The sequence below is a fragment of the Duganella sp. OV510 genome (assembly GCF_900100205.1).
GTDB lineage: Bacteria > Pseudomonadota > Gammaproteobacteria > Burkholderiales > Burkholderiaceae_D > Rugamonas.
In genome coordinates this window covers 1-57,671 of record NZ_FNEQ01000013.1, presented here as the reverse complement: position 1 = coordinate 57,671, position 57,671 = coordinate 1, and the positions used below count along the sequence as shown (strand labels likewise).

At 63.1% G+C, this 57,671-nt stretch carries 47 protein-coding genes (1 of these 47 running past the window's edge); 34 read left to right on the top strand and 13 right to left on the bottom strand.

Annotation, left to right across the window (positions count from 1 at the left end):
- The 7 genes from BLS51_RS26680 to BLS51_RS26650 all read left to right on the top strand — a co-directional run.
- On the top strand, nt 1-530 hold the 3' portion of the coding sequence (locus tag BLS51_RS26680) for a GNAT family N-acetyltransferase (protein WP_090191818.1). 10 nt of this gene lie to the left of the window's left edge; 530 of the gene's 540 nt are visible here — the last part of the coding sequence; its start codon lies beyond the left edge, outside the window; the stop codon is at nt 528-530.
- A gap of 96 nt (nt 531-626) precedes the next feature.
- On the top strand, nt 627-1,874 hold the full coding sequence (locus BLS51_RS26675; RefSeq protein WP_090191820.1) for an efflux RND transporter periplasmic adaptor subunit: 1,248 nt from the start codon (nt 627-629) through the stop codon (nt 1,872-1,874).
- Nucleotides 1,875-1,888: 14 nt separating this feature from the next.
- Nucleotides 1,889-2,551: an ABC transporter ATP-binding protein gene (locus BLS51_RS26670; RefSeq protein ID WP_090191822.1), complete on the top strand. Its 663-nt coding sequence runs from the start codon at nt 1,889-1,891 to the stop codon at nt 2,549-2,551.
- 10 nt (nt 2,552-2,561) lie between these two features.
- On the top strand, nt 2,562-3,800 hold the full coding sequence (locus BLS51_RS26665; protein ID WP_090191824.1) for an ABC transporter permease: 1,239 nt from the start codon (nt 2,562-2,564) through the stop codon (nt 3,798-3,800).
- Entirely contained in the window at nt 3,800-4,996 is a 1,197-nt protein-coding gene (locus tag BLS51_RS26660) for an ABC transporter permease (protein WP_090191826.1), read from the top strand. Before BLS51_RS26665 ends, BLS51_RS26660 begins: the two co-directional genes overlap by 1 nt.
- Before the next feature lie 3 nt (nt 4,997-4,999).
- Complete coding sequence (locus tag BLS51_RS26655; protein ID WP_090191828.1) at nt 5,000-6,445, top strand: sigma-54-dependent transcriptional regulator; 1,446 nt, start codon at nt 5,000-5,002, stop codon at nt 6,443-6,445.
- A complete protein-coding gene (locus BLS51_RS26650; RefSeq protein WP_090191830.1) occupies nt 6,442-7,764 on the top strand; it encodes a sensor histidine kinase in 1,323 nt (440 codons plus the stop codon). The genes BLS51_RS26655 and BLS51_RS26650 overlap by 4 nt, the downstream gene beginning before the upstream one ends.
- A gap of 25 nt (nt 7,765-7,789) precedes the next feature.
- Here the strand turns inward: BLS51_RS26650 and BLS51_RS26645 are convergent, their stop codons facing one another.
- Nucleotides 7,790-8,257, bottom strand: coding sequence for a hypothetical protein (locus BLS51_RS26645; RefSeq protein WP_090191834.1), 468 nt, complete (start codon nt 8,255-8,257; stop codon nt 7,790-7,792).
- Nucleotides 8,258-8,321: 64 nt separating this feature from the next.
- Complete coding sequence (locus BLS51_RS26640; RefSeq protein ID WP_090191835.1) at nt 8,322-10,049, bottom strand: methyl-accepting chemotaxis protein; 1,728 nt, start codon at nt 10,047-10,049, stop codon at nt 8,322-8,324.
- A gap of 194 nt (nt 10,050-10,243) precedes the next feature.
- On the opposite strand from BLS51_RS26640, the gene BLS51_RS26635 reads away from it, so the two are divergent.
- Nucleotides 10,244-11,644 (top strand): L-cystine transporter, encoded by a 1,401-nt coding sequence (locus BLS51_RS26635; RefSeq protein ID WP_090191837.1) that lies wholly within the window; start codon nt 10,244-10,246, stop codon nt 11,642-11,644.
- A 59-nt stretch (nt 11,645-11,703) separates the two neighbouring features.
- Here the strand turns inward: BLS51_RS26635 and BLS51_RS26630 are convergent, their stop codons facing one another.
- From BLS51_RS26630 to BLS51_RS26615, 4 genes are all read right to left on the bottom strand, one after another.
- Entirely contained in the window at nt 11,704-13,125 is a 1,422-nt protein-coding gene (locus BLS51_RS26630) for an OmpP1/FadL family transporter (protein ID WP_090191839.1), read from the bottom strand.
- A gap of 195 nt (nt 13,126-13,320) precedes the next feature.
- On the bottom strand, nt 13,321-16,557 hold the full coding sequence (locus BLS51_RS26625) for an efflux RND transporter permease subunit (RefSeq protein ID WP_090191842.1): 3,237 nt from the start codon (nt 16,555-16,557) through the stop codon (nt 13,321-13,323).
- A 14-nt stretch (nt 16,558-16,571) separates the two neighbouring features.
- A complete protein-coding gene (locus BLS51_RS26620) occupies nt 16,572-17,741 on the bottom strand; it encodes an efflux RND transporter periplasmic adaptor subunit (RefSeq protein WP_090191844.1) in 1,170 nt (389 codons plus the stop codon).
- A gap of 198 nt (nt 17,742-17,939) precedes the next feature.
- Nucleotides 17,940-18,374, bottom strand: a complete 435-nt coding sequence (locus BLS51_RS26615) for a divergent PAP2 family protein (RefSeq protein ID WP_090191846.1) — start codon at nt 18,372-18,374, stop codon at nt 17,940-17,942.
- 108 nt (nt 18,375-18,482) lie between these two features.
- On the opposite strand from BLS51_RS26615, the gene BLS51_RS26610 reads away from it, so the two are divergent.
- The gene (locus tag BLS51_RS26610; protein WP_090191848.1) at nt 18,483-19,541 is read left to right on the top strand and encodes a DUF475 domain-containing protein; all 1,059 of its coding nucleotides are present in this window, start codon (nt 18,483-18,485) and stop codon (nt 19,539-19,541) included.
- A gap of 13 nt (nt 19,542-19,554) precedes the next feature.
- Nucleotides 19,555-19,926 (top strand): hypothetical protein, encoded by a 372-nt coding sequence (locus tag BLS51_RS26605; RefSeq protein ID WP_090191851.1) that lies wholly within the window; start codon nt 19,555-19,557, stop codon nt 19,924-19,926.
- An 86-nt stretch (nt 19,927-20,012) separates the two neighbouring features.
- Here the strand turns inward: BLS51_RS26605 and BLS51_RS26600 are convergent, their stop codons facing one another.
- Nucleotides 20,013-22,268 (bottom strand): hypothetical protein, encoded by a 2,256-nt coding sequence (locus BLS51_RS26600; RefSeq protein ID WP_090191854.1) that lies wholly within the window; start codon nt 22,266-22,268, stop codon nt 20,013-20,015.
- Nucleotides 22,269-22,362: 94 nt separating this feature from the next.
- Complete coding sequence (locus BLS51_RS26595) at nt 22,363-23,352, bottom strand: serine/threonine protein kinase (RefSeq protein ID WP_090191856.1); 990 nt, start codon at nt 23,350-23,352, stop codon at nt 22,363-22,365.
- A 55-nt stretch (nt 23,353-23,407) separates the two neighbouring features.
- Between BLS51_RS26595 and BLS51_RS26590 the strand changes: the two genes are divergently transcribed.
- From BLS51_RS26590 to BLS51_RS26575, 4 genes are all read left to right on the top strand, one after another.
- Nucleotides 23,408-24,106, top strand: a complete 699-nt coding sequence (locus BLS51_RS26590; protein ID WP_090191859.1) for a UPF0149 family protein — start codon at nt 23,408-23,410, stop codon at nt 24,104-24,106.
- A gap of 86 nt (nt 24,107-24,192) precedes the next feature.
- On the top strand, nt 24,193-25,515 hold the full coding sequence (locus BLS51_RS26585; RefSeq protein WP_090191862.1) for an Nramp family divalent metal transporter: 1,323 nt from the start codon (nt 24,193-24,195) through the stop codon (nt 25,513-25,515).
- Nucleotides 25,515-27,659 (top strand): SulP family inorganic anion transporter, encoded by a 2,145-nt coding sequence (locus tag BLS51_RS26580; protein WP_090191865.1) that lies wholly within the window; start codon nt 25,515-25,517, stop codon nt 27,657-27,659. Before BLS51_RS26585 ends, BLS51_RS26580 begins: the two co-directional genes overlap by 1 nt.
- Before the next feature lie 44 nt (nt 27,660-27,703).
- Entirely contained in the window at nt 27,704-28,579 is an 876-nt protein-coding gene (locus tag BLS51_RS26575) for a cupin-like domain-containing protein (RefSeq protein WP_090191867.1), read from the top strand.
- Here BLS51_RS26575 and BLS51_RS26570 read toward each other — a convergent pair.
- The 3 genes from BLS51_RS26570 to orn form a co-directional block, all read right to left on the bottom strand.
- On the bottom strand, nt 28,563-29,429 hold the full coding sequence (locus tag BLS51_RS26570; RefSeq protein WP_090191870.1) for an alpha/beta hydrolase: 867 nt from the start codon (nt 29,427-29,429) through the stop codon (nt 28,563-28,565). The two genes, BLS51_RS26575 and BLS51_RS26570, sit on opposite strands and share 17 nt — an antisense overlap.
- A gap of 105 nt (nt 29,430-29,534) precedes the next feature.
- Nucleotides 29,535-30,521, bottom strand: coding sequence for a DUF1176 domain-containing protein (locus BLS51_RS26565; RefSeq protein ID WP_090191872.1), 987 nt, complete (start codon nt 30,519-30,521; stop codon nt 29,535-29,537).
- On the bottom strand, nt 30,521-31,108 hold the full coding sequence (gene orn, locus BLS51_RS26560) for an oligoribonuclease (protein ID WP_090191874.1): 588 nt from the start codon (nt 31,106-31,108) through the stop codon (nt 30,521-30,523). The genes BLS51_RS26565 and orn overlap by 1 nt, the downstream gene beginning before the upstream one ends.
- A gap of 56 nt (nt 31,109-31,164) precedes the next feature.
- Between orn and BLS51_RS26555 the strand changes: the two genes are divergently transcribed.
- The 16 genes from BLS51_RS26555 (at nt 31,165) to BLS51_RS26480 (ending at nt 50,791) form a co-directional block, all read left to right on the top strand.
- On the top strand, nt 31,165-32,436 hold the full coding sequence (locus BLS51_RS26555; protein ID WP_090191877.1) for a M48 family metallopeptidase: 1,272 nt from the start codon (nt 31,165-31,167) through the stop codon (nt 32,434-32,436).
- The gene (locus BLS51_RS26550) at nt 32,433-32,771 is read left to right on the top strand and encodes a 4a-hydroxytetrahydrobiopterin dehydratase (protein WP_090191880.1); all 339 of its coding nucleotides are present in this window, start codon (nt 32,433-32,435) and stop codon (nt 32,769-32,771) included. Before BLS51_RS26555 ends, BLS51_RS26550 begins: the two co-directional genes overlap by 4 nt.
- Nucleotides 32,768-33,670, top strand: a complete 903-nt coding sequence (rsgA, locus tag BLS51_RS26545) for a ribosome small subunit-dependent GTPase A (protein WP_090191883.1) — start codon at nt 32,768-32,770, stop codon at nt 33,668-33,670. Before BLS51_RS26550 ends, rsgA begins: the two co-directional genes overlap by 4 nt.
- Nucleotides 33,671-33,720: 50 nt before the next feature.
- The gene (locus tag BLS51_RS26540) at nt 33,721-36,546 is read left to right on the top strand and encodes an ATP-binding protein (RefSeq protein WP_090191885.1); all 2,826 of its coding nucleotides are present in this window, start codon (nt 33,721-33,723) and stop codon (nt 36,544-36,546) included.
- Nucleotides 36,547-36,646: 100 nt separating this feature from the next.
- A complete protein-coding gene (gene argF, locus BLS51_RS26535; RefSeq protein ID WP_090191887.1) occupies nt 36,647-37,573 on the top strand; it encodes an ornithine carbamoyltransferase in 927 nt (308 codons plus the stop codon).
- Nucleotides 37,574-37,591: 18 nt separating this feature from the next.
- Complete coding sequence (locus BLS51_RS26530; protein WP_090191889.1) at nt 37,592-38,824, top strand: argininosuccinate synthase; 1,233 nt, start codon at nt 37,592-37,594, stop codon at nt 38,822-38,824.
- 92 nt (nt 38,825-38,916) lie between these two features.
- On the top strand, nt 38,917-40,710 hold the full coding sequence (locus BLS51_RS26525; protein ID WP_090191892.1) for a HAMP domain-containing methyl-accepting chemotaxis protein: 1,794 nt from the start codon (nt 38,917-38,919) through the stop codon (nt 40,708-40,710).
- Between the two features lie 70 nt (nt 40,711-40,780).
- Nucleotides 40,781-42,598, top strand: a complete 1,818-nt coding sequence (locus BLS51_RS26520) for a methyl-accepting chemotaxis protein (RefSeq protein ID WP_090191895.1) — start codon at nt 40,781-40,783, stop codon at nt 42,596-42,598.
- 12 nt (nt 42,599-42,610) lie between these two features.
- Nucleotides 42,611-43,069: a chemotaxis protein CheW gene (locus BLS51_RS26515; protein ID WP_090191896.1), complete on the top strand. Its 459-nt coding sequence runs from the start codon at nt 42,611-42,613 to the stop codon at nt 43,067-43,069.
- A complete protein-coding gene (locus BLS51_RS26510; protein WP_090191898.1) occupies nt 43,066-44,433 on the top strand; it encodes a CheR family methyltransferase in 1,368 nt (455 codons plus the stop codon). Before BLS51_RS26515 ends, BLS51_RS26510 begins: the two co-directional genes overlap by 4 nt.
- Before the next feature lie 12 nt (nt 44,434-44,445).
- Nucleotides 44,446-45,129, top strand: coding sequence for a chemotaxis protein CheW (locus BLS51_RS26505; RefSeq protein ID WP_090191900.1), 684 nt, complete (start codon nt 44,446-44,448; stop codon nt 45,127-45,129).
- Nucleotides 45,126-47,399 carry a hybrid sensor histidine kinase/response regulator gene (locus BLS51_RS26500; protein ID WP_090191904.1) on the top strand — a complete coding sequence of 758 codons (2,274 nt, stop codon included), beginning with the start codon at nt 45,126-45,128 and terminating at the stop codon, nt 47,397-47,399. The genes BLS51_RS26505 and BLS51_RS26500 overlap by 4 nt, the downstream gene beginning before the upstream one ends.
- A complete protein-coding gene (cheB, locus tag BLS51_RS26495) occupies nt 47,396-48,430 on the top strand; it encodes a chemotaxis-specific protein-glutamate methyltransferase CheB (RefSeq protein WP_090191908.1) in 1,035 nt (344 codons plus the stop codon). The genes BLS51_RS26500 and cheB overlap by 4 nt, the downstream gene beginning before the upstream one ends.
- A gap of 15 nt (nt 48,431-48,445) precedes the next feature.
- Nucleotides 48,446-49,492: a diguanylate cyclase gene (locus BLS51_RS26490; protein ID WP_090191911.1), complete on the top strand. Its 1,047-nt coding sequence runs from the start codon at nt 48,446-48,448 to the stop codon at nt 49,490-49,492.
- A 14-nt stretch (nt 49,493-49,506) separates the two neighbouring features.
- On the top strand, nt 49,507-49,821 hold the full coding sequence (locus BLS51_RS26485) for a pyrimidine/purine nucleoside phosphorylase (RefSeq protein WP_090191913.1): 315 nt from the start codon (nt 49,507-49,509) through the stop codon (nt 49,819-49,821).
- 37 nt (nt 49,822-49,858) lie between these two features.
- Nucleotides 49,859-50,791, top strand: a complete 933-nt coding sequence (locus tag BLS51_RS26480) for a sensor domain-containing diguanylate cyclase (RefSeq protein WP_175472701.1) — start codon at nt 49,859-49,861, stop codon at nt 50,789-50,791.
- Between the two features lie 92 nt (nt 50,792-50,883).
- Here the strand turns inward: BLS51_RS26480 and murB are convergent, their stop codons facing one another.
- Nucleotides 50,884-51,903, bottom strand: coding sequence for a UDP-N-acetylmuramate dehydrogenase (gene murB, locus BLS51_RS26475; protein ID WP_090191918.1), 1,020 nt, complete (start codon nt 51,901-51,903; stop codon nt 50,884-50,886).
- A 155-nt stretch (nt 51,904-52,058) separates the two neighbouring features.
- On the opposite strand from murB, the gene BLS51_RS26470 reads away from it, so the two are divergent.
- Complete coding sequence (locus BLS51_RS26470; RefSeq protein ID WP_090191920.1) at nt 52,059-52,544, top strand: YajQ family cyclic di-GMP-binding protein; 486 nt, start codon at nt 52,059-52,061, stop codon at nt 52,542-52,544.
- A gap of 137 nt (nt 52,545-52,681) precedes the next feature.
- Nucleotides 52,682-53,938 carry a nitronate monooxygenase gene (locus BLS51_RS26465; protein ID WP_090191922.1) on the top strand — a complete coding sequence of 419 codons (1,257 nt, stop codon included), beginning with the start codon at nt 52,682-52,684 and terminating at the stop codon, nt 53,936-53,938.
- Nucleotides 53,939-53,970: 32 nt separating this feature from the next.
- Here BLS51_RS26465 and BLS51_RS26460 read toward each other — a convergent pair whose 3' ends face one another.
- The gene (locus tag BLS51_RS26460; protein WP_090191925.1) at nt 53,971-54,906 is read right to left on the bottom strand and encodes an exopolyphosphatase; all 936 of its coding nucleotides are present in this window, start codon (nt 54,904-54,906) and stop codon (nt 53,971-53,973) included.
- 132 nt (nt 54,907-55,038) lie between these two features.
- Between BLS51_RS26460 and BLS51_RS26455 the strand changes: the two genes are divergently transcribed.
- Complete coding sequence (locus BLS51_RS26455) at nt 55,039-55,971, top strand: DUF2157 domain-containing protein (protein WP_090191928.1); 933 nt, start codon at nt 55,039-55,041, stop codon at nt 55,969-55,971.
- The gene (locus tag BLS51_RS26450) at nt 55,968-57,509 is read left to right on the top strand and encodes a GDYXXLXY domain-containing protein (protein WP_090191930.1); all 1,542 of its coding nucleotides are present in this window, start codon (nt 55,968-55,970) and stop codon (nt 57,507-57,509) included. Before BLS51_RS26455 ends, BLS51_RS26450 begins: the two co-directional genes overlap by 4 nt.
- Nucleotides 57,510-57,671: the final 162 nt, after the last annotated feature.

The window sequence follows — 57,671 nt, the reverse complement described above, 5'->3', positions numbered from 1 at the left end:
AAAAACTCGAACTGGCCGGCTTTGAGGCGTTTCTGGCCTATCTCAACGACCATCTGTCGGACAACGGCCAGGGTGACACCGCCTATTTCCAGCCGCTGCCGCGCGCCGAATCGCGCTTCCCGCCCGAGAAGGCGGAAGCCTTCAAATACGGCATGCAGACCGAGATCGGCAGCCCCGGCTGGCGTCGCGTATGGGTGGCGCGGGATGAAATTGGCGCGATTGCCGGCCACATCGATTTACGCGCGCATCCGGAACGCCATGCGGCGCATCGCTGCCTGCTGGGCATGGGCGTTGGCCGTACGCACCGCAAGCAGGGGCTGGGCGGCCAGCTGATAGTGCATGCCCAGCAATGGGCGCTGGCCGCCGGCTTGCGCTGGATCGACTTGCAAGTGCTGTCCGCCAACACGCCAGCCATTCAGCTTTACGACCGCAGCGGCTTCCGCCAGACCGGCGAAATCCCCGACATGTTCAACATCGACGGCCTGAGCTTCAATTACACCAGCATGAGCCTGTCCGTTTCCGGACGGTGATGCGCGAAGCCGGGCAAGCGGCGCCAGCACCATTAGCGCTACATCCTTGATTTATAAGGATTTCACTGGTGGCACGGGGATTGCAATGTAGCCATCATGGATACCGCAATCAGCTCCCACATCATTCGCCGCCGCCGGCACAAGACCGTACTGGCGTGCGCCGCCCTGCTGGCAACGATCAGCCTCACCGCCTGGGGCATCAACCGCGCGGTCAGCCCCAGCGTCGACGCCAACAATGTCAGCATCGCCACCGTGCGCGTGGGGAACATCGCCAACAGCATCAGTGCTTCCGGCATCGTGATTCCAGTGCACGAAGAGCTGGTGTCCAGCCCGATCCAGACACGCGTGGCCAAGGTCCACGCCAAGCTGGGCCAGCAGGTGCAAAGTGGGGAAATGCTGCTGGAGCTGGACAGCCGCACCATCGTGCTTGCCATCGATGCGCTCAAGGAGCAACTGGCGCAGCAGGAAAACCGCATCCTCGCGCTGACGCTGGAACTGGAGCAGAAGCGCAAGCAGCTGGTCGGCGCCATCGAACTGCTGCAACTGGACCTGGAAGCGGCGCGCGTCAAGCTCGGCCGCTACCAGACCTTGCGCAAGGCCGGCGGCGTCTCCGCCGAAGATCTGCTGACCGCCGAACTCAACGTCAAGCGCATCGAGATCCAGCTGCGCCAGCACCACGAACAGCAGGACGACAACAAGCGCGTCACCGGCAGCAATATCGAAGGTGCGAGGTTGCAAAAGAGCATCCTGCAGAAACAGATGCAGGAACAGCAGCAACTGCTGGCGCAAACCCAGGTGCGCGCGCCCTTCTCCGGCATGCTGACCTGGCTGCTGGCCGATGAAGGTGCCAGCGTCAGCACCGGTCAGCTGGTGGCCAAGGTTTCCGAGTTGAACAACTACAAGGTGGAAGCCTCGTTGTCCGACTTCCACGCGCGCGCGCTTGGCGCCGGCCAGCAGGTGCTGGTGGAACAAGGCAACGTCCGCCTGAATGGCGAAGTACAGACCGTGCTGCCGGAAATCCAGAACGGCACCGTCAAGCTGCTGGTCACGCTGCGGGAGCCGCATCACGCCATGCTGCGCAACAAGCTGCGGGTGGAAGTCAACATTCTCACCGAGCAGAAGCAGAACACGCTGCTGGCCGACGCCGGCCCCGCCTTCAACGGCCGCGGCCCGCAGGACATCTTCGTGGTACGCGACGGCGTCGCCCGCAAGACCACGCTGAACATCGGCGCCAGCGATGGCAAGTCAGTCGAAATCCTCGCCGGCGCGCGTGCCGGCGACCAACTCATCATTTCAGATACCAGCCGCTACAAGGAACGCGACAGCGTCCGCATAGTGCAATAACCAGGGAGAACACCGTGATACGCCTGAACCAAGTCAGCAAAACCTACCAGACCGACAAAGTCGAAACACTGGCGCTGAAAGACATCGACCTGCACGTGGCGAAATCCGAATTCGTCAGCATCATGGGCCCCAGCGGTTGCGGCAAGAGTACGCTGCTGAACCTGATCGGCCTGCTGGACGAACCCGGCAGCGGCACGATCCACGTAGCGGGCACGCCAGTGGCGTCGTACAAGGACAAGTATGTCGCCAAGCTGCGCAACAACACCTTCGGCTTCATCTTCCAGAGCTTCCACCTGATTAACGACCTGCGCGTGATCGACAATGTCGAGCTGCCGCTGCTATACCGTTCGATGTCCAGCAAGAAGCGCCAGCGGCTGGCGCGCGAGGCGCTGGAAAAAGTCGGCTTGGGCGCGCGCCTGGACCACTACCCGAACCAGCTGTCCGGCGGCCAGCAGCAGCGCGTGGCGATCGCCCGCGCCATCGTCGGCCAGCCGCAAGTGCTGCTGGCCGATGAGCCCACCGGCAACCTGGACAGCAAAATGGGCCAGGAAGTCATGGACATCCTGCTCAAGCTGCACAGCGAAGGCACCACCATCGTCATGGTCACGCACAACGAGCACGAGGCAAAACAAGCCACCCGCATCGTGCGCGTGTTCGACGGCCAGCTGGTCGCCTGAGGAGGAACGCATGTTCAGAAATTATCTGCTGACCGCATGGAAGGTCTTCCTGCGCCGCAAGCTGTTCACCGCCATCAACTTGCTGTGCATCGTGCTGACGCTGGTGGTGCTGATGGTGGTCACCGCGCTGCTGCAAAACACCTTCTACCCGACCGGCGTGGAAGGCAGGAGCGAGCGCTTCGTGCAAATGGTGATGATGGAGTCGACGCACACGGAAAAAAGCGGCCGTCGCACCGGCACGCTGGGCTACAAGCTGATCGAGCAATACCTGAAGCCGCTGAAGCATGCGGAACTGGTGGCGGCCACCGGCATTCCACAATCCGTGTCGGTCTACCAGGACAACCGCGTCAGCGACCACCTGATGCGGCTGACGGACGCCGAATACTGGCAGATCCTCGACTTCCACATCGTCTCCGGCCGTGTCATCAATGCCGATGATGTCGCCCACGGCCGCATGGTGGCCGTGCTCAATGAATCGACCGCGCGCAAGCTGTTCCCCGGCCAGCCTTACCTCGGACAGAAATTCAGCGCCAATGGCCAGGTGTTCACCGTCATCGGCGTGGTGCAGGACGAAATGCACGTCAACGCTTTTGCCGATATCTGGACGCCTATCACCTCCCAGCCGTCCAGCGACTACCAGAACAATCTGTTCGGCGGCTTCGGCGCCATCATCATGGCGCGGACACCGGCGGAATTGCCAGCGCTGCAAAAGGAAATCATGGAGGCCGCCAGGACGGTGCAATTCGATGATCCGACCGTCTTCAACACCGCGCGCTTCTGGGGCGATTCCAAGCTGGCGCTGTTCTCGCGCACGCTGCTGAGCAGCAAGGCGGAAGATGGCGATGCCGGCAAGCTGCTGACCATCATCGCCGTACTGATGCTGCTGTTCATGGCGCTGCCGGCGCTCAATCTGATTAACCTCAACGTCGGCCGCATCATGGAACGTAGCAGCGAGATCGGCGTGCGCAAAGCCTTCGGCGCCACCAGCCGCCAACTGGTGGCGCAACTGGTGCTGGAAAACGTGCTGCTATGCCTGATTGGCGGCGCCATCGCGCTGGTGGCCTCAAGCGCCGTCCTGTGGTGGCTGGAAGGCTCGGGCCTGATTCCCTACCTGAAGGTGCACCTGAACCTGGCCGTGTTTGGCTACGGCCTGCTGATCACGCTAGTGTTTGGCGTGCTGTCGGGCGTGATTCCAGCGTGGAAAATGTCGCGCCTGGCCCCTGTCCATGCCTTGAAAGGAAATGCCTGATGTTGCGCCATCTGTTGAAACTGATCTGGAAACGCAAGTCCCGCAACATGATGCTGAGCCTGGAAATCCTGCTGGCCTTCATGGTGGTGTTTGCCGTTGCCGCCTTTGGCTTGCGCTACTGGCAGTTGTACCAGTTGCCAACCGGCCATGGCTGGCAAAACCAGTGGTCGGTCAGCATGCGTCCGGCGCAGGACCTGCCCAACGATCCGATACTCTATGACCAGCTGAAACGCAGTCTGCTGGCCATGCCTGAAGTGGAATCGGTCGCCTTCAGCTCCTTCGGCACCTACGAGAGGTCGCGCTGGACCGGCGAATACACGCTGCCGGACGGCAGCCATGAGCTGACCATCGACGGCATGGGCATCAGCGACGACTATTTCGCCACCATGGACATGCGCGTGGCACAGGGCCGTTTCTTCTCCAGCATGGATGACAACGCCGACGCCGCGCCGGTGGTCATCAACCGCCGCCTGGCCGACAAATGGTTCCCTGGCAAAAATCCTGTCGGCCAGCTGTATGTCGAACAGACGCGCAATAAAAAAGAGGGGCAGCGCTACCGCGTGGTTGGCGTGGTCGAGCAGTTCCGTTCGCAAGGCGAGTATATGGACCCGGTCTATTTCATGCTGCCGCGCTGGATACCCGGCGTCGGCAAGGATGCCACCTACAACATCATGCTCAAGCTGAAACCAGGTACGCCACGCATTTTCGAGACCCGGCTGAACGCCCGGCTGAAGCAAGTACGCGGCGACTGGAACTACGTCATCACCACCCAGACCGACGCCCGCGCCTCGATGCTGCAGACGCAGACCATTCCGCTGATGATCCTGTCCGTAATCGCCGCCTTCCTGCTGGTGATGGTGGCCTTCGGCCTGTTCGGCGTGCTGTGGCAGAACACCACCCAGCGCATCCCGGAAATCGGCCTGCGCCGCGCGCTGGGCGCGGATGCGGGTGCTATCTACCGCCAGATCATTTCCGAACAATTCTTGCTGAGCAGCGGCGCCATGCTGGTGGCGCTGGTGCTGCTGGTGCAGCTGCCGCTGACCGGCGTGTTCGGCGAAAGCCTGAACTGGCCGGTGTTTTTCGGCGCGGCGGTGCTATCTTCAAGTGTGATCTATCTGCTATCCTTGCTCTGTTCGCTCTATCCCGGCTGGCGCGCCGCGCGCCTGAGCCCGACGCAAGCGCTGCACTACGAATAAACAATGGATTCCACTCGCAAGCAACGCATTTTAATTATCGACGACGACAGCGCGGTGCAGGTATCGCTGGCCTTGCTGCTGAAGCAGGCCGGTTACGACACGCTGTGCGCTGACGGCCCGCAACAGGCACTCGCCCTGTTGCAGGGGCCCACCTCGCAGCCAGCCGACCTGGTGCTGCAGGACATGAATTTCTCCTTGCAGACCAGCGGCGAGGAAGGCTTGCAGCTGCTGGCCGATATCCGCGCCGCGCAACCATCGCTGCCGGTATTGCTGATGACGGCCTGGGGCTCGATCGCGCTGGCGGTGCGCGGCATGCAGGCCGGCGCCACCAACTTCTTCACCAAGCCCTGGGACAACACGCAGCTGGCGGAACTGGTGCGCACCACGCTGGAGGCGGCCACGCCAGCGCCGGCCGGCAGCGCGTCGCGCCAGGCGCTGGATGGGCAGTTTGATTTCAGCGGCATCATCGGCGAACATCCGCGCCTGCTGAAGGTGTTGACCACCATCGGCCAGGTGGCCAACACGCGCGCGCCGGTGCTGATCCTCGGTGAGAGCGGCTGCGGCAAGGAGCTGATTGCGGACGCCATCCACCGCAACAGTTCCCGCGCCGGCCAGGCCATCGTCAAGATCAATATGGGTGCGATCACGCCGACGCTGTTCGAGAGCGAAATGTTCGGCCATGTGCGCGGCGCCTTTACCGATGCGCGCAGCGACCGTAAGGGCCACATCGCCACCGCACACGAAGGCACGCTGTTCCTCGACGAGATCGGCGAGCTGAACCGCTCGGATCAGGTCAAGCTGCTGCGCGTGTTGCAGGACCAGACCTATCAGCCGGTCGGCGCCAGCCGTACCGAGCGCGCCGATGCGCGCGTGGTGTCGGCCACCAACCGCGAGCTGGCGGAGCTGGTGGCCAGCGGCGAATTCCGCGAGGACTTGTTCTATCGCCTGAACCTGATCACGATCCGCCTGCCGCCGTTGCGCGAGCGGCGCAGCGATATTCCCCTGCTGGCGCGGCATATCATCGGCGAGGTGGCGGCCAGCTACGGCTTGCCGGCGACAACGATCACAGCGCAGGCGCTGGAGTGGCTGAGCGCGCAACCGTGGCCCGGCAACATCCGCCAGTTGAAGCAGACGCTGGAGCGGACCTTGTTGCTAATCGGCGGCAGCGAGTTGCGCCAGGCGGACTTTGTCGCCGTCGAACAGCATGCACATGGTGGCGCCACCGCTGGCGGCCTGCGCGGCGTGGATGGCTTGACGCTGGAGCAGGTCGAACGCCACATGATCGCGCACGCACTGGAGCAGCATCACGGCAACATCTCGCGCGTGGCCAAGGCGCTCGGTCTGAGCCGCACCGCGCTCTACCGCCGGCTTGAACGCCACGGCTTGGGCAGCGCGCCGGAGGCCGGTGACGCCGCCAGCAGCAGCGCTCGCCTGGACAGCGGACAATGAGCCTGCGGCGGCGGCTGTACGCTTACCTGGTCGCCGCGCACTTGCTGTTCCTGGCGATCACGATACTGCTATACCGCACCCAGCCCTTGCTGATGCTGGGACTGGAAGCGGCCGTGCTGCTCAGCCTCCTTCTCGGCATTCGCCTGATCCGCCGCGCGCTGGAGCCGCTCGGCTATACCCGCCACTTCCACGACCTGCTGCAAGACCAGCATTACGCAGCCCGCCTGCAACACAGCAGCGACGCCGAACTCAACGAACTGGTCCAGTTATTCAACACCATGCTGGGCGCGCTCTACCAGGAGCGCCTGCAAATCGGCGAGCAACAAGGGTTTCTCGACCGGCTGCTGGAAGCCACACCCAGCGCCGTCATCGTGTTTGACTTCGACGGCCGCATCAGCCTGTTGAACGCGAGTGCCCAAGCGCTGCCCGGCCTCGACGATGCGCGCGGCAAGCGGCTGGCCGACTGCACGCGCGATGGCGCCAGCCTGCTTGCGCAACTCGACGCCCTGCCACTGGGCGACTCACAGCTGCTGACCGACGCCGACGGCCGCCGTTACCGCGGCCAGCGCGGCCAGTTCTATGACCGCGGCTTCAGCCGCCATTTTCTGCTGGTCGAGGAACTGACCGAGGAACTGGAAAGCTCGGAAAAATCCACGTACGAAAAACTGATCCGCGTACTGGCCCACGAAGTCAACAACACTGTCGCCGCCACCGGCTCGGTGCTTGACTCCCTGCTCTACTACCGCAAGCAACTGACCGAACGTGACAGCGACGATTTCAGCACCGCCATCCAGGCCGTGCAACGACGCAACGCCAGCCTGGGCGAGTTCATCGAACGCTTCACGCGGGTAGTCAAGATGCCCGCGCCGGAACTGCGCCCAAACGCGGTGCGCGACATCATGGACGACATCCTCTACCTGTACCGCGAACAATGCCGCAGCCGTGGCATTCACATCGCCTGGCAGCGTTGCGACGACGTGCCAGCCATCGCCATGGACCGGCAACTGATGGAACAGGCGCTATTGAATGTGGTGAAGAATGCGATGGAAGCGGTGGAAGCTGGCGCCGGCGACGACAAGCGCATTGACTTCGTGCTGGCGCGCGACGAAGACGGCATGCGGCTGTCAGTGATCGACAGCGGCAACCTGCTGGGCGAAGTGCCAGCGCGGCAATTGTTCACGCCGTTCTTCACCACCAAGAAAGGCGGCCAGGGCATCGGCCTGCTGTTCGTGCGCGAGGTGCTGAACCGGCACGGCTTTGCCTATCGGCTGGCCGCCACCGGCAAGGGCGCGACCAGCTTCGACATCTGGCTGGGATAACGCTTATCTCGCGCTTATCTCGCGCTTATTTCTCGCGCTTGACGCGTGGCGCGGTGCGCGAGCCGTCGATATCCATGTAGATGGCGCCCATGGCGCCGCGCTCCAGCTTGACCTTGGGATTCGTCACCGACATCGCTTCATCGCTGCCATCGGCAATGCGCCACACCTGGCCGTTAGCCAGGCGGATGCGCTGGTTTGGCACCCAGCCGTCAAACTCGCCGACGATGGAGGATTCGATGGATTCCAGCTGCACGGTCTTCTGGCGGCCGAATTCCTGCACCGGGTCAGGCTGGGCCGGCGCGGCGGCGGCCAATGGCGTGGCAGGCGCAGATCCGGCGCTGGCAACCGGCCCCGGCTTCGACACGCCCAGCGGGATCGCGTTGTAGCAAGCCAGGCGCACCGGGCCATCTTCCAGCTGGCGGCATTTCAACAACGCTGCGTCATCGGCCAGCGCGGCCGTCGAAACCAACATCAGGGCAAACAGGACTTTCATCGAGGCTCATCCATAAAAGAGTGACAGGACGCCCGGCGCTACGACCGGGCTTGCCGCGATTATCTCAGAATTCCTCCCAATCATCGCCTCCACCGGCCTTGGCAGCCGTGATTTGTTTTTGCGGCTGGGCGGCAACGCGCGGCGCCGGCTTGGCGACACGGGCCGGCGCCGCTGCGGCAGCCGGCCTGCGCTGCGGCGTTGCCCGGCGCGGCGCGCCCATGCTGCTGACGCCGCTGACGCCGTCCAGCCGGAACACACTGACCACGCGCTCAAGGTTGGCGGCCTGGTCCTGCATGGCCTCCGCCGCTGCGGCAGCCTCCTCCACCAGCGCCGCGTTCTGCTGCGTCACCGTATCCATTTCGCTGACCGCCTGGTTGATCTGCTCGATGCCGGCGCTTTGCTCGTCGCCGGCGGTGGAGATATCAGCCATGATGGCGGTCACGCGCTGCACGCTGGCGACCACTTGTTCCATCGTCTGTCCCGCCTGCTCCACCAGCTTGCTGCCGATCTCGACCTTCTCTACCGAGTCGCCAATCAGCTCCTTGATTTCCTTGGCTGCCGATGCCGAACGCTGGGCCAGCGTGCGCACCTCGGACGCCACCACCGCAAAGCCGCGCCCCTGCTCACCGGCACGGGCCGCTTCCACCGCCGCATTCAAGGCCAGGATGTTGGTCTGGAAGGCGATACCGTCGATCACGGAAATGATGTCGACGATCTTGCGCGACGAATCGTTGATCGCGCCCATGGTGTCGACCACCTGCGCCACCACCGAACCGCCCTGCTGCGCCACCGCCGACGCCGACTGCGCCAGCTGGTTGGCCTGGCGCGCATTATCGTTATTGGCGCGCACGGCGCTGGTCAATTCCTCCATCGACGACGCGGTTTCCTCCAGCGAGCTGGCCTGCTGTTCGGTACGCGCCGACAAGTCCTGGTTGCCGCTGGCGATCTCGGTCGAGGCCGAGGCGATGGTCTCGGTGCCGGTGCGCACCTCGGCCACGATGCGGGCGAGCGCGTCGCGCATCATCTTCATGGCGTGCAGCATGCTCTTGTTATCGGTGCTGGCGGTATCCACTATCACCGTCAGGTCGCCGGAAGCGATGCGGCCGGCGATTTCCGCCGCGTAGTCCGGCTCGCCGCCCAGCTGGCGCAGCAGGCTGCGCGCAATCATCACTGCCGCCACCGCGCCAACCACGATTGCCAGGCCGCTCAGCGCCAGCATCAGCGTGCGCGCGCGCTGATAGGCGGCGCTGGCTTCGGCCGCGTCGGCCTCGTTGGTGGATTGCTGCAAGGCCGCGTACTGGCGCATTTCATCCTGCCACAGCTGGGTGGCCGGACCGGCCTGCTTCATCAGCAGCTCGGTGGCTTCAGCATCCTGGTTGACCAGCGCCAGCTCGAACAGCTTGTCGTTCAGCGGCCGCGTCACCTTGGCCTGGGCAGCGATGCGGTCACGGATCTCGACGCCCTTGCCAGTGGCCGGCATCTTGGCCAAGGCTTCCACCGCCGTGTTGTACTCGGCGCGCGCCTTGGTGACTTTATCCATTTCGGCGCGGATCGCTGGTTCTTCGTGCAACAGCACCACGCTGCGCGTGACGCGCGCCACAATATGCACCGATTCGGACATGGTATTCACCAGCTGTGTCTTGACCGCATTCTCATTGACAATGCGTTCCAGCTTGGCATGGATCGTGCTCATGTTAAACAAGCCCAATACGGCTACCAATAGTAGCAGTACCAGGACCAAGCCAAAACCCAGGCCCAGCCGGGTACCAACTTTCATATTTGCGATAGCCATACGTGTTTCCCTTATTAAAAAGTGATCATTAAATTGTACGCGCTACAGCTTCATGTAGTTGCATAAATTTCCAGATGGAAAGCAACTTACAACACTTCTTATATGAAATTCACATACGCATATAGCCAAATATTCTCTAAACCACTTTAGGGGCCATATAAAATGCACGATCGGTTACAACAAGGTAGTAAGCAATGGCAATCAATGTGATCCTGAATCTGCTGGCGGCGCTGGTACTGCTCGGGTTTCTGTATGCGCAGCAGCGCAAGCATGCGTCCTTTTCCGTGCGCGTTTTCACCGGCATGGGCCTGGGCGTGCTGCTGGGCGCGGCCCTGCAGGCGATCTATGGCGCCGGCGCGGTCGAGATCAAGACCACCGGCGAATATCTGGACATCGTCGGCACCGGCTACGTCAAATTGCTACAGATGATCGTGATGCCGCTGATTATGGTGTCCATCATCGCCGCCATCCTTAAGCTCAAAGGTATCAACTCGCTGGGTAAAATCAGTGCGCTAACTATCGGAACGCTGATGGTGACGACGCTGATTGCCGCTGCCATCGGCATCCTGATGGCCAAACTGTTCAGCCTGAGTGCGGTCGGGCTGACCGCCTCGGCAGCCGATATCGCGCGTGGTATCTACCTGCAAGGCAAGGTGGAATCGGCGCAGGCCATTTCACTGCCGAGCATGCTGTTGAGCTTTATTCCAGCCAATCCTTTCCTCGACATGACCGGCGGCCGCAAAACGTCCACCATTGCGGTGGTGATCTTCTCGGTGTTTATCGGCATCGCCGCCACCGGCATCCATGACAAGAAGCCGGATATATTTGCGTCCTTCGAGCGCTTCATCCAGGTCGCGCATGCGATCGTGATGCGCATCGTCACGCTGGTGCTGCGGCTGACGCCGTATGGCGTGTTCGCGCTGATGGCGCAGGTGGTGTCCAGCTCCAGCTATACCGACATCCTGCACCTGATCGATTTTGTGCTGGCGTCGTACAGTGCGCTGCTGCTGATGTTTGTGGTGCACCTGCTGATCGTCACCGGCCTGGGCCTGAATCCGCTGCGCTGGACCAGGAAGATCCTGCCGGTGCTGACCTTTGCCTTCACCTCGCGCAGCAGCGCCGGCGCCATTCCGATGAGCGTACAAACGCAGACGCAGCGCCTGGGCACACCGGAAGGCATCGCCAACTTTGCCGCATCGTTTGGCGCCACCATCGGCCAGAACGGCTGTGCCGGCATTTACCCGGCCATGCTGGCAGTGATGATTGCGCCGACGGTCGGCATCGATCCATTCACCATCGGCTTTATCGCGCCGCTGCTGGCCATCATCACCATCGGCTCGGTGGGAGTGGCTGGCGTTGGCGGCGGCGCCACCTTTGCCGCGCTGATCGTGCTGTCGTCGATGAACCTGCCGGTGGCGCTGGCCGGCCTGCTGATCTCGATCGAACCGCTGATCGACATGGGCCGTACCGCGCTCAACGTCAGCGGCTCGATTACCGCTGGCGCCGTCACCAGCCGCGTGCTGGGCGAAACCGACCAGGCCGTCTTCAACAGTGACGCCGACCAGCCCATCGACAGCGACCGCAAAGCCGCCTGAGGCAACCGGACAATAAAAAAGGGCCCGAATGAAGGCCCTTTGTGCTACGCGCTCATGTATCAGAACTTGTAGTTGTACGACAGACCGATCAGCGACAGGTGGGTCTGATAGACGCCACGCGTGGTTTCGCCGTTGCCGGTGCAAGCTGCCGCCAGCGGGTTGCACTGGTTGGTGTAGTTGATATGGGCATCCTTGAAGTCCAGGAAGCTGTACGCCAGGTCAATCGACGAACGTGGGCTCAGCTTCCAGTTGGCGCCGATCGAATACTGCATGCGATCGCTGTCCGGCAGCGCCGGGTGGGTCAGCTCGGCGCTCTGCACTGGCGATTCGTCATAGGCGATACCGCCGCGCAGCGTCAGGTTCTCGCTGTAGGCATAGTTGCCGCCCAGCGAAACGCGCACGGTGTTTTTCCATTGCTGACGGATCACTTCCGCGCCTTCGGTGGTGCCTGGGAATTCGATGTCCAGGTTGCCCATGCGGTTGTTGCGGGTGAAGGTCACGTCCGCCATGCCGGCCCACTTCGAATTGAACTGGTGGAACACGTTAGCCGACAGCGTTTCCGGCGTGCGCAGCGCCACCAGCGCGGCCGAGTTTTCCTTGCGCGACGCGGTTTGCAGCACTTTGTTGACGATAGGATCGCTGGTCACTTGCGAGAAGTCCCACACGGTGCTGCCGCGCAGCTTGTGCGAGATCGACGAGCGGTAAGCCAGGCCGAAGCGGGTGTTCTCGTCCAGCGTGAACATATAGCCCAAGTTGAAGCCCCAGCCCCAGTCCTTGCCGTCATTCGAGCCGTGGCCGTCGGTGGCGGTGCGCAGCAGCGCAGGATTGCCGCCCAGCGCGGCGATCTGCCTGATCAGTGCCGCGCCTTGGGCAGCGCCGGCGCCGCTCGACAGCGCGGCCACCGAACCTGGTACGTCGACTGCCTGGCCCAGCTCAGCCTTCATGAATTCAGCATCGATACCGAAGCCGAAGGCATGGTGCTCGTTCAGCTTCCACGCTACCGATGGGTTCAGCGTGATGGCTTCCAGCTTGATGTTGGACAGCGCGTAGCGGCCGTTCCAGGTGTTGCCGTAGTCCAGCTTGGCGCCGTATGGCACGTACAGGCCCAAGCCTGCCGTCCACTTGTCGTCCAGCTTCTTGCTGATGTACAGCGCTGGCGCGGCCACTGCATCCGGTGCGTAGCCATCGGCCTGGGTGCCGCCGGTTGGCGTGCCGGTGAAGCGGGTCGAGCCGGTGTCATTGTAGGTCGAGTGCGGCACCACCACGGTGGCGCCGGTGCTGATCTGCGTGCCTTCCAGGCGCGACAGGCCGGCCGGGTTGTAGAAAATGGTCGAAGGGTCAGCTGCTTCGGCGCCATTGGCGTCAGCCGTGCCTTGGCCGGCCACGCTTTGCGAACCGAAACGGTAGCCGGACGCTTGCGCGCCGAAGGACGCCGCGCTCAGGGCGGCAGCAATGATCAGGGAGAGGTATTTAGGCTGCATGCTAGTCTCGCTTTATGTGGTTTTATGGGTCCCATAGCCGAGCGGTACGGGAAGGCCAGCAGCATACTACACAAATAAAACAATTTACGTAGAGGGCGAATACTAATTAAAACCTTGAAACCGAGCAGATGCTCTGCACTCCAGACGTAAAAAAAGGGCCCGAAGGCCCTTTCCATTGATTAAGTAAATATTCTTTTATGCAATTTTACGATGCTCTTCCTGCGGCTGTTCATCGTCCGGTTTCGGGCCACGGCCAGTCAGCTTGTAAACCAGCTTCATGACCATGCGGAACAGGAAGCGCAGCATCAGCAGCGTCAGCGCCGCCTCCAGCAGTGTCACCAGGCCGGCCACCACCACTGGCCAGCGGGCGGCGCGGCGGCGGAACTTGACGCCCATGCTGTCCTTGGCGATCTCGATGCTGTCGTAGAAGGTCGGCACCATCAGCAAGGTCAGCACCGTCGAGGTGATCGTGCCGCCGATGATCGCAATCGCCATCGGACGGTAGAACTCGCCGCCCTCGCCCAGGCCTATCGCCACCGGCAACATGCCGGCGATCAGCGCGAAGGTGGTCATCAGGATAGGACGCAGGCGCATGCGGCCGGCGTACATCAGCGAATCTTCACGGCTGAAACCTTCTTCCTGACGCTTGCGCGCCGCGTCCAGCAGCAGGATGGCGTTCTTCGCCACCAGGCCCATCAGCATGATCACGCCGATCAGGCTCATCAGGTTGATGGTGCTGTTGGTGGCCAGCAGGCCCAGCACCACGCCAATCAGCGACAGCGGCAGCGACAGCATGACGCCGATCGGCGCGGTGAAGGAGCCGAACTGCATCACCAGGATCAGATACATCAGGCCGACGCCAGCCACCAGCGCGATGCCCATGGCGCCGAACACTTCCTGCATGTCCTTGCCGGCGCCGCCCAGCGCCAGACCGTAGCCTGGCGGGAAGTCGATGTCTTTCACCAGCTTCATGGCGTCGCTGGTCACTTCGCCCGGCGAACGGCCTTCGACGTTGGCGCTGACCGAAATCACGCGCTTGCCATCCTTGTGCTTGATGGTCGACGGACCCTTGCCCATCGTCACGCTGGCAATCTGATCCAGCGGCACCATCTGATTGGTGCCGGCCACGGCGATCGGCAGGCGCTCGATGTTCTCGGCGCTGGTGCGGTCTTCCGGCGCCAGGCGCACTGCAACGTCGCGCGACTCGCCGGTAGGATCGACCCAGTCGCCCACCTCGATACCGGCAAACGCCACGCGCAGCGCGCTGGCCGCATCGCCGGCGGCAATGCCCATCGAGTTGGCCAGGCCACGGTTCAGCACGATCTGCAACTCGTCTTTCGGATCCATTTCCGACAGGCCCACATCCACCGCGCCCGGCACCTTGCGCAGCCGGTCCATGAAGGCGTTGGTGATTTCCATCAGCTTGCGCGAATCGGTGCCGGTGAATTCGATCTGCACCGGCTTGCGGGCGCCATTGCTCAGGTCATCCAGCACCGTATACTCGGCGCCCACCAGCCCGGCCAGTTTCTGGCGCAGTTCCTTGGCGATCTCGACCACGCCGCGATCACGCTCGGTCTTCTTGCCGACGTCCACATAAATACGGCCGCCGCTCAGGTTGACGTAGCTATTGGTGTCCTTGGTTTCCTTCAACGTACGGGCAATCACCGCCGCGTTTTCCAGTTTCAGGCGCGAATACTCCAGCGAGCTTGACGACGGCGTGCGGACATCAATCGCAATCGTGCCCCAGTCGGACGCCGGCACAAAGCTGGCGCCGCCGAACTGCGCTTGCAGATAGATCGCGCCCACAAACGTGGCCATGGCGATCACGCCCATCGAACGGCGGTGATGCAGCGCCCATTCGATGACGCGGCCGTAGCGGTCGGCCTGATGGTCGAACCAGACGTTGAACTTGGCGAAATACTTCTCGATGCCACGGCGCGGCGCGTCATGGTGATCCGGCGGGTCGCCCCAGAAGGCCGACAGCATCGGGTCCAGCGTGAACGAGATGATCAGCGACACCGCCACCGAACAGGTCACGGTCAGCGCGAACGGACGGAACCATTCGCCGGTAATGCCCGGCATGAAGGCCACCGGAATAAACACCGCCATGATCGAGAAGGTGGTGGCAGCCACCGCCATGCCGATCTCGGCCGTGCCTTTCAGCGCGGCGGTGCGGCGGTCGGCGCCCAGCTGCATGTGACGCACAATGTTTTCCCGCACCACGATCGCATCGTCAATCAGCACGCCGATCGCCAGCGACAGGCCCAGCAGCGTCATGAAGTTCAGCGTGAAGCCGCACAGCCAGACGCCGATGAAGGCCGCCAGCACCGAGGTTGGCAGCGACAGCGCGGTAATCAGCGTCGAGCGCCACGAATTCAGGAAGGCATACACCACGAAGATGGTCAGGCCGGCGCCGAACACCAGCGCATGGATCACGTTGTCCAGGCTGGACTCGGCGTTTTCGCCGTCATCCTGGGTGATGTCCAGCTTGGTTCCGGCCGGCATTTCCTTCTGCATTTCCTCGGCCATGGTCTTGATTTTCTTGGCCACGGTCACGGTCGATGCGTCACGCGAGCGGGTCACCGAGATACCGACGTTGGGTTTGCCGGAACGCACGCTCAGGCTGTTGGTTTCGGCAAAGCCGTCAACAATGGTGGCTACTTGCGACAGGCGTACCAGGTCGTCGCCATTGCGCTTGACCACTACTTGCTGGAACTCTTCCGGACGCTCGATGCGGCCGACCAGGCGGATGCTCTTCTCATCCAGCTCGCCGCGCACCTTGCCCACTGGCGCATTGGTATTCTGGTTGCGCAGCGCGTTGACCACGTCGTTAACCGAAACGTTGTACTCGCGCAGTTTCTCGGCTTTCAGCAGCACGCTCAGTTCGCGCTTCAGCGAACCGTCGATATTCACCGAGGCCACGCCGTCGATGCTGCGGAAGCGGTCGGCCAGCTTGTCTTCGGCCAGGCGCGAAATCTCCGCGTGGCTTTGCGAGCTGGACGACAGCGCCATCTGCATCACCGGCTGCGCCGACGGGTCGATGCGCTGCAAGATCGGCTCGCGCATCTCGATCGGCAGCTTGTAGCGCACCGCCGCGATGGCGTTGCGGATCTCGTCCGACGCCTCGATCAGGTTCTTGGTGAATGTGAACTTGATGAAGATGCTGGCCGAGCCTTCCGACGCCGTACTGTTGATCTCGGTCACGCCGGTGATCGAGTTCAGCGATTTCTCCAGGCGGTTGACGATTTCGCGCTCGACCGTCTCCGGCGACGCGCCCGGATACGGAATCGCGACCACGATGAACGGCACTTCGACGTCCGGGTTCTGGTTGACGCGCAGCTTGGTCAGCGCCATCAAGCCGAGGCACATCATCGCGACGATCAGCACGATCGTGGCGACAGGCCGTTTAACACTAAAATCCGATAAGAACATGGCTGTTTATCCTCTTATTTGCCCGACGTTTTCTGGGTCGTCGCCGACGCCACAGCTTTCGGCGTGTTCAATTGCACTTTCTGGCCATCCTTGAAGCCGGAGGCCGGCACGCGCACCACCATGTCGCCCGCTTGCAGGCCGGACAACACCTGCCAGCGGCCGCTGCGCTCGTCGCGGGTACCGATGGTCAGCGGCACCTTGGCCAGCGTGCCGCCCTTGACGCGCCAGACGTAATTGCTGTCGCCCGCCTGCACCAGCGCCGACGGCGGGATCATCAGCGAATTCGACGACTGCGCTTCGACGCGGCCTTCGGCGTACAGGCCGGCCACGCCCGGACGGTTGCTGTCGGCAAACTCAACCAGCACCTCCACCTGGCGGGTGATGGCGTTGGCGGCCGGATCGACGCGCTTGATCTTGCCGTTGAATGGCTTGTCGCCATAGCCGTTGATGCGGAACAGCACCGGTTGGCCAACCTTGACCACGCCGATCTTGTCAGCCGACACCGTGCCCTCGAAGCGCATGCTGCTCGGGTCGATCACCTTGATCAATTCCTTGCCCACCTGGGCGGTATCGCCGTTGGACACCTTGCGCTCGCTGACGATGCCGTCAAACGGTGCGCGCACCAGCGTGCGGGTCAGTTGCTGGCGTGCCGAAACGGAGCGCGAACGGGCCGCCGCCACATCGCTCTGGGCGTTGTTGCGGCGCACTTCGGCGTCTTCCAGCGCAGTGGTGGAAACCATGCCGGACGCCAGCAGGGTTTTTTGGCGCTCGTACATGCGCTGCGCCTGGGCCAGCGACTGCTCGGCGGCACGGGTGGCTTCCTCGGCCGAGGTCAGGCTGTCGCGGATCGAGGTTTCATCCAGGCGCAGCAGCACGTCACCCTTGCGCACCTGCTCGCCGTTTTCCTTGAGCACCTGGATCACGATCGCGCCTACTTCGGCGCGCAGGTCGGCGCGGCGTTCCGGCTGGATCGAGCCGGTGATGACCGGGCCGGACGCCAGCGCGTCCGACTCGATGGTCAGCGTATCTTCCGGCGACATTTGCAGGGTCACTTTCTGGTCATCCTTGGCTGCGGAAGCTGAGGCCGAAGCGCTGGCTCCGGCTTTCTCAGGCTCTTTGGCTGATTTGCCGCATGCAACCAGGGCAGAGGCAATGGCGAGAGCTAGAAGGGTTTTGCGCAACATAAAGTTCTCCGAGAAAGTGGCACGTTGGTGCTTTTAGAATATTAGCCAGACTACAGGGCGCAGAGTATCCGCGACGGACCTTATCAGGTCAATCACAGTGCGACGGACGGCAGAATCTGTGGCTGAAATGCCGAATACGGGGATGAACGGTAGGCGAGTTGGCCGGAGCGGACGTCCGGCCGGGAGGGAAACGGTCGCTTAGCCGCGGCCGAAAATGGCGTGGACGATATGGCCGATGGCGATGCCGGTGCACAGGCCGCCGGCGATTTCCACCAGTGTATGGCCCATGCGCTCGCGCAGCCAGGTGTGCGGAGTGCCTTGGCCGCCGTCTTCCTTGGCCAGGCGGTTGATCGCCGCCGCCTGCTTGCCGACGTGCTGGCGCAGACTATTTGCATCAATGATAACAATAAAGCACAGCGTCACCGCCACACCGAAGGCCGGATGGCCGATGCCCTCGCGTAGCGCGATCAAGGTCGCCATGCTGGAGACGACGGCGCTGTGATTGCTCGGAAAACCGCCGTTGCCGACCAGATTAAAGGCCCATTGGCGTGCTTTGACACTATTAATCAGAAACTTGATCGGTCCCACCGTGATCCAGGTAATCAGCGGCGTGACGAGGTAAGCGATGTCCATCGTTATGTCCTTAACATTTTTGTGGCGACATTATCGCAGATGGCCTCCCAGCGGCGGAAGCAAGTAATATAAAATTCAGTCATTGCACACCTTTCAACAAATACAACCATGCAACACTTCAGAATCTCGTTTGCCGTCACCTTCATTCTGCTGGCCCTGGGGGGCTGGTGGGGCTACAACCACGGCGGCATGGCCGGCCTGGCACAGGCGCTATGGATCACCGCCGTGCTGGGCATCATGGAAGTCTCGCTATCGTTTGACAACGCCGTGGTCAACGCCTCGGTGCTGAAACACTGGAACGAATTCTGGCGCAAGCTGTTCCTGACCGTTGGCATCCTGGTGGCCGTGTTCGGCATGCGGCTGGTGTTTCCGCTGCTTATCGTGGCCATGGCCACCGGCCTCGGGCTGGTGGAAGTCTGGCACATGGCCTTGAACAACCCGCAGGAATACTCGCGCTACCTGACCGGCGCCCACGCCGAGGTAGCGGCGTTCGGCGGCGCCTTCCTGCTGCTGGTGTTCCTCAACTTCCTGTTCGACGACCAGAAGGAACTGCACTGGCTGGGCTGGATCGAGGAAAAACTCGGCAAGCACGGCAGTGAAAGCCTGGCCGTGCTGCTGACGCTGGCGGCGGTATTCGCCTGCGTCTCGCTGGTCGTCGCCGAAGAACAATATAAGGTGCTGACCGCCGGCGTGGTCGGCGTCATTGTCTACCTGGCGGTGGGCTGGATCAGCAGCCTGCTGGAAGAAAAAGAGCCGCAGGAAGACGACGACACCACCGAAGCCGGTGTCGCGCCGGTGGTGGCGACGATTGCCAAGGGCAGCTTCGGCGGCTTCCTGTACCTGGAAGTGCTGGACGCCTCGTTCAGTTTCGACGGCGTGATCGGCGCGTTTGCGATCACCACCGACGTGGTCATCATCATGCTGGGCCTGGCGATCGGCGCCATGTTCGTGCGTTCGCTGACGGTCTTCCTGGTACACAAGGGCACGCTGGACGAATACGTCTACCTGGAGCACGGCGCCCATTACGCGATCGGCATCCTGGCGCTGATCATGCTGGCCAGCGTCAAATACCATATTCCGGAGTGGTTTACCGGGCTGTCCGGCGTGGCCTTTATTGCGGTATCGCTATGGTCCTCGGTGCGCTACAAACGCCAGAACAACGCGTGATACTATAGCCGCCATGACGACATCCAAACGCGTAATCCTCTACTCATTCGGCCTACTGACCGCCGCCCTGCTGCTGATGGCCGCCTACACCTGGGCCATGTTGCACGTCTCCTACTCGGATGGCGAGCGCGCCGGCTACCTGCAGAAATTTTCCACCCGAGGCTGGATCTGCAAGACCTGGGAAGGCGAGATCCTGCTGACCTCGATGCCCGGTGCGATCCCGGAAAAATTCGAATTCAGCGTACGCGACCCGCAAGTGGCCAAGGACCTGACGGCAGCCACCGGCAAGCGCGTAGTCCTCAGCTACGCGCAGCATCGCGGCGTACCGACCCAATGCTTCGGCGAAACCGAATACTACGTCACCAAGGTCGCCGTCCAACAATAAATCCGGGGTCAGTTCTGCCAAACGTACACGGGCTCAACTGCTGCGCAGTTGAGCCCGTGTACGTTTGGCAGAACTGACCCCGGATTTTAGCGGGCGCGCCAGACGGCTTGGGTGGTTTCGGCTGGCGAGGACTGGCGGGCGGCTTCTTTGCGGGCGCGGGCGTCGTCCAGCGTGGCGACGTTGCCGTCGGCGGCCTGCGCTTCTTCGGCGGAGATCTTGGCTTGCACCGAGGCCAGCACTTTTTGCGCGGCGCCCAGGCGGCGGGTTTCCAGCTCCAGCAGTTTTTGCTTGGCGACGGTCATCGCGGCCGTGGTGTCGGCCACCTTGCGCTGCATGGCGGCGTGCGCCTGGGCCGTTTCCAGCAGCGCTTTCTGCGCGGCTGCCTTGTCGACCATCGCCTGTTCGGCGGCCTGCTCTTCGTCGGCACGCTGGCGGGCGCTGGCGGCGACGGTTTTTTCAGCTTCCAGGCGGCCGGCGATCGCTTGCGATGCGCGCACTTCCGATGCGCTGGCAATGCGCTGCTGCGTCAGCTTCTGGTCGATCAGCGCCAGCGATTTGCGCTCGGTGTCGATGAATTCACGTTCGGCAGCCAGCAGTTCCTCGGCTTTAGCGGCCTTTTCCTGCTCCACGCGGGCGCGCTCGGCGTGCACCACACCCAGCTCGACCGCCAGGCGGGCCTGCACTTCCAGCGCTTGTGCGGCGATGGCTTTTTGCTCTGCTTCCGTCGATACCTGTGCCGCCATCAGGCGCGCGGCTTCGGCTTCACGCTCGGCGGCATCGGCCAGGCGTTGTTCGGCTTGCTGCTGCTGACGGAAGGCGTCGGCCTGCGCGCGTTCGGCAGTCACGCGCTGACGCGCAGCTTCGGTGGCGCGCTGTTCGGCGTCCAGTTTGTTTTTCAGCGAAACGATGGCTTGCTGTTCGGCCTCGGCACGCTGCTGCTCGGCTTGCAGCAGCACGGACGCGCGCTCAGCACGCTCGGCGGCCAGCACGCTGGCGGCATTTTGCGCTTCCACCTGTTGCGCCATGGTGGCGATTTCTGCCTGCTCGGCAGCGTTCTGGCTAGCGGCCAGCTCGGCCGCCGCGCGTGTCAGCGAGGCGCGCTCATGCGCCAGGTCGGCAGCGCGTTGCTGTTCCAGACTTTCGGTGCGGGATGCTTCGGCGGCAGCTTCATCTGCGGACTGGCGCAGCTTGGCCTGCTCCAGCGCTACGGCTTCCGCTTCCACTTTGGCCAGCGTGGCCATCTCGGCCTCTTCTTCGGCGTTGACGCGGGCCAGTGCGACCGCACGCAGCTGGTTGTCAACTTCGATCCGTGCTTCGGTGGCGGCGATGATGCGCGCATCGGCTTCGCGCCGCGCTTCCGCCGAAGCGGCTGCCACGGCTTCCATGCGCTCGCGGTGGATGGCGGCGTCGCGGATTTCTTTTTCGGTTTGCAGGCGCAGGCGCAGCGACTGCGCAGCGCTATGCTCGGATTCGGCCTTGGCCTGGGCGATCTGCTCGCGCTCCTGCTCCAGGTGCGCCAGCGCGCGCGCTTCTTCCAATGCGCGCACTTCGGTGGCGGAGCGCTTGAAGGCGGCTTCCAGCGCGATCTTGTCGGCACGCTCGCGCTGCTTGGCCAGTTCCAGCGCTTCGGCTTCGGCTTCGGCCAGTTGTTGTGCGGTCAGGCGGGCGCCGGCAGCGTGGCGCTCACGCTCGCGCGCCAGCGTGGCGACGCGGGCATCGGCCGAAGCGATGCCGACCACTTCTTCTTTGGCCGCTTGCACGGCAGCGACGCGCTCGGCGGCCTGCAGGCGGGCCTGTTCGGTTTGCGCCTGCAATTCGGCGGCGGCACGCGTGGCTTGTTCGGCGGCGGCGGATTCGGCGGCGACCTGTTCATGGGCGCGCTTGCGGTTTTCTTCCTCGGCCTTGGCGCGCCCCTCGGCGGCTTTACGGATCTGGTTATCGGTCTCGGCGCGGGCGCGCAGCTCGGCGGTTTCCTGCTTCACCGCATCCAGGCGGGCGACGCTGGCCTGGGCGGCGGCGCGCAGCGATTCCAGACGCTCTTTATTAGCGGCGATGGCATCTTCCGTGGCCTGGGCATTTTGCAAGGCGACAGCGGCGGCAGCGGTGTCCATGGCGGCGCGGTCCTCGGCCAGTGCGCGGGCGCGGGCTTCGGCGTGGGCGCGGCTCTCGGCGGCGCAAGCAGCCTTGGCTTCGGCTTCCACCCGGGCGATGGCTTCCTGGATGGCTTTCATTTCCATCGCGGCGCGTGGCATCTGGGCTGGCGCGGCGTCATCCAGAGTCGCCATCGGCAATGGCAGCAGGGTGACGTCGTCGCGTTCTTGTTTGACCAGTTGTGCTTGCATGAGAGTCTCGCTGAGAGGTTTTCCGAGCTGTCATTATCATGTAGCCATCAAGCAAGCCTTGCGGCAAGAAGAAGCGGAAAAACCCGCTATTTCTTCACACTGGCAGCGGCGCCTCGTCCATCAGCGCGACCTGCTCGCGCAATTCCAGGATGCGGTCCTGCCAGTAGCGCTGGGTGTTGAACCACGGGAAAGCCGCCGGGAAGGCCGGGTCGTCCCAGCGCCGCGCCAGCCAGGCCGAGTAGTGGATCAGGCGCAGCGTGCGCAGCGCTTCCACCAGGTGCATCTGGCGTGGATTGAATTCGCAGAAATCCTCGTAGCCGGCCAGGATGTCGCCCATCTGGCGCACCTGCTCGGATCGCTCGCCGGACAGCATCATCCACAAGTCCTGGATCGCCGGCCCCATGCGGGCGTCATCGAAGTCGACGAAATGCGGGCCGGCGTCAGTCCATAAAACATTGCCGCCATGACAATCTCCGTGCAGGCGCAGCTGCGGCAACTCGCCGGCGCGGTCGTAGCAGCGACGCACACCATCCAGCGCCTGCTGCGCGATGGCGGCATACGAGGCTTTCAGGTCCATCGGGATGAAATCGTTCTCTTGCAGGAAGGCGCAAGGCTCGGTGCCAAAGGTGTCGATGTCCAGCGCCGGGCGGTGGGCAAACGGCCGGACGGCGCCGACCGCATGGATGCGGCCGATAAAGCGCCCGGTCCATTCCAGCACCGCCGGATCACCCAGCTCGGGCGCGCGGCCGCCATGACGGGTGAATACCGCAAAGCGGAAGCCCTGGTAGTGATGCAGCGTGGCGCCATTCAGCGCCAGCGCCGGCACCACCGGAATTTCGGCCGCCACCAGTTCCTGCGTGAACGCGTGTTCTTCGAGGATGGCGTCGTCGCTCCAGCGGCCGGGACGATAGAACTTGACCACCAGCGGCTTGTCGTCTTCGATGCCGACCTGGTAGACACGGTTTTCATAGCTGTTCAGCGCCAGCAGGCGGCCGTCGCCGCGCAAGCCGATGCTGTCGAGGGCGTCGAGCACGCAATCAGGGCTCAACGCGGAATAAGGGTGAGATGCAGTCATAGCCGCCATTGTACGGGGCGTGGCGTGTATACTGTCATATTCACCCAAATATATAGAGCAAGCTATGCAACTCGATCAGCCACTGAGCGAAAAAGAATTCGACGAACTGGACAACTTCCTGCTGTCCGACCGCACCCCTGAAGATGCGATGACCATGGACATGCTGCACGGCTACCTGACCGCCATCGCCATCGGCCCGGAACCGGTCATGCCGGCCGAATGGCTGAAGAAGATCTGGGGCAAGGAAGAAACCGACGTGCCGTCCTTCAAGCATGAAAAGGAAGCCGCCCGCATCACCGAACTCATCATGCGCTTCATGAACGAAGTGCTGGTGACGTTTGAAGTGGCGCCGAAGGAATTCGAGCCGCTGTTCGTCGAGCACGAGCACGAAGGCCAGACGCTGATCAACGCCGAAGCGTGGTGCTGGGGCTTCTGGGAGGGCATGGAGCTGCGCCCGGGTTCGTGGAACCCGATCTGGGATTCCGAAGTCGCCGACCTGATGCGCCCGATCTACCTGCTGGGCGCCGACGAGATCGAAGAAGAAGAACTGGCACTGGTGGAAGATCCGGTCAAGGCGCACAAACTGGGCCTGGAACTGGAAGCCAACCTGCCGAACATCTACAAGTTCTGGCTGCCGCTGCGCAAGGCCGGCGTCGAAACCGTCAAGCGCGAAGAGCCGAAGGTCGGCCGCAACGACGACTGCCCTTGCGGCAGCGGCAAGAAGTTCAAGAAGTGCCACGGCGCCAACGAATCGGCCGAGTAAGCCATCACACTGTGGCGGCTCGCCCAATGACAGAGCCGCCACCGCGCTTTCTAAAGTAGAATTTGGGCATCATTTTCAGGATGCCTATGTTCTCGTTCAAGCTGCCCACCACGGCCACCGCGCCGTTCTGTCCATCCGAAGTAGCAGGCACCGTCGCGGTGCCGGAGAGCGATCCCTTCTGGAAGAAAGTCCTGCGCTTTGCCGGCCCCGGCCTGCTGGTATCGGTTGGCTATATGGACCCGGGCAACTGGGCGACCGCCATCCAGGGCGGCTCGCAGTTCGGCTACCAATTGCTGTTTGTCGTAGTGCTGTCGAGCCTGGCGGCAATCGTGCTGCAATGCCTGAGCATGCGGCTGGGCATCGTCACCGGCAAGGACCTGGCCGTGCATTGCCGCGAACAATATCCGCCGGTGGTCGGCAAGACCTTGTGGGGCTTCGCCGAAATTTCCATCATCGCCTGCGACCTGGCTGAAGTGCTGGGCTGCGCACTGGCTTTCAAGCTGCTGCTGGGCGTCTCGCTGCCGGTCGGCGTGGCGCTGACCGCGCTTGACACCCTGATCGTGCTGGGCCTGAAAGGCAAGGGCTTCCGCCAGGTCGAAGCCATCGTGCTGGGCCTGATCCTGACGGTGGCCATCTGCCTGTTCACCGAACTGATTTTCGTCAAGCCGGACTGGAACGCGGTGGCGGCCGGGCTGGTGCCGTCGCTGAGCGCACTGTCGTCGCGCGAGCCGCTGTACCTGGCCATCGGCATCCTTGGCGCCACCGTGATGCCGCACAATCTCTACCTGCACTCGTCGGTGGTGCAGACGCGTGTGGTCAGCAAAACCGACCACGCCAGGCGCGAAGCCATCGGCCTGTCGCGCATCGACACCATCGTCTCGCTGCTGCTGGCCCTGCTGATTAACGGTTCCATCCTGGTGCTGGCCGCAGCCGCCTTCCACCGCCCCGACAACCCGGTGGTGCTGGACATCGATGAAGCCTACCGCCTGCTGGAACCGGTGGCCGGCACCGCGCTGGCCGCCATCCTGTTCGGCCTGGCGTTGCTAGCGTCCGGCCAAAGCTCCACCTTCACCGGCACCATCGCCGGGCAAGTCATCATGGAAGGCTTCCTCAAGATGAAGATCCCGTGCTGGCAGCGGCGCATGCTGACGCGCGGCCTGGCGCTGATTCCGGCCATGATCGGCGTGCTGACACTGGGCGAACACTCGGTGGGCAAGCTGCTGGTGCTGAGCCAGGTGGTGCTGAGCATGCAGCTGCCGTTCGCCATGTACCCGCTGGTCAGCCTGACCTCACAACAACGCATCATGGGCAGCTTCGCCAACGCCTGGTGGACGGTGGCGCTGGCGTGGTTCCTGTTCGCCGTCATCTCCGCCGCCAATATCTGGCTGGTGGTACAGGCGTTTTCCTGATGCGCGGCGCGCTGAGCGCGAATATCGGCGCCGGCCTGCTGTCGTCGGTGGTCATGCTGTGCTATGCGCTCAGCTATGCGGCGCTGATTTTCTCCGGCGACCTGTCGGCCTATCTGCATTCCGGCGTGCTGGTGACGCTGATGTGCTGCGTGGTGGTGGCGCCGGTGATCGCGCTGAGCAGTTCGATCCGCTTCTCGATCGGCGGGCCGGACGGCAACTCGGCGGCGATCCTTGCCGGCATGGCCAGCGGCATCGCCGCCGACCTGTCCGCCAGTGGCGGCCCGGATCTGCTGGTCACGCTGCTGGCCGCCCTGGCGCTGAGCTCACTCGTCAGCGGCGTGCTGCTGTACCTGCTGGGCGCGACCCGTGGCAGCGCGCTGATCCAGTTCCTGCCCTACCCGGTGATGGGCGGCTATCTGGCAGGCACCGGCTACCTGCTGCTGGCCGGCGCGTTCCGCGTGCTGACCGGCGAAAACCTGCAATGGCAGCATCTGCGCCTGCTGCCCGACCTGCCCTGGCTGGCGTGGCTGCCGGCGCTGGTGGTCTGCGCCGCGCTGATGATCGGCGCGCGCCACATCAAGCGCTTCACGCTGGTGGTGCCGATCGGTATCGGCGCCGGCCTGCTGGTATTTTTCGCCGGCCTGGCCATCAGCGGCATGACACCGGACCAGGCGCGCCAGGCCGGCCTGCTGTTTGAAAGCGTGCCACTGTCGGCGCTGCAATTGCCGGCGCTGCTGCCGCCCGAACAAATCCACTGGCGCGTGATTGCGTTCCACCTGCCGGAATTCCTGGTGGTGGCAGCGGTGTCGGCGCTGACCATCCTGCTCAATTCCACCGGCGCCGGGCTGGCCTGCCGCCAGGACCCGGACCTCGATCAGGAAATGCGCGCGGCCGGCGTCGCCAATCTGCTGAGCGGCGCGCTGGGTGGCATCGTCGGCTACCAGTCGCTCAGCCGCACACTGCTGAACCACCGTGCCGGTGGCGTCAGCCGCATCAGCGGCATCGCGGCGGCGGGCGGCTGCCTGCTGGTGGTGCTGGTCTTCCCCGGTCTGATCGGCTGGATGCCGAAAGCGGTGCTGGTCGGCCTGCAACTGTATCTCGGCATCGCGCTGCTGCAGGAATGGCTGTGGCGTTCCTATCGGCGGCTGGGCCGCGCCGAATACCTGCTGATACCCGCGATCGTGCTGGTGATTGCGATACATGGCGTGGTGGCCGGCGTCGGCCTGGGCATTGTGGCCGCCTGCCTGCTGTTTGTCATCAAGTATGGCCGCATCAGCGCCATTCGCAACGAGTTCGATGGCAGCACGGCCAGCTCGAATGTCGAACGCGCGCTGGAGGACGCAGCGGTACTGCGCGCGCAGGGCGGCCAGGTGATTGGCGCCAGCCTGCACGGCTTCCTGTTCTTCGCCACCGCCAACGCCATCCTGCAACGCGTGCGCAACAGACTGGCGGCGACCACCGGCGCGCGCTATGTGGTGCTGGACTTCCACCGCATCGACGGCCTGGATGCCTCCACCTCCGCCAGCTTTCTCAAACTGCGGCAGGTTTGCGAAGCGTCCGGCGTTACCCTGGTGCTGACCGCGCTGCCGCCCGGCGCCCGCTATCTGTTGCAGCGCGCAGGTCTGTTCAGCGATGGCGTGCAGGACTGCGCCAGCCTGGACGCCGGCATGGAATGGGTGGAAGAACAGCTGCTGGCCAGCGTGGCGCCGGCAGCCTGCGGCACCAACCGGCTGCATGCGCATTTCAGCGCGGCCGCACTGGCACGTCTTGAAGCGCAACTGACGCCACGCACGCTGGCGGCTGGCGAATTACTGTTTGCCCGTGGCGATCCGGGCGATGCCGTCTATCTGGTGGAGCATGGCCGCGTCACCGTCTCGCTGCCGCTGGCCGATGGCGGCACGCTGCGCCTGCGCTCCTTCGGCGCCGGCACCATCGTCGGCGAGATGGCGCTGTACACACAGAATCCACGCAGCGCCGATGTGCGCGCCGATGCACCGACCTTGGTGCGGCGCCTGTCGCTGGGTGCGCTGCATCAGCTGGAAGTTGAGGACAGCGACACCGCCCAGCAATTCCATCGTTTTGTGGTCAATGTGCTGGCGTCGCGGCTGGCGGTGGCCAATGAGGCGGTACGCGCCGCGCAGTAAGCGCACCGGCTCGCGTAAAATAGGCGCCCCATCAAGGAAAGCCCATGTCGAAAGAAGCACCGAACCGCCTGCCGCCGCGCATGCTCCTGACGCCGGAGGAAGCCGCCGCCAAGAAACACGCACTGGAACAACGCGACGCGCAGATACGCGGCGTCAGTTCCATCGATGCGATGCGGGCGGCGATCAAACAGGCGTCACGCGCGCTGCCTGCCATCACCGAAGTGCCGCGCGTGAAGCTGCGCGACGCCGCCGCCTTCCGCACGCGCGCGCTGCAAGGCTTGCCGTTTCTGGTGGAAGGCATCGTCGGCCGCTGGCCGCTGGCGCAACACTCCCCGTCCCTGCTGCGCGAACGCTACGCGCAGCTGCATGTGCGCGCCCGCGTCGGCGATTACATCGGCACCGCCTTCGCCGCCGACCGCGCCATGCAGGACATGACCATGCTGGAGTACCTGGATCTGGCCGAAGCCACGCAAGGTTTGCCGCCCTACCTCGGCAACCTGGAGCTGCGTGAGTTGAACAGCATGTGCCACTGGCCGACATGGTTCGAAAAAATGGGGCCGCCGCGCTTCTGGATCGGTCCCGCGCGCACCATGACGCCGCTGCATTGCGATTACGATGACAATATCTTCGCGCAAATCTGGGGCAGCAAGCGGATTTTCCTGGCGCCGCCCCACCATGACGAATTCCTCTATCCGCGCGAAGCCAATCCGATCCTGTTTGGATCGCCGTTCAATCCGGAGGCGCCTGACTACGACGCCTACCCGCTGGCACGCCAGGCGGCGCTGGTCGAAGTGATGGTGCAGCCGGGCGATATGCTGTACGTGCCGGCCGGCTGGTATCACCAGGTGCATGCGCTGACGTTCTCGCTGTCGTCCAACCGCTGGGCGCGCGGCGTGCCGTTTGTCATGCGCCAGGCGTGAGTACGAAGGCGGCGACATCGTCCAGCGTTGGCGCCAGCCAGCGCAACGGGGCTGCGATCGATGCCACCAGCGTGGTGTGCGTGACACGGTCGTAGTACAGCTCTCGCACCGGCACCTGCTGCGCGCGCAGCAATGCCGCCAGGCGGCCGGTATTGCGATCCGGCGCCACCAGCTTGTCCTTGCGCGCGGCGATCAGCAGGGCTGGCGGTGTCGCGGCGCTGACGTGGCGTACCGGCTGCGAGTCGCGGGGCGTGTCGGGAAAGTGGAATACCGGCTTGGTGGTGGGATTCTCGATCGGCAGGAAGTCATACGGACCGGCCAGGCCGATCCAGCCGCGCAGCGCCGACGGCGTCATGCCCTGCTCTTTTAGCCAGCGCGCATCCAGCGCCAGCATGGCGGCGTTGTAGGCGCCGGCGCTGTGTCCCATCACGTACAGCCGCTGCGGATCGCCGCCGTAGCGCGCGGCTTCACGCTTCGCCCACGCCACGGCTTGGGCAGCGTCACGCAGGAAGTCGGGATAACTGACTTCCGGATAGAGCCGGTAATCGGCAATCACGGTGACGATGCCGCGCGCCGCCAAAGCGCGGCCGACAAAAGCGTAGTCGCCGCGCGCACCATCCACCCAGTTACCGCCGTAGAAGAACACCACTACTGGCGCGGCGCCACGCGCGTCCGGCGGCCGGTAGATATCCAGCTTGCGGCGTGCGCCATCGCCATAGGCCACGCCTTCGACACACTCAGTCTCACCAGCGGGTGACAGGGCGTTCAGTGCGGTCAGCGGGGAGCAGGCGGCCAGCGCCAGCAATAACAAGGGCGTGCTGACGGCCAATAAGCGGCGGGAACGGGACATGGCAATCCAGAATCAAGTGGCGATGCGCCACTTTAGCGCCGCCGGGCGCGACGCGCCGTGCGGCAGCCCACCATGGACGCTGGCCGCAGCGGTGTGCGGCGCTGCTTACTTTGCCTGCTGCGCGATCCAGCTGCGCAGCATGAAGCCGCCGCCGGGCATGCCGCGGCACAGCGGGCCGTTGGAGGACTCCAGCAGCTTGAAGCCGTCGGCGGTCCACAGCCAGCTGTCAAAGCCGCCGCAGTCGCCCAGTCCCCTGCCCTTGGCGTAGGAACTCAGGACGCCGTTCTCGAAATAGGCTTCGACAGCGGAATCCTCCTGCTTGCCATCGGCATCCGGCAGCATCAGGCGCACGGCGGCATAGGGTGGCTTGTCATCGACGCGCCAGACACCGTAGGCGCCCTGGTAGGCACCCAGCCAGCACTGGCGCACCACCAGCAATTGCGTGGCGGAGATGCGATGCACATCGCCGTAAGCGCCCTCGCTGGCGATGGCTTCGCAGTCCGGCGACTTCAGCGCGTCGAGGATCGCCGGCAGCAGCGCCTTGTCGCTGTCCCGCGATGGCGGCAGCGGCGCGGCGCGCAGCAGCGGCGCAGCCAGCGCAGCCGGCACAGCGCTGGCCGGCTTGCCACCGGGGCGCGACAGCGCCGTCACCGTGCCCACCCGGCCTTGCAGGTCGTCGATTTTCAGCAGCGCGGCATTCAGCCCGGCCAAGGACAAGGTCCATTCGTGCTTACCGTCCGAAACCAGGGCTGTGTCAGCCCGTTTCAGGGCCGGCAGCAGCCGCGCCATCTGCTCCGCCGTCAGGTCCTGCTTGATGCCTTTGATGAGGACATCGCCGGCGCGGATGCTAAGCGACATATTGTCGTCCTCATCCTCCGCATACGCCATCAGCTTGCCTGTCAGCGGCGCGTTGCCGCCGGCATCGCGGCCCAGCCACAACGTGACCGGCGCGTTCTGCTCCATGTCCTGGTAGCCGACCGCCTCGCAATGGCGGGTGTTGTCGCAGGCGGCTGCCCAGTCCTTGTGGACGAACTCACCCGCCTGGGCGCCGGCGGCCAGCAAGGCGCCCAGCGCCAGCAGCAGCGGCTTCATCACAGCTTGATGAAGTGTTCGCGGTAGTACTTCAGTTCTTCGATCGATTCCAGGATGTCGGCCAGTGCGGTGTGCTTCTGCGCTTTCTTGAAGCCGCTGACCATGGCCGGATTCCAGCGCTTGCCCAGTTCCTTCAGCGTCGACACGTCGATATTCCGATAGTGGAAGAAGGCTTCCAGCTTCGGCATGTAGCGCACCATGAAGCGGCGGTCCTGGCCGATGGTGTTGCCGCACATCGGCGCTTTACCCTTCGGCACCCACAGCTTCAGGAACTTGATCAGCTCTTCCTCGGCGTAGGCTTCGGTGATAGTCGAGGCTTTGACGCGCTCGGTCAGGCCGGAGCGGCCGTGCGTGCCGGTGTTCCACGCGTCCATCTTGCCCAGCGTTTCATCCGACTGGTGGATGGCGAATACTGGCGCTTCGGCCAGCACGTTCAGGTGCATGTCGGTGACCACGACGGCCACTTCGATAATGCGGTCGGTGTCCGGTTCCAGGCCGGTCATTTCCATGTCGACCCAGACCAGGTTGAATTCGTTCGGGCGTGGTGCGGCGGCTGCGCCTTCTGGCAAATCAGTAGCTTGTGACATAATTCTCTTTTCTTGGCTAAATTAATCCGAATCTGCCATTTTCTCACAGGCACAGAATGTATTCACTCGCGTTTTCGATTTTGTTCGTATCTTTCATCATTTTGACGCTGCTGGTGCGCTTCTGGCTGGCCTCGCGTCAACTCCGTCATGTGCTGGCGCACCGCAGCGCCGTGCCGGCGGAATTTGCAGAAAAGATACCGCTTTCGGCGCACCAGAAGGCGGCCGACTACACCGTCGCGCGCACCAAATACGGCCTGCTGACGCTGATGGTGAATACGCTGGTGCTGGTCGGCTTCACGCTGCTGGGCGGCCTGCAATGGCTGTCGGTGCAGATTTTCCAGCTGACCGGCCCTGGCATGGTCTATCAGCTGGCGTTGCTGGCGGCGTTCGCGCTGATTTCCGGCGTCATCGACCTGCCGTTCGACTATTACAAGCAGTTCGGCCTCGAACAACGTTTTGGTTTTAACAAGATGAGCAAGGGCCTGTTCTTCGGCGACATGGCCAAGGGCGTGCTGCTGGGCGCCGCCATCGGCCTGCCGCTGACCTGGGTGGTGTTGACGCTGATGAATCAGACCGGCGACCTGTGGTGGCTGTACACCTGGATTTTCTGGAGCGGCTTCCAGCTGCTGATGATGGTGCTGTACCCGACCGTCATCGCGCCGATGTTCAACAAGTTCACGCCGCTGGAAGACCAGTCGCTGAAGTCGCGCATCGAAGGCTTGATGACGCGCGTCGGCTTTGCCTCCAAGGGCCTGTTCGTGATGGACGGTTCCAAACGCAGCGCCCACGGCAACGCCTACTTCTCCGGCTTTGGCGCCAACAAGCGCATCGTGTTCTTCGATACCCTGCTGGCGCGCCTGCAGCCGCAGGAAATCGAGGCGGTGCTGGCGCATGAACTCGGCCACTTCAAGCTGAAGCACATCGTCAAGCGCATCAGCATGATGTTTGCGATTTCGCTCGGTTTCCTGGCGCTGCTCGGCTACCTGAAAACGCAGCCGTGGTTCTACGATGGGCTGGGCGTCAACCCGCTGCTGCTGCCAGGCCAGGGCAACGACGCCATGGCACTGCTGCTGTTCATGCTGGCGCTGCCGGTGTTCACCTTCCTGCTCAATCCATTGACCTCGCTGGGTTCACGCAAGCACGAGTTCGAGGCGGACGCCTTCGCCGCCCGGCATACCGACGCCCGCGACCTGGTATCGGCGCTGGTCAAGATGTATGAAGATAATGCCTCGACGCTGACGCCGGACCCGCTGCACTCGGCCTTCTACGACTCGCACCCGCCGGCCAGCGTGCGCATCCGCCAACTGAACCTGGCGGCAGCATCATGATCACGCTGCGCGCCGAACTGCTGGCCGCCCGCTGCCGCCCCACCACGGCGGCGCTGGACGGCGCCGAGGCCACGCGCCTGCTGTCGCTGCTGCCGGACTGGGTTGCCGATGACGGCCGCCTAGTGCGCCGCTACGCTTTCAAGAACTACTATCACACCATGGCCTTCGTCAACGCGCTGGCTTACCTGAGTCACAACGAAGACCATCACCCAGAAATGACCGTCAGCTACAACACCTGCATCGTCCGCTACGACACCCACTCGGCCCACGGCCTGACCAATAATGACTTCATCTGCGCCGCCAAGGCCGACGCCCTGTATGAGGCCCGGGCATGACTGACAAGCGCACCGCCACCATCATCGCCGCCCACGGCCGCCACTATCTGGCCGAGGCGGACGACGTCAAACTGCAATGCGTCACCCGTGGCAAGAAGACCAATGTGGCGGTGGGCGATATCGTCCACATCACCATGACCTCGCCCGACCAGGGCGTGATCGACAAGATCGAGGAACGCAAGACGCTGCTGTACCGCTCGGACCAGTACAAGTCCAAGCTGCTGGCGGCCAATCTGACGCAGCTGTTCATCGTGGTCGCCACGGAGCCGGGCTTCACCGACGACCTGGTGTCGCGCGCACTGGTGGCGGCGGAGGCGGCCGGCATCAAGGCCCACCTGATCCTCAACAAGACCGACGTGGCGGACGCACTGCCGCGCACCCGCGAGCGCGTGGCGCCATATGCGGCGCTCGGCTATCCGGTGCACGAAGTATCGGCCACCGCCCAACCGGAACACGCGGTCGCCACCTTGCGGCCGCTGCTGGCCGGGAATTCGTCGATCCTGATCGGCCAGTCCGGCATGGGCAAGTCCTCGCTGATCAACCTGCTGGTGCCGGAAGCCGACATCGCCGTGCGCGAAATTTCGGCGGCCCTGGACACCGGCAAGCACACCACCACCTTCACCCGCCTGTACACGCTGCCGGACCTCGGTCCCGACTCGGCGATCATCGATTCGCCCGGCTTCCAGGAGTTCGGCCTCTACCATCTGAGCGAGGGCATGCTGGAGCGGGCTTTTGTAGAATTCGAACCATATCTTGGCCATTGCAAGTTCTATAACTGCCGCCACCTGATCGAACCGCAGTGCGCGGTGCTGGCGGCGGTCGAGGAAGGCAAGATCGCCAAAATGCGCCACACCTTGTACGGCCAGTTGTTGCACGAATCCTCACAGACCCTGTATTAAAACCAAGAGTTTGTGTCTATAATGCCTTGGGGCAACACCTAAGGAATCAGATGGACTTGTTTGCGCTCGACGACGCGTTAGCCGACTGGGAGGCCGCCCTGCCCTCCCTGCGTGGCGCTGCGCGCTTGCCGGCGCTGCTGCCGCTGGCCTGGCACTTGCGCCAGCGCGACACGCCGCGCGCGCTGCAACTGGCAGCCGAAGCGCACACCCTGCTGTCCGCCCTGCCCGAAGCTGACACCGAAGCCATCGCCGCCCGCCTGCTACTGATCCAGGCGGAAGCCAGTTGGCTGGCCGGCCACCTGGCTGCCGCCGACGCCCAGGCCCGGCAAGCCGGCGAACGCTTTGCCGCCCTTGCACTGCAACTGGGCCAGGCCGATGCCCACTGGCTGCGCGCCTGGATCGCCATCGACAGCGGCGAACACGCGCGCGCCGATACCGAACTGGAACAGATGGCCGCAGCCGCCCGCGCGGCTGGCGATCCGCAGCGCCTGGCCATCGCCGACGCGGTCAACGCCCGCTGGAGCGTGCTGCGCGACCTGCCCAGCGCGCAGCAGCGCTGGTCCCAGCGCTTCACGCGCGAGGAAGAAAACCTGCCGGCGGTGGCCAGCTGGATCTACGACTACTACGGCCTCGCCGCCAGCCAGGCCAGCGATTTCGGCGCCGCCGCCGGCCATTACCTGCGCTGCTACGAAGCGGCGCTGGAAAGCGGCCAGCTGCGCATGGCGATCACTGCCGCCATCAACATCGGCCTCGATTTCACCATCCTCAACGATCACCACGCAGCGCTGGAGTGGATGGAGAGCGCGCTCGACCTGGCCCGCCCGACCGGCTGGCCGCGCAGCATCGGCGCCTGCCTGATGCACACCGCCGACACCATGCGCCGCCTGGGAAGGCTGGACGCCACCCGCGAGCTGTTGCAGGAAGCCTTGCAGATGCTGGCGCCGTTGTCCGGCGCGCGGGCCTACGCCACCGCGCTGCATTACCTCGGCGACCTGGCGCTGGACCAGGGCGACTACGCCACCGCGCTGGACACCTTCCGCAAGCTGGAAGCGCGCGGCAGCGCCTTGCGCCACGCCGACTTCCTCAGCATCGCCCGCCGCGGCCAAGCGCACGCGCTATGCTTCCTCGACCGTCCACAGGAAGCACAGGAAACGGCCACACGCGCCGCCACGCTGGCGCAGCAACAGGCCAACAACTACAACCACGTGGCCGCGCTGCGCGTGATGTCGCTGATCCACCTGCGCCACAAGCTGCCGGCGCCGGACGGCATGACCGAACCAAACGCCACGCTGCACTTCCTGCACCAGGCGCTGGCAGCGGCCGGCCATATCAACGGCTACACGCTGCCGGCCGACCTGCACGACGCGCTGGCGCGCGAGTACGCGCAGATCGGCGACTACCAGCAAGCCTATGCCTCGGCGCAGCAGGCGGCCGCCGCGCGCCAGAAGACGCACAGCCAGGACGCCACCAACCGCGCGATCGCGATGCAGGTGCAGCACCAGACCGAGAACGCCCGCGCCGAAGGACTGCACCACCGCGAACTGGCCGCCGCCGAAGCGCGCCGCGTGCAGCTGCTTCAGCAGACCAGCGCCATGCTGGAGCGGCTGTCGGCCATCGGCCAGGAAATCACCACCCACCTCGATGCGGGCGCGGTGTTCCAGGCGCTGGACCGCCACGTGCAGGCGCTGCTGCCGGCCGACACACTGGCCGTGTATATGTGCGATCCCGGTTGCGACACCATCAGTCGCGTGTTCGGGGTGGAGAATGGCCAGCCGCTGGCCGGCAACACCATCGACATCGCCAACCCGCGCGCCAACGCCGCCCGCAGCTTGCGCGAGCGCGCCGAAATTTATATCGCCGAGGCGGGGCCGGACGACATCTTCCTGGCCCCCGGCACGCAGCTGATGGCCAGCGCGCTGTACGTGCCGCTGCTGGTCGGCGAGCGCATGCTGGGCGTGATGACGGTGCAGTCGATCGAAGTCGACGCCTACGGCGAGCGCGAACGGCTGATCTTCCGCACGCTGTGCGCGTATGGCGCCATCGCGCTGGACAACGCCGAAGCCTACCGCCAGCTGAAGGACGCGCAAACGCAGCTGGTGTCGCAGGAAAAACTGGCGGCCTTGGGCGCGCTGATGGCCGGCGTCGCGCACGAACTGAATACGCCGATCGGCAACAGCCTGCTGATCGCCAGCACGCTGGCGCAGAAAACCGAGGAGATGGAAGTGCAGGTCAACGGCGCCGGCCTGAAACGCTCGGCGCTGCTGGCCTACCTGGAAGAAGCGCGCAAGGCGCACGAACTGGTGATGCGCGGCCTGACCAGCGCCGCCAACCTGGTCAACAGCTTCAAGCAGGTGGCGGTCGACCGCACCACCGAACAGCGGCGCGATTTCAACCTGGCGCAGGTGTCGCAAGAGGTGATAGCCACCATGATGAACCGCATCCGCGCCTCCAGCCATCAGATCGAGATCGAGATGCCGGAGACAATTTCGCTGGACAGCTATCCCGGCCCGTACGGCCAGGTGATCGCCAATTTCATCAACAACGCGCTGCTGCACGCGTTTGCCGCCAAGGGCAGCGGCAGCATGTGGCTGCGCGCGCACGCGCCGGCCGACGGCCGCGTGCTGGTCACGTTCCGCGACAACGGCGGCGGCATCGCGCCCGAACACATGTCGCGCATCTTCGATCCCTTCTTCACCACCAAGCTGGGACAAGGCGGCAGCGGGCTGGGACTGTCGATTAGCTACAACATTGTCACTTCGCTCATGGGCGGCCTGATTTCCGTCCACAGTTCGCGTGAGGGCACCACGTTCACGCTGGATCTGCCGCTGACGGCGCCGGAAAACAAGCTGCCGTCGACCAGCCATATCTACCATTAAACGGTTTGTATAGACAGCACAATCTGCGGTAATTAGCCCTGCTCGCCGAATTGCCTTTATAATTGATCGGCTAAGCCGTAGCTATCTGTCAGTTGTCATTATGCCTATCCAAAAACCGATCAAGCATTACCTGCAGTTTTCCGACCTCTCGCTGGAGGAATATGAGTACGTGATCGAACGCGCGCATATCATCAAGCGCAAGTTCAAAAACTACGAAATCTATCACCCGATGATCGACCGCACGCTGGTCATGGTGTTCGACAAGAACTCGACCCGCACCCGCCTCTCGTTCGAGGCCGGCATGCACCAGCTGGGCGGCGCCGCCATTTATCTGAACACCCGCGACTCCCAATTGGGCCGCGGCGAGCCGGTGGAAGACGCCGGCCAGGTCATGTCGCGCATGTGCGACATCATCATGGTGCGCACCTTCGGCCAGGACATCATCGAGCGTTTCGCCGCCAACTCGCGCGTGCCGGTGATTAATGGCCTGACCAACGAACACCACCCATGCCAGGTGGCTGCCGACATCTTCACCTACATCGAGCATCGCGGTTCGATCAAGGGCAAGATCGTGGCCTGGGTGGGCGACGCCAACAACATGCTGTATTCGTGGCTGCAGGCGGCTGAAATCTTCGGCTTCCACGTCAATGTCTCGACGCCGCACGGCTACGAGATGGACATGTCGCTGGTGTCGACCGACCGCTACACCTTCTTCAAGAATCCGTCCGACGCCTGCGAAGGCGCGCACCTGGTCAACACCGACGTCTGGACCAGCATGGGCTACGAAGAAGAAAACGCCGCCCGCCTGAAAGCCTTCGACGGCTGGATCGTCGATAGCGCCAAGATGGCGCGCGCGGCGCCGGAGGCGCTGTTCATGCACTGCCTGCCCGCCCACCGTGGCGAGGAAGTCGCGGCCGACGTCATCGACGGCCCGCAATCGGTGGTCTGGGACGAAGCGGAGAACCGCCTGCACATTCAAAAGGCATTGATCGAGTACCTGCTGCTCGGCCGCCTGGAAAACAACTAATTACCAACTGGGATCATCATGAGCGACATTAAAAAAGTAGTCCTCGCCTATTCGGGCGGCCTCGATACCTCCGTCATTCTGAAATGGCTGCAGGATAACTACCAATGCGAAATCGTCACCTTCACCGCCGACCTGGGCCAGGGTGAAGAGCTGGAACCGGCACGCGCCAAGGCGATCAAATTCGGCATCAAGCCGGAGAACATCTACATCGACGACGTGCGCGAAGAATTCGTGCGTGACTTCGTGTTCCCGATGTTCCGCGCCAACACCGTGTACGAAGGCGAATACCTGCTGGGCACCTCGATCGCGCGTCCGCTGATCGCCAAGCGCCTGATCGAAATCGCCAACGAAACCGGCGCCGACGCCATCTCGCACGGCGCCACCGGCAAGGGCAACGACCAGGTGCGCTTCGAGCTGGGCGCCTACGCGCTGAAGCCAGGCGTCAAAGTGATCGCGCCATGGCGTGAATGGGACCTGCTGTCGCGCGAAAAACTGCTGAAGTACGCGGAAGACGCCGGCATCGCCATCGACATGAAACACAAGAACGGCGGCGCGCCGTACTCGATGGACGCCAACCTGCTGCACATCTCCTTCGAAGGCCGCCACCTGGAAAACCCAAGCGCCGAAGCCGAGGAATCGATGTGGCGCTGGACCGTCAGCCCTGAACAGGCGCCGAACGAAGCCGAATACATCGACCTCGAATACGAGAAAGGCGACATCGTCGCCATCAACGGCGTGCGCATGTCGCCAGCCACCGTGCTGACCGAACTGAATCGCCTTGGCGGCAAGCACGGCATCGGCCGTCTGGACCTGGTGGAAAACCGCTACGTCGGCATGAAGTCGCGCGGCTGCTACGAAACCCCGGGCGGCACCATCATGCTGAAAGGCCACCGCGCCATCGAGTCGATCACACTGGACCGCGAAGTGGCCCACCTGAAGGACGACCTGATGCCACGCTACGCTTCGCTGATCTACAACGGCTACTGGTGGGCGCCGGAGCGCGTTGCGCTGCAAACGCTGATCGACCACACCCAATCGACCGTGAATGGCTGGGTGCGTATCAAGCTGTACAAGGGCAATGTGATCGTGGTGTCGCGCGATTCGAAGACCGACTCGCTGTTTGATATGAACATCGCCACCTTCGACGAAGACGGCGGCGCCTACAACCAGGCCGACGCCGGCGGCTTCATCAAGCTGAACGCGCTGCGCATGCGCATCGCTGCCAACGCACGCCTGAAACGCGGCCAATAAGCCCCGCTCTTCGCGTCATCAAGAAAGGCCGCTCGCTGAGCGGCCTTTTTTTTGATACATTGGCTCAACGTCCTGGTCGTGAGTGGAGCCCCATGCTTAAAAACCTCAGTATCAAGAAAAAACTCGCCAGCGGTTTCGGCGCCATCGTCGCCATCATCGTCATCCTGCTGGCGACGGCCTATACCAACTTCACCAAGCTGTCCGCCGCCAGCGGCTGGGACCTGCACACCATGCAGGTGCTGCTGGAAGCGAACCAGATCGAAACGGCGATGGTGCAGATCCAGAGCTCCACGCGCGGCTTTCTGCTGACCGGCGACGCCACTGCCATCCAGCGCGTCAGCAACGAGGAAGAAACGCTGCGCCGCCACCTGGCGGAAATCACCCGCCTGACCGCCGACAATCCCGCCCAGCAGGCGCGCCTGCAAAAGCTCACGCCCTTCGTCAACGACTGGCTGAATAAGGTCATCAATCCGCAACTGGAGAAACGCAGCGCCGGCGCGCAAGCGGTGAGCTCCGACGAGGTACGCGTGGGCAGCCGCACCATGGCCGACGCACGCGCCATGATCAAGGAGGTCACCGACGAGGAAAGCCGCCTGCTGACCGAACGTACCACGACCACCACCGGCCTGTCGGAATCGATGATGCTGTTGCTGGTGCTGGGCGGCGCGGTTTGCACGATACTGGCGCTGGTCATTGGCGGCATCCTGCTGCGGGCGCTGGGCGATCCGATCGGCCGGCTGGCGGCGGTGGTCGAGCGCATCGCCCATGGCGAGCAAGGTGCGCGGGTGGAAATCACCTCGCGCGATGAGCTGGGCCAGATGTCGAATAGTTTCAACCTGATGGCGCAAGCCATCCAGGATAGCCAGCAGAAGGAACTGGCAGCCTCCAATCTGCTCAGGTCCAAGGTCGACTCGCTGCTCGGCGTGGTGTCACGGGCCGCCGCCGGCGACCTGACCGGCCGGGTCGAGGTCCAGGGCGAGGACGCCATCGGCCAGCTGGCCGGTGGGCTGGACCGCATGTTCGACAACCTGCGCATGCTGCTCAACGACGTGCAGAAAGCCGGCATCCAGGTCACCACCTCGGCCACCGAGATCGCCGCCTCGGCCAAGCAGCAGGAAGCCACCGGCATCGAAACGGCGCAGACCAGCGTGGAAATCCTCAGCACCACCAAGGAAATCTCGGCCAATATCGCGGAACTGGTCAGGACCATGGAGGAAGCCACCAGCGTGGCTGACTACACCACCCACGCCACCGCCGACGCCCAGGGCAACCTGCAACGCATGGACAGCACGATGCAGACGATGGTGACGGCGACCGACTCGATCAACGCCAAGCTGGCAGCGCTGTCCGAAAAAGCTAGCAATATCAACTCCGTTCTGATTACAATCACCAAAGTGGCCGACCAGACCAATATCTTGTCGCTGAACGCCGCCATCGAGGCCGAGAAGGCTGGCGAGGCGGGACGCGGATTCTCCGTCGTCGCCACGGAAATCCGCAGGCTGGCAGACCAAACCTCCGTCTCCACCTGGGACATCGAACAGATGCTCAAGGAAATGCAGTCCGCCGTCTCCGCCAGCGTGATGGGCATGGACAAGTTCTCCGAAGAGATACGCCGCAGCGTCGGCGAAGTACGCCAGGTGACCAATCAACTGTCCGGCGTGATGGACCAGGTCCAGAAACTGGCTCCACAGTTCGACCAGGTACTACAGGGCATGCAGTCCCAAGCCGTCGGCGCTGCCCAGATCAACGAAACCATGATGCAGTTGAACGACGCCACCCAGCAAACCGTGGACTCGCTGAAATCGACCAGCGAAGCGGTCCATCAGCTGCAGTATGCGGCCGGCGGACTGCAAACCAGTGTCGCCTCCTTTTCGGTAGTGACCTGAAAAACCACAAACACAGCCGGTATGGGACAATGCCAGTTGCAATCTGGTACCCGCCAGCCCTGGAGAGAAAATGTTTAAAGACTTGAGCATCAAGAAGAAGCTTTACCTCAGTTTCAGCGCCATCCTTGCCATCATCCTGGTACTGCTGTCGATCGCCTACAACCGCTTCAACAGCCTGTCCGAAGCCAATGCGTGGGACCGGCATACGATGGACGTGATCCAGGCTGTCGACGTGTTGCGCAACGACTTGCTGCAGGTCCAGGTGGAAGCGCGTGGCTACTACCTGACGGGCTCCGAAACGCGCCTTGAGCGCACCCGCAAGGAGATGGCCGACCTGCCGGCCTCCATCGCTGAACTGCAAAAGCTGACCGCCGACAATCCAAGCCAGGTGGAGCGCTTCAAGAAGCTGGAAGAGATGATCAATGTCTGGCGTCTCGACGTCATCGACTCGCAGCTGAAGATGCGCCAGGAACTGGGCGACAAGCCGGGCGCCGCCGATGCGATGGGCCGCACGCCGCAACTGGCCAGCACCAACAACTCCGCCATCGGCGCCATCTACAAATTCATGAACGACGCAGCGGACGAGGAAAAGCGCCTGCTGGCGGAACGCTCGAAAGCATCCGAGCGCTTGCAGGAAACCATGCGCATGATCTTGTCCGGCGGCGGCCTGGCATGCGTGGTGCTTTCGCTGGGCGTGGCCTGGCTGCTGGTGCGCGCGCTGCTGGCGCCGCTGAACAACCTGACCCAGGCAGTCAACCGCATCGCCGCCGGCGACCAGTCGGCGCGCGCCGAGGTACTGTCGGCCGACGAGCTGGGTGAAGTCAGCACGGAATTCAACCGCATGGCGCAGTCCATCCAGGATAGCCAGGCCAGCGAACAGGCCGCCACCAATGCCTTGCGCGCCAAGGTCGATTCGCTGCTGGGTGTTGTCTCCAAGGCTGCATCGGGTGATTTGACCGGCAAGATCGACGTCAGTGGCGACGACGCGATTGGCCGCCTGGCTGCGGGCCTGGACCGCATGTTCGACAATCTGCGCGGGCTGCTGAACAATGTGCAGAAGGCCGGCATCCAGGTCACCACCTCGGCCACCGAAATCGCCGCCTCGGCCAAGCAGCAGGAAGCCACCGGCATCGAGCAGGCGCAGACCAGCGTCGAGATCCTCAGCACCACCAAGGAAATCTCGGCCAACACTTCGCAGCTGCTGAAGACCATGGAAGAAGCCACCTCGGTGGCCGACTACACCACCAGCGCCACCGCCGACGCGCAGAACAACCTGCGCCGCATGGACGGCACCATGCAGCACATGGTGGCAGCGACCGACTCGATCAACGCCAAGCTGGCAGCGCTGTCGGAGAAGGCGTCCAACATCAACAGTGTGCTGATCACCATCACCAAGGTGGCCGACCAGACCAATATCCTGTCGCTGAACGCCGCCATCGAAGCCGAGAAAGCCGGCGAGGCGGGTCGCGGCTTCTCGGTGGTAGCCACCGAAATCCGCCGCCTGGCCGACCAGACTTCGGTCTCCACCTGGGACATCGAGCAGATGCTGAAGGAGATGCAATCGGCCGTTTCCGCCAGCGTGATGGGCATGGACAAGTTCTCCGAAGAGATACGCCGCAGCGTCGGCGAAGTGCGCCAGGTGACCGACCAGTTGTCGGGCGTGATGGACCAGGTGCAGAAACTGGCGCCGCAGTTCGACGTGGTGCTGCAAGGGATGCAGTCGCAGGCGGTGGGCGCGGAGCAGATCACCGCCACCATGATGCAGCTGAACGACGCCACCCAGCAAACGGTGGAATCGCTGAAAGCCACCAGCGAGGCGGTGCACCAGTTGCAGTACGCGGCCGGCGACCTGCAAACCAGCGTCGCCAACTTCGCCGTGGCGGTCTAGGCGGAGCACGGGATGAAACTCCTCGTCTTCCACATCGGCGCCGACCGTTACGGCCTGCGCCTGCGCGATGTGGTGCGCGTGTTGCCGCTGCTGGAACTCAAGCAGCTGCCGCTGGCGCCAGACAGCGTGGCAGGCCTGATGGACCTGCACGGCGCCTCGGTGCCGGTGATCGACTTGTGCCGCGCCAGCGGCCTGCCCAGCGGCGTCGACCATTTCGACACGCGCATCATCGTCGCTGATTACGTGACGCCGGCAGGCGTGCACCACCAGCTTGGCCTGCGTGCCGAGCGCGTGCTGGGCGTGCAGGAAGTACGCGACGACCAGCTGAACCCCAGCGGAGTGCAAGCCGCGCCCTTCCTCGGCCAGGTGGCCAGCGACGCGCAAGGCATGCTGCAACTGGTGGAGCTGGACCAGTTGCTGCCGGCCGGACTGCGCGCACTGCTGTTCCAGGATGACGGAGCGCCGGCATGACACCCGCCCAATCGCTGCTGCGCCAGGCCACCGGGCTGAACCTGTCGAAATCGGTGGTCGACCGCGCCATCAAGAATCGCATGGCGCAAACCGCCATCAGTGATCCAGACTTTTACCTCAAACAGATGACGCCGGCCGAGATGACCGCGCTGGTGGAGCTGGTGGTGGTGCCGGAGTCGTGGTTCTACCGCGACCCGCAGGCGTTTGTCGCGATGGCTGAATTCCTGCGCGCACGGCTGGCCGCCAGCGGCGAGCGGCCGCTGCGCATCCTGTCGATTCCCTGCGCCGGAGGCGAGGAGCCGTATACCATCGCCATGGTGCTGCTGGACGCTGGCATCCCGCCACAGAACTTCATGGTCGACGCCTTCGACATCAGCCCCACCTGCGTGGCGCGCGCCAAGAGTGGCATCTACGGCCGCAACGCTTTCCGCGCGCAGGACCTGGCTTTCCGCGACCTGCATTTCACCAGCGCCGGCGACGGCGACTATCGCGTCAATGACGAGATCCGCAAGCAGGTGCGCTTCAAGCAGGGCAACCTGCTGGAGTTCGACCTGACCGCGCGCAGCGGTCACTATGACGTGGTGTTCTGCCGCAATCTGCTGATCTACTTCGACAAGCCAACCACCAAGGCCGCCATCGCCAAGCTGCGCGCGCTGCTGGCCGACGATGGCCAACTGTTCGCCGGCTATGCTGAAGTACCATCGTTCTGCCAGCATGGCTTTACGCCGCTGTCGTACAACCAGGCGTTCGGATTATTGAAGGAGACCGCGCCGCCGCCCAAAGCAGCCGCCAAGCCGGCGCATGCACCGCGCGCCACGGTCAAGGCCCCGCCGAATGCCGCGCGCCGCATCGCCTCGCCGCCATCGCTGCCGCCCGCGCTGTCGTCGCTGTCGTCGCTGTCGTCGCTGTCGTCGCTGTCGTCGCCCGCTCCGCTGGTGCGCGGCCGCGGCGCCGACCGCTCTGCCGTCGAACGCCCTGCCGCTGCTGCCCGCCCCGCTGCCGCCCGTCCTGCCGATACTGCCGCGCCGACGCCGACGCCAGCCATCGGCGCCAACCTGTTGGCCGAAGCGCGCCGCCTGGCCGACCTGGGCGACATCAAGGCCGCCGAAAAAAACTGCCGCGACCACCTGGCACAGCATCCGGAATCCGCCGAAGCGTATTTCATCCTCGGCCTGCTGAATGAGCTGACCAGCAAACCGAAGATGGCGGAAGACTACTGGAAGCGCTGCATCTATCTGCAGCCCGATCACTACGAAGCGCTGTGCCACCTCGCGCTGCTGGCGGAAGCCAACAACGACGCTAGCGGCGCTGCAGCGCTGAAGGCGCGCGCCGCCCGCATCTACAAACGCCAGCAAGCATCCTGAAGGCGCTAAACCATGAGCACAACCTCCTCTCCCATTGTTGTTGACGTCCAGGACTGCTGGAACGTCATCGGCGTGAACGGCGACCAGAGTTGCGACAAGCTGGAACAGGCCGTCCATTGCCGCAACTGCGAGGTCTATGCCAACGCCGCGCAGCAAAACCTGCAACGCCCGGTCGGTGACGACTACAAAAAAGACTGGGCTGCGCATTTCCGCCAGGCCGCCAGCGACACCGAACAACAAGATGCCTCCTGCCTGGTGTTCCGCATCGGCCGCGAATGGCTGTCGCTGCCGACGCGCATGTTCGTCTCGGTGGCGCCGATCGCCACGCCGCACAGGCTGCCGCACCGCAGCTCGCGTGGCCTGAGCGGCATCGTCAATGTCGGCGGCACGCTGTACCCCTGCATGTCGCTGGCCGAACTGCTTGGCATCGATGACAGCGAGGGCGAAGCCGCCACCAATCGCCATACCTTCGCGCGCCTGCTGCTGACGCAATGGGAGGACCAGGCCTATGCGCTGCCAGTGGCCGACCTGCATGGCATGCTGCGCTACGCCAGCAGCAAGGTGCAGGCGCCGGCCGCCACCATCAACAAGGGCCTGTCCCGCTTTCTCACCGGCGTCATCACGCATGACGACATGCGCATCGGCATGCTGGATGAAGCGCTGATCGGCTATCAACTCGCGAGGACGCTGCGATGAGCGTGGATAACAACGGAGACCTGAGCCAGTTCTCCATGCTGGACCTGTTCCGCATGGAGGCCGACAGCCAGACGCAAATCCTTACCGACGGCCTGCTGGCCATGGAGCGGCTGAAGGATGACGCCGGCGCGGTCGAATCAATGATGCGCGCGGCGCACTCGATCAAGGGCGCGGCTGCCATCGTCGGGCTGGAAGTGGTGGTACAGCTGGCGCACGGCATGGAGGATGCTTTCATCGCCGCGCAAATCGGCAAGCTGGCGTTGACGCCGAACCGCGTGGACGTGCTGTTGGCCGGTGTGGACCTGATCTTGCAGCTGTCACGCTTGCAGGACGCCGAAGTAGAAGGCTGGCTGGCTGCCAATGGTGAGCAGATCAAGCGCACCATGGACGCTATCGGCACCATCGCCTTCCTGCCCGAACCGATCGACCTCGCCCCGCCGCCAGCTTCACCGCCCGCCCCTGTCGCTGCCGCGCACGAGCAGGCGCCAGTGCCGCCCGCTCCGGCAGCTGAAGACGCCCACGAACGCCGTTCCCCGGCGCCGATGAAGCACGCGCAGAACTTCGACAAGCTGCTGTCGCTGGCTAGCGAATCGCGCATCAACGCGCACCAGATGCATCCCTTCGTGCAGAACCTGCAACGTTTCAAGCGCAACCAGAGCAGCCTGTTCACCATCATCGAACAACTGCACGAAGCCATCTCCAACAGCACCGACGCCGGCCTGAAAGAAAAGTCCCTGCTGGCCCTGCAAAAAACCCATCCGCTGAAGCAGTTCGTGCTGGAGCACATCGCCGACATCGAAGCCTACGAGCGCCGCCTGCTGGCCGTCTCGCAAGGCATGGTGGATGAAGTGCTGACCATGCGCATGCGTCCCTTCCGCGACGGCGTGCAGCACTTCCCGCGCATGGTGCGCGACCTGTCGCGCAGCCTGGGCAAAGACGTGCAGCTGCACATCGTCGGTGAAGACACGCTGGTCGACCGCGACATCCTGTCCAAGATCGAAAGCCCGATCAACCACATGCTGCGCAACGCCATCGACCACGGCATGGACAGCGCCGCCGAACGCATCGCCGCCGGCAAGCCGGGCACCGGTACCATCGTGCTCGAAGCCAAACACCGCGCCGGCATGCTGAGCATCGAAATCAGCGACGACGGCAAAGGCGTCAACCTGGAGAAAATCCGCACCCGCGTGATCGAACGCAAGATGGCGCCGGCGCAGATGGCCAGCTCGATGTCACAGGCCGAGCTGCTGGAATTCCTGTTCCTGCCGGCCTTCAGCCTGAAAGAAAACATCACCGAGATATCCGGCCGTGGCGTTGGGCTGGACATCGTGCACGAAACCATCCGTTCGCAAAACGGCACGGTGCGCATCGAGTCCGAGCTGGGTGTCGGCTTCCACACCTACATCACGCTGCCGTTGACGCAGTCGATCGTGCGCGCACTGGTGGTTGACGTCAAGGGCGAAGCCTATGCCGTGCCGATCGTGCAGGTCGAGCGCGTGCTGAAAGTACCGCAAACCGCCATCCACACGCTGGAAAACAAGCAGTTCTTCGACTTCGGCGGCGAACACCTCGGCCTGGTCTCCGCCTCGCAAGTGCTGGAGCTGGGCGACACCAATGCCGAAGGCAGCGAACTGCCGGTGGTGGTGATCGGCGCCGGCGCACGCCGCTACGCGCTGGTGGTGGACGCCATCCGTGGCGAACAAAGCCTGGCAGTACAGGCGATCGACCCGATCTTCGGCAAGATGCGCGACATCTCCGCTGCCGCGCTGCTGGACAACGGCGAGCCGGTGCTGATCCTCGATGTGCCCGACCTGCTGCTGTCGATCGACAAGCTGCTGCACGAAGGCGGCCTGCACCAGCTGGCCAAGTCCGACGCCGCCGAACGGCGCAAGACCAAGCGCATCCTGGTGGTCGACGACTCGCTGACCGTGCGCGAAATGGAGCGCAAGCTGCTGCTCAGTCGCGGCTTCCTGGTCGATATCGCCATCGACGGCATCGACGGCTGGAATGTGGTGCGCAGCGGCGACTACGACCTGGTGATCACCGACGTCGACATGCCGCGCATGGACGGCATCGAACTCGTAACCTTGATTAAGAAAGATATACATCTTCACAAGTTGCCAGTCATGATAGTCTCTTACAAAGATCGCCCCGAAGACCGCGCTCGCGGCCTGTCGGCAGGTGCCGACTACTATCTGACCAAGGGCAGCTTCCACGACGAGACGCTGCTTGACGCAGTCAGTGATTTGATTGGGGATGCCCGTAGATGAAAATAGCCATCGCCAACGATGTTGCCATGGCAGCCGAAGCGCTGCGGCGCGTGGTCGCCAGCACCGCCGAACACCAGGTGCTGTGGATCGCCCGCACCGGCGCCGAGGCGGTGCGCATGGCGGCAGAGAGCCGCCCTGACCTGATCCTGATGGACCTGAACATGCCGGAACTGGACGGCGTCGAGGCGACACGCCAGATCATGGAACAAAGCCCGTGCGCCATCCTGGTGGTGACCGGCCGGCCGCAGGACAACGTCAACCAGGTGTTCCGCGCGCTGGGCGCCGGCGCACTGGACGTCACCGCCACGCCGGTGCTGCAAGGCCAGCCTGGCGGCGACGCCGAATTACTGGCCAAGATCCGCACCATGGACAAACTGATACGCCACAGCGGCGGCAGCCAGGCGATGCTGCCGCGCACCGCCGCCAACGGCGCCGCCCCGCTGGCGGACGTAGAAAAAGTCACCTCGCTGCTGGCCATCGGCGCCTCCACCGGCGGCCCGGTGGCGGTCTCCAAGCTGCTGGCCGGCTGGAAGGCACCGCGCGGCTGCGCCATCGTGGTGGTGCAGCACATCGACCAGCATTTCGCCGACAATTTCGCCCGCTGGCTGGGCGAGCAGCTGGAAATGCCGGTGCGCGCCGCCGAGGAAGGCGATGAACTGGTGGCCGGCACGGTGTTGATCGCCAAGAGCAACGACCACCTGACGCTGGATCAAAACCTTCGCTTGCGTTACGATATCCACCCAAAGGACTATGCCTACCGGCCGTCGGTGGACGTATTCTTCCACTGTGTGGCGCAGCACTGGAAAGGCGAAGTGGTGGGCGTGCTGTTGACCGGCATGGGGCGCGACGGCGCCGAAGGGCTGCTGGCGATGCGCAAGGCCGGCCATACCACGATCGCCCAGGACCAGGCCAGCAGCGCGGTGTATGGCATGCCGCGCGCGGCGGCGGAGCTGGATGCGGCGCAGATGATTTTACCGCTGGCGAAGATCGGACCGGTCTTGCGCAGCACCCTTGGTGGACGTAGCCAATAACCTAAGAGAGTCCTGATGTCCGAAGCATTAGTAACCGCAGCAGATCAAGAACCGGTCCTCCCCACCTTCAAAGTGCGCGTGCTGCTGGTCGACGACCAGCTGATCATCGTTGAAGCCGTGCGGCGCATGCTGAGCGACCAGCCGGATATCGAATTTCACTACGTGACTGACGCCACCAGGTCGCTGGAGACAGCGCTGCAACTGCAGCCGACCGTGATCCTGCAGGACCTGGTGATGCCGACCATCGACGGCTTCGGCCAGATCACCCAGTACCGCACCGAGGAAGGCCTGCGCCACGTGCCGGTGATTGTGCTGTCGGCCAAGGAAGACCCGAAACTGAAGGCGCACAGCTTTGCGACCGGCGCCAACGACTACATGGTCAAGCTGCCGGACAAGCTGGAACTGCTGGCGCGCGTACGCTATCACTCGAATGCCCACATCAGCCGCCTGCAGCGCGACCAGGCGTTCCGCTTCCTGCGCGAGAGCCAGAAGCAGCTGGCCGACGCCAATATCGAACTGCAAAAGCTGGCGGCGCTGGACGGCCTGACCGGCATCGCCAACCGCCGCCGCTTCGACGACACCATGCGCATCGAATGGCAGCGCGGTCAGCGCGACAAGAAGCCTTTGACGCTGCTGATGTGCGACGTCGACTTCTTCAAACTGTATAACGACAGCTTCGGCCACCTCGCCGGCGACTTGTGCCTGAAGAAGGTGGCCGCTGTCCTGACTGAACACCTCAAGCGCCCGGCCGACCTGGCCGCGCGCTACGGCGGCGAGGAATTCGCCATTATCCTGCCGGAGACACCGCTGACTGGCGCCATCATCGTGGCCGAGTCATGCCGCCGCCACCTGGAGCAGCTCGCGATTGAAAATCCGCAGGCGACCACCGAACTGTCGTGCGTGACCATGTCGGTCGGCGTGGCCAGCGTGGTGCCGTCGCCGGAATCGAGCGTCGAAGAGCTGATCCAGCAAGCCGACCGGGCCCTGTACGCCGCCAAGCGCGGTGGCCGCAACCGCGTTATCAGCGCGGAAGACCTGCCTGGTCTCACCTCATCGAACTAAGGAAAAATCGCAGCATGAGTGCTCAAATCGATCAAGTCAGCGTCGTCAAAAAATCGAATATCTACTTTGACGGCAAGTGCGTATCGCACAACGTCATCCTGGCGGATGGCAGCAAGAAGAGTGTTGGCGTCATCTTCCCTTCCAGCCTGACCTTCAACACCGGCGCGCCGGAAATCATGGAAATCGTCGGCGGCGTGTGCAAGGTGCGCCTCGACGGCGCCAGCGAATGGCAGACCTACAGCGCCGGCCAGGAGTTCAAGGTGGCGGGCAACAGCAAGTTCGACATCGAAACGGTGGAAACCGTCGATTACGTTTGCCACTTCGGCTAAACTCAAAGCAGACTATATGTCTGCTTTTTTTACGACCATGAACATACCATCACACAAGCTACTTGCCATCATCGACGCCCAGGTCCAGCTGGTTGGCCTGGGCAATGACCTGAGTGCGGTGATGGATGCCGCCTCCGCCAAAGCGGTGGCACTGACCGGCGCCGATGGCGCAGTGGTCGAACTGCTGGAAGACGACGCCATCGTCTACCGTTCCGCCAGCGGCATCGCCGAGGCGCAACTGGGCCTCCGCATGCCGGTGGCGAACAGTCTGTCCGGCCGCGTGCTGACCAGCCGCGCCGCCGCGCTTTGCACCGACAGCGAAAGCGACGAGCGCGTCAACCGCGAAGCCTGCCGCAAGGTCGGACTGCGCGCGATGGTGATCGTGCCGCTGATCGCCGGCAACGAAGCCATCGCCGTCATGAAGCTGGTGTGGAAAGAACCGCGCGAATTCAACGACAGCGAAGAACAGATCGCGCAACTGCTGGCCAATATGACCGCCATGCTGATGCAGCGCGCCACGCAGGAAGGCCCGAATGTGCTGAAGCAGCGCATGACGCTGGACGAAGCCAGCGGCACCGCCAACCGTTCCTTCTTCTATGAGCAGCTACAGGCCAGGCTGGCCGCCGCGCAGGGCAACAACGGGCATCTGGGTGTGGGTGTGGTGCGCGTCAACGGCATCGAGATGCTGCCGGAAGCGCTGGCCGACATCTCGCGCCGGATCGAGCGCGAATGCCGTGCGGGCGACCTGGTGGCGCGTATTGGCCACGATGAATTTGGCGTCATCCTGAACATGGCCTCGCGGCGCTCGATCGTCACCAGCCAGCTGCACCGAATCAGCCTCTCGGTGACTGGTGAATCACTCCCCGGCATCAGCGACGCCGCCTTGCGCGCCGCCTGCCACACTGGCAGCTCGATCTACCCGGAAGACGCCCGCACCGCCATCGAACTAGTCCAGGCCGCCCGCCCCTAACCCTAAACCCGGGGTCAGTTCTGCCAAACGTACACGAGCTCAACCATGAAATGGTTGAGCTCGTGTACGTTTGGCAGAACTGACCCCGGGTTTTAGATGAACACAGGTTCGGGTTCCAGCAGGACGCCGTAGCGCGCCTGCACGTCGGCCTGGATCGCGCGTGCCAGCGCCACCACATCGGCGCCACTGGCGCCGCCGTTATTCACCAGCACCAGCGCCTGTTTCGGATAGACACCGGCGGCGCCAAGGTTCCTGCCCTTCCAGCCGCACTGGTCGATCAGCCAGCCGGCGGCCAGCTTCTCGCTGCCATCCGGCTGCGCGTGATGTACCAGATTCGGGAAGCGCTCCAGCAGCGCCGCGCATTGCGCGCCCTCCATCACCGGATTCTTGAAGAAGCTGCCGGCATTGCCGATCACCGCCGGATCCGGCAGCTTGCGGCTGCGAATGGCGATCACCGCATCGGCCACCTGCTGCGGCGTCGGTGCGTCGGCCATGCCCGGCTCCGCCGCCAGCTCCGCATAGCGCAGGTTCGGCGCCCACTGCTTCGGCAAGGCAAAGGTCACGTCAAGGATAATCAGGTGCCGGCCTTCCCGCTTGAACACGCTATCGCGATAGCCGAAACGGCACGCCGCCGCATCCATCACGCGCGTTTCGCCGCTGTGCGGATCAAACACCGTCACGCTATGGAAGACATCCTTGATTTCCAGCCCGTAGGCGCCAATATTCTGGATCGGCGCGGCGCCTACCGTGCCAGGAATCAGCGACAGATTCTCCAGTCCACCAAGGCCCTGGGCGAGCGTCCATTGTACAAACGCATGCCAGTTTTCACCGGCTGCCGCACGGACAAAATGGTGCTGCTCATTGCCGCCAATCAGCTCTTTTCCTTCGAGTCCGATATGTAAAACCAGGCCATCAAAATCACCTGTCAGCAGTACATTGCTGCCGCCGCCCAAAATCAGCTTCGGCAAAGTAGCCCAAGCGCCATCAGCATAAACGCCGAGCAATTGCTCTTTTTTTGTGACACGCAGATAAGCCCGTGCGATGGCGGCGATGCCAAAAGTATTCAGGGATTGCAGCGAAAATTGATGTAGAACAGGAATCGGGGATGACATGAGGGAAATAATCAAGAAATTTGATCGATTATAGAGCCAAACAAGCAAAAAACCAGCGCCCATATGGCAGCGAACGGCAGGTTGTCCGTTAAAATATCAGTCTTTGATGCAGCCGGCTCACGCCTGCTGCGTGCCACACGAAAAAGGAAATAGTTATGCCGTCGTTTGATGTAGTTTTGGAAGCCGATATGATCGAAGTGAAGAATGCTGTCGAGCAATCTCAAAAAGAGATCGGCACGCGCTTTGACTTCAAAGGTACCGGCGCCGCCGTCGAACAGAAGGAACGCGAACTGACCGTAACCGCCGATTCCGATTTCCAGATGCAACAAGTGCGTGATGTACTGATCGGCAAGCTGGGCAAGCGCAAGGTCGACGTGCGCTTCCTCGAAGATGGCGAGATCAAGAAAATCGGCGGCGACAAGGTGCGCCAGGTCATCAAGGTCAAGAACGGTATCGAGTCCGATGACGCCAAGAAAATCGTGCGCATCATCAAGGACAGCAAGATGAAGGTGCAAGCCGCGATCCAGGGTGAATCGGTGCGCATCACCGGCGCCAAGCGCGACGACCTGCAGGCTGCCATGGCGCTGCTGCGCAAGGAAGCGACCGATCTGCCGCTGGAATTCAACAACTTCCGCGACTGATACTCGTCCGCCGCCGGCCTGCTTCGCGTGGCCGCGCCGTCATATAGCTGTAGTACACATGGAGTAGAATAAATCGGTGCTCCGATTATGCGTACTGCCGCGCGACCGCAATTAACCTCGGTAGTCTAAGGATAGCAATGAAACGTGTTGATGATTTCCGCCTGCGATTTGGCAATGAAGAATATGTGCCCATCATGATCGGCGGAATGGGTGTCGATATTTCGACCTCGGAACTGGCACTGGAAGCGGCCCGCCTGGGCGGCATAGGCCACATCTCGGATGCCATGGTGGAAGACGTATCGGATCGCAAGTTCGATACCAGCTTCGTCAAGGACAAGACCAAGCTGTACAAGCACAACATCAACAATATGGACAAGTCGATTGTCCAGTTCGACCTGGAGCGCCTGGCAGAAGCACAGCGCCTGCACATCGGCGCCACCATGAAGGCGAAACAAGGCCCTGGCCTGATCTTCGTCAACTGCATGGAAAAGCTGACCATGAACGGTCCGCGCGAAACCCTGCGCACCCGCCTGAACGCGGCGCTGGACGCCGGCATCGACGGCATCACGCTGTCAGCCGGCCTGCACTTCGGCTCGTTCGCCCTGATGGCCGACCATCCACGCTTCCGTGAAGCCAAGCTGGGCATCATCGTCTCGTCAGTGCGTGCACTGCAGATCTTCCTGCGCAAGAATGCCAAGCTGAACCGTCTGCCGGACTTCGTCATCGTCGAAGGCCCGCTGGCCGGCGGCCACCTCGGTTTCGGCCTGGAGGATTGGAAAGACTACGACCTGATGACCATCACCAAGGAGTTGCTGGCTTACTTCAAGGCGGAAAATCTGGACATTCCACTGATCGCCGCCGGCGGCATCTTCACCGGTTCGGACGCGGTCAGCTTCCTGGAAGCCGGTGCGGCTGGCGTGCAGGTAGCGACCCGCTTCACCGTCACCAAGGAATGCGGTCTGCCGGACAAGGTCAAGCAGGAATACTTCAAGGCCTCGGAAGAAGACGTGATCGTCAACGGCGTCTCGCCGACCGGCTATCCGATGCGTATGCTGAAGAACACACCGGCGATTGGCTCCGGCATCCGTCCGGGCTGCGAATCGTATGGCTACCTGCTGGACGCCAGCGGCAATTGCGCCTACATCAACTCGTACAACCGCGAAGTGGAAGCGCACCCGGAACAGAAGAACGTGGTGGTCATGGACAAGACCTGCCTGTGCACCCATATGCGCAACTTCAACTGCTGGACCTGCGGCCACTACACCTACAAGCTGAAGGACACCTCGTTCAAGAAGCCGGATGGCGAGTACCAGGTGTTAAGCGCGGAACACGTCTTCAAGGACTACCAGTTCAGCACCGACAACCAGATTGCGATGCCTGAAAAAGAGTTCTGAATGTAAATAAAGCGCCCTCGGGCGCTTTTTTATTAGCCGTCAGAATTGATGCGGTGGATGAGCGCACCGAGTACCTCTTCCGCCAGCTCGTTGTCCACCTGGCAGGTGCCGGCATTCTCGTGCCCGCCACCGCCGTATTCCAGCATCAGCGCGCCGATATTGGTCTTGGAGCTGCGGTTCAGGATCGATTTGCCGGTGGCGAACACGGTGTTCTGGTTCTTCAGGCCCCACAGCACGTGGATCGAGATATTTGTCTGCGGGAACAGTGCGTAGACGATGAAGCGGTTGCCGGCGAAGATGATCTCTTCATCGCGCAGGTCCAGCACCACCAGGTTTTTGTGCACGGTGGCGCAGCGGCGGATCTGCTCCTTGCACTTCTCGGCGTGCTCGAAATACAGTTCCTTGCGTTCCTTCACATCCGGCAGTTCCATGATCTGCGCGATCGAATGGTCCTTGCAGTAGTCGATCAGGTCCATCATCAGGTTGTAGTTCGAGATGCGGAACTCGCGGAAGCGGCCCAGGCCGGTACGTGCATCCATCAGGAAGTTCAGCAGGTCCCAGCCTTCCGGATTCAGCACTTCCTGCTCGTTGAAGCGCGCGGCGTCGCCCTTGTCGACCGCTGCCATCATGTCGTCCCACGACGCCGGGAAAGCTTTCAGGCCGCCATAGTAGTCATACACCACGCGCGCGGCGGACGGCGCTTCCGGGTGAATGACGTGATTCTTGCGCTCGCCGGTATTGCGGATCGTCTCCGACAAGTGGTGGTCAAACGCCAGATGCGCACCCGCCACATACGGCAGATTGGTGGTGATATCACGGTCGGTAATCGTGATTTTCCCGTCCTGCATGTCCTTCGGGTGTACGAACAGAATCTCATCGATCATGTCCAGGTGCTTCAACAGCACCGCGCACACCAAACCATCAAAATCGCTACGAGTTACCAAGCGATATTTTTTTGCATCTGCCATGGATCTACCTCAGTTGGGTTGGACACCGGTAAATAATACAACTCAATTGACGGCCTGCCCACAATTAGTGAGTGCGCGTTGCATTAAGTCAGCATGTTAAGCTATATGCAACACACTGAAAAATGGACGCTCATGAATCTACGCCTGGCCATACTCGCGCTGACGGACAAGTATCAGCTGTCAGCCCAACATCATGCAGAACTCAAACGGCTCGCCGGCCTCGAAGACGCGCCGCCTGCGCTATCTGCCCACCTGCAGACGGGTATCAGCCTGCTAGGCGCCGCGCTCGGTGGACTGGGCGTGCTGTTCTGGATCGCCGCCAACTGGCAAGCGCTATCGGGCCTGGGACGCTTTGCGCTGCTGGAAATCGTGCTGGCCGGCAGTCTGCTTGGCGCCTGGCGCCGTCCGGCGCTGCGCGTACCGCTGTCGCTGCTGGGCTTCCTGGCCTGCGGCGGCCTGTTCGCCCATTTCGGCCAGACTTACCAAACCGGCGCCGATCCATGGCAGTTGTTTGCGCTGTGGGCCGCGCTGACCTTGCCGCTATGCCTGAGCGTGCGCCACGCCGTGCTTTGGACGGCGTGGGCGGTGGTGGCCCTGACGGCGCCGCTGTTGTGGTCCGGCGCTGCTGATACGCGCTCAGTGTTCCATGGTAGTACCGGATCATGGTTGCCGGCGCTCGCGCTGGCGTTCGCCCTGCGCCATGCGCCCGGCGCAGGAAACTGGCCGGTACGGTTGTGCATCATCTACGCGGCTGCCGGCATGGTGTTCTTCGGCGTGCTCAGCCTGTTCGGCGAAGGCGGCGCCATCATTTATCCACTCACCCTGGCAGCGCTGGCTGCCAGCGCTTATGCCTACAGCCGGCGCGCACTGTTTGATGTGTTCGTCATCAGTGCGCTGGGGCTGGGCATCAATGTGCTGCTGGTGGCAGGTGTTGCCCGCGTGCTGATTGAGGCGGAAATCATCGGCATGTTGCTGATCGGCTGTATCGCTGCGGCGCTGCTGGCAGGCACGGTCAAATACATCATGCATCTGACGCGCTTGCATCATGCGGGGGTGGGAGCATGAGCCAACAACGTTTGAACGACCTTATTCGGGCAGCCAGCGCGCGCGGCATCTTGCCACATCATGCGCAGCAGGAAGATATCACGCGGCCGTGGCCCATTGTCCTGATGAGCGCGCTGGGTGCGTGGCTGGTGGCGATTCCGTTTGCGGTACTGGTTATTGTGCAGGCCGGAAATGCGTTGAATCACGGGCCGATGGCTTATTTCCTTGGCGCGGTTTTTCTGGCGATGGCGATTCTTGCGCTGCAAATAGCGCAACCGGGTGGCTTTATCGAGCAGATGGCCTTGCCCTCGATGCTGGTGGCCAGCTACCTGTTTGCACTGCGCCTGTATCAGGATTTGCCGCACGCCGCTGCCGGTGCCTTGCTGGCACTGCTATTTATGGGCATGGCCTGGATAGTGCGGCAGCAATGGCTGCGCGTGCTGCTGGGTGCATTGGCCTGTGTGGCGGTGATCGCCACCGTGTCCAACAATAGCCGCTTCGACGCCATGCAGCTATGGGGCGGCCTGCAATGCGTCGTGCTGGTCTGGGTTGCGGCGACGTTGGCCAGTGATCGCAGCCAGGTTTCCGGCGCCAACGCCTCGCGCATGATTGTGCTGGAATCGGCCGCTGGCGGCTGGATCGTGGTGGCCTTGCTTGGCCTTGCCTACGCATCGGGCAAAACCTTTATTGTCGGCGCAGGCATGGGATCCTGGGCCGGTGACCGTCACGGCGAAATCGTCAGCCATCCATTGCCGGCCGTTGTGTCGCTGGCGATGGCTGTCGCTGCTGGCGCCCTGCTGGCCAGGCGCTGGCCTGTGGTGCGTGCACCGCGCATGCTGGCTGCCGCCGCATTGTGCGCAATGCTTGCCTGGTTGATGCCTTTGTTGGGCAGCGCGCTGCTGGTGATCGCTATTTGCCTGGCCGGCAGCCGCTGGTTGCTGGCGACGGCTGCCGGCGTCACTGCGGCATGGATCGTAGGCAGCTTCTATTACCAGCTCAATATGCCGCTGGCGACCAAGGGCCTGGTGATGGTGGTCATCGGCGCAGGCTTCGGCGTGCTCGGCTGGATGGATCGGCGCGGGCGCGGCGAGCGGCCGGTATCGGTGGCTCCGGCGGCCACGCTGAAATCCGGCATCCTGGTTACGCTACTGGCCACGCTGATCATCGGCAACGGCGCCATCTGGCAGAAAGAAAACCTGATCAGCAATGGCCGTGTTGTCTTTATCGAACTGGCGCCGGTCGATCCGCGCTCGCTGATGCAGGGCGACTATATGGCGCTGAATTTTCGCTTTCCCAAATTGAGCGAAACAGGTCGCCGTGCCAAAGTGATTGCCCGGCTGGATGCGAACGGTATCGCGGCCTTGCAGCGCGAAGCCAACGATCAAACGCTGGCGCCGGATGAACTGCTGATCGAGTTGCCGCGCCACGGCAATGCCTGGTATTTCAAGGAAGGTGAGGCGCAACGATGGGCGAAAGCCAGATATGGCGAATTCCGTGTCGACGGCGATGGCCGCGCGCTGCTGGTCAATCTGCGCGGCGAAAATCTGGAGAAGATGTAAACGCAAAAAATCCCCATCTGCACTGAGCGCGATCTTGAGCGCGTTCAGGCTGATGGGGATTTTTCTAAATAACTAGCTTGACGATAACCTACTTTCACACTGGTTGCAGCACTATCATCGGCGTAGAGTCGTTTCACGGTCCTGTTCGGGATGGGAAGGGGT

Excerpts from the sequence above, each read along its gene's own strand:
- BLS51_RS26675 (WP_090191820.1), top strand. The coding sequence starts at position 627 with ATGGATACCGCAATCAGCTCCCACATCATTCGCCGCCGCCGGCACAAG.
- BLS51_RS26665 (WP_090191824.1), top strand. The coding sequence starts at position 2,562 with ATGTTCAGAAATTATCTGCTGACCGCATGGAAGGTCTTCCTGCGCCGC.
- BLS51_RS26660 (WP_090191826.1), top strand. The coding sequence starts at position 3,800 with ATGTTGCGCCATCTGTTGAAACTGATCTGGAAACGCAAGTCCCGCAAC.
- BLS51_RS26655 (WP_090191828.1), top strand. The coding sequence starts at position 5,000 with ATGGATTCCACTCGCAAGCAACGCATTTTAATTATCGACGACGACAGC.
- BLS51_RS26650 (WP_090191830.1), top strand. The coding sequence starts at position 6,442 with ATGAGCCTGCGGCGGCGGCTGTACGCTTACCTGGTCGCCGCGCACTTG.
- BLS51_RS26645 (WP_090191834.1), bottom strand. The coding sequence starts at position 8,257 with ATGAAAGTCCTGTTTGCCCTGATGTTGGTTTCGACGGCCGCGCTGGCC.
- BLS51_RS26640 (WP_090191835.1), bottom strand. The coding sequence starts at position 10,049 with ATGGCTATCGCAAATATGAAAGTTGGTACCCGGCTGGGCCTGGGTTTT.
- BLS51_RS26635 (WP_090191837.1), top strand. The coding sequence starts at position 10,244 with ATGGCAATCAATGTGATCCTGAATCTGCTGGCGGCGCTGGTACTGCTC.
- BLS51_RS26630 (WP_090191839.1), bottom strand. The coding sequence starts at position 13,125 with ATGCAGCCTAAATACCTCTCCCTGATCATTGCTGCCGCCCTGAGCGCG.
- BLS51_RS26625 (WP_090191842.1), bottom strand. The coding sequence starts at position 16,557 with ATGTTCTTATCGGATTTTAGTGTTAAACGGCCTGTCGCCACGATCGTG.
- BLS51_RS26620 (WP_090191844.1), bottom strand. The coding sequence starts at position 17,741 with ATGTTGCGCAAAACCCTTCTAGCTCTCGCCATTGCCTCTGCCCTGGTT.
- BLS51_RS26615 (WP_090191846.1), bottom strand. The coding sequence starts at position 18,374 with ATGGACATCGCTTACCTCGTCACGCCGCTGATTACCTGGATCACGGTG.
- BLS51_RS26610 (WP_090191848.1), top strand. The coding sequence starts at position 18,483 with ATGCAACACTTCAGAATCTCGTTTGCCGTCACCTTCATTCTGCTGGCC.
- BLS51_RS26605 (WP_090191851.1), top strand. The coding sequence starts at position 19,555 with ATGACGACATCCAAACGCGTAATCCTCTACTCATTCGGCCTACTGACC.
- BLS51_RS26600 (WP_090191854.1), bottom strand. The coding sequence starts at position 22,268 with ATGCAAGCACAACTGGTCAAACAAGAACGCGACGACGTCACCCTGCTG.
- BLS51_RS26595 (WP_090191856.1), bottom strand. The coding sequence starts at position 23,352 with ATGGCGGCTATGACTGCATCTCACCCTTATTCCGCGTTGAGCCCTGAT.
- BLS51_RS26590 (WP_090191859.1), top strand. The coding sequence starts at position 23,408 with ATGCAACTCGATCAGCCACTGAGCGAAAAAGAATTCGACGAACTGGAC.
- BLS51_RS26585 (WP_090191862.1), top strand. The coding sequence starts at position 24,193 with ATGTTCTCGTTCAAGCTGCCCACCACGGCCACCGCGCCGTTCTGTCCA.
- BLS51_RS26580 (WP_090191865.1), top strand. The coding sequence starts at position 25,515 with ATGCGCGGCGCGCTGAGCGCGAATATCGGCGCCGGCCTGCTGTCGTCG.
- BLS51_RS26575 (WP_090191867.1), top strand. The coding sequence starts at position 27,704 with ATGTCGAAAGAAGCACCGAACCGCCTGCCGCCGCGCATGCTCCTGACG.
- BLS51_RS26570 (WP_090191870.1), bottom strand. The coding sequence starts at position 29,429 with ATGTCCCGTTCCCGCCGCTTATTGGCCGTCAGCACGCCCTTGTTATTG.
- BLS51_RS26565 (WP_090191872.1), bottom strand. The coding sequence starts at position 30,521 with ATGAAGCCGCTGCTGCTGGCGCTGGGCGCCTTGCTGGCCGCCGGCGCC.
- orn (WP_090191874.1), bottom strand. The coding sequence starts at position 31,108 with ATGTCACAAGCTACTGATTTGCCAGAAGGCGCAGCCGCCGCACCACGC.
- BLS51_RS26555 (WP_090191877.1), top strand. The coding sequence starts at position 31,165 with ATGTATTCACTCGCGTTTTCGATTTTGTTCGTATCTTTCATCATTTTG.
- BLS51_RS26550 (WP_090191880.1), top strand. The coding sequence starts at position 32,433 with ATGATCACGCTGCGCGCCGAACTGCTGGCCGCCCGCTGCCGCCCCACC.
- rsgA (WP_090191883.1), top strand. The coding sequence starts at position 32,768 with ATGACTGACAAGCGCACCGCCACCATCATCGCCGCCCACGGCCGCCAC.
- BLS51_RS26540 (WP_090191885.1), top strand. The coding sequence starts at position 33,721 with ATGGACTTGTTTGCGCTCGACGACGCGTTAGCCGACTGGGAGGCCGCC.
- argF (WP_090191887.1), top strand. The coding sequence starts at position 36,647 with ATGCCTATCCAAAAACCGATCAAGCATTACCTGCAGTTTTCCGACCTC.
- BLS51_RS26530 (WP_090191889.1), top strand. The coding sequence starts at position 37,592 with ATGAGCGACATTAAAAAAGTAGTCCTCGCCTATTCGGGCGGCCTCGAT.
- BLS51_RS26525 (WP_090191892.1), top strand. The coding sequence starts at position 38,917 with ATGCTTAAAAACCTCAGTATCAAGAAAAAACTCGCCAGCGGTTTCGGC.
- BLS51_RS26520 (WP_090191895.1), top strand. The coding sequence starts at position 40,781 with ATGTTTAAAGACTTGAGCATCAAGAAGAAGCTTTACCTCAGTTTCAGC.
- BLS51_RS26515 (WP_090191896.1), top strand. The coding sequence starts at position 42,611 with ATGAAACTCCTCGTCTTCCACATCGGCGCCGACCGTTACGGCCTGCGC.
- BLS51_RS26510 (WP_090191898.1), top strand. The coding sequence starts at position 43,066 with ATGACACCCGCCCAATCGCTGCTGCGCCAGGCCACCGGGCTGAACCTG.
- BLS51_RS26505 (WP_090191900.1), top strand. The coding sequence starts at position 44,446 with ATGAGCACAACCTCCTCTCCCATTGTTGTTGACGTCCAGGACTGCTGG.
- BLS51_RS26500 (WP_090191904.1), top strand. The coding sequence starts at position 45,126 with ATGAGCGTGGATAACAACGGAGACCTGAGCCAGTTCTCCATGCTGGAC.
- cheB (WP_090191908.1), top strand. The coding sequence starts at position 47,396 with ATGAAAATAGCCATCGCCAACGATGTTGCCATGGCAGCCGAAGCGCTG.
- BLS51_RS26490 (WP_090191911.1), top strand. The coding sequence starts at position 48,446 with ATGTCCGAAGCATTAGTAACCGCAGCAGATCAAGAACCGGTCCTCCCC.
- BLS51_RS26485 (WP_090191913.1), top strand. The coding sequence starts at position 49,507 with ATGAGTGCTCAAATCGATCAAGTCAGCGTCGTCAAAAAATCGAATATC.
- BLS51_RS26480 (WP_175472701.1), top strand. The coding sequence starts at position 49,859 with ATGAACATACCATCACACAAGCTACTTGCCATCATCGACGCCCAGGTC.
- murB (WP_090191918.1), bottom strand. The coding sequence starts at position 51,903 with ATGTCATCCCCGATTCCTGTTCTACATCAATTTTCGCTGCAATCCCTG.
- BLS51_RS26470 (WP_090191920.1), top strand. The coding sequence starts at position 52,059 with ATGCCGTCGTTTGATGTAGTTTTGGAAGCCGATATGATCGAAGTGAAG.
- BLS51_RS26465 (WP_090191922.1), top strand. The coding sequence starts at position 52,682 with ATGAAACGTGTTGATGATTTCCGCCTGCGATTTGGCAATGAAGAATAT.
- BLS51_RS26460 (WP_090191925.1), bottom strand. The coding sequence starts at position 54,906 with ATGGCAGATGCAAAAAAATATCGCTTGGTAACTCGTAGCGATTTTGAT.
- BLS51_RS26455 (WP_090191928.1), top strand. The coding sequence starts at position 55,039 with ATGAATCTACGCCTGGCCATACTCGCGCTGACGGACAAGTATCAGCTG.
- BLS51_RS26450 (WP_090191930.1), top strand. The coding sequence starts at position 55,968 with ATGAGCCAACAACGTTTGAACGACCTTATTCGGGCAGCCAGCGCGCGC.